This is a genomic window from Nocardia sp. NBC_01329 (genome assembly GCF_035956715.1).
GTDB lineage: Bacteria > Actinomycetota > Actinomycetes > Mycobacteriales > Mycobacteriaceae > Nocardia.
The window spans coordinates 3,618,491-3,675,020 of record NZ_CP108381.1 but is presented as its reverse complement, the minus strand read 5'-3'; the positions used below and the strand labels follow the sequence as shown (position 1 = coordinate 3,675,020).

The following is a 56,530-nucleotide window of genomic DNA, read 5'->3' as shown; positions in this document are numbered from 1 at the left end:
CGCAAGGAACGGGTCGATGCTCTCGCGGTCGGCGAACAGCCGGTACACGGTCGCGCGCGGGGCGGCGATCACGGTATCGACGGTGGTGCTGGCCATGGAGACTCCTCTTCGTGTGGCTGTCCCGGGCAGCTTACGGTGTACGGCCGTGGATTTTCGTGTCGCGCCGACGGCGACCGCCGAGGTCTGGCTTCCAATAGATAGCCGTACGCTATCGAATCGCGGCGTGTCTCCACCAATGGTTGAGAGTTTCCGACGATCATCGCTGCATGAGGATGCTGGCGCTGCTGTCGAAGAATTCCGAGACGCTGCCCGGCCGGACCGGCACCGCCCGGGTCGACCGCGATACCCGGCGGCTACTCGACCGGTTGGAGCCGGGCGATATCGCGGTTCTCGACGAAATGGATCTGGACCAGGTCACCGCCGACCGGCTGCTCGCGGCCGGGGTGGCGGCGGTGGTGAACACCTCACCGTCGATCTCCGGCCGCTATCCCAACCCGGGACCCGAACTCCTGGTGGCCGGCGGTGTACTACTCCTGGACACGGTCAGCTCCGATGCCTTCGGTCGTATCAAGGACGGCGCGAAGGTGCGGATCGACAACGGCGTGGTCTACGCGGACCGCCTCACCCGCCGGGGATCGGAAGTCCTGGTGGAATGCCTCGAACTCGACGAGAGCGGTGTGGCCGAACGGCTGTCGGAGGCGCGTATCGGGCTCGCAAGCCATCTCGAATCGTTCGCCGTCGACGCCCTGGAATTCATCCGCGCCGAATCATCGCTGCTCATGGACGGTATCGGCGTGCCCGCTCCGGGTCTGGATCTGAACGGCCGTCAGGTTGTCGTGGTCGGCGACGGGCCCGGCCACGCCGAGGACCTGAGGAAACTCAAACCCTTCATCAAGGAGTACGCCCCGGTCATCATCGGGGTGGGGCAGGGCGCGGAAGCGGTGCGCGGCGCCGGCTACCGTCTGGATCTGATCGTCGCCAATCCCGACGAACTCACTGCCAAAACCCTCACCGGTAGCGCCGAGCTGATCGTTCCGGCGGAAACCGACGGTTACGCCGAAGGGCTGGACCGGGTCAAAGAGCTGGGGATCGGCGCGATCACCTTTCCGTGTTCCGGGACGCCCGCGGATCTGGCCTTGTTGCTGGCGCACCATCACGGTGCCGCGCTCATCGTCACCGCGGGGGCGGCTGCATCGTTGGAGGAGTTTTTCGATCGCGGCCGGCGGGAGAGCAATCCCGCGACCTTTCTCACACGTCTCAAGGTCGGTGGCACGATCATGGATGCCACTGCGGTGGCCACGCTGTACCGGAGCCGGGTCTCCGGCGCGATGACGGCGATGCTGGTCCTGGCGGCGCTGGTCGTACTGATCGTGGCGGTGCTGGCCGCCGGGCACGGAAGCGAAGTGTTCACCCTCGCGCAGGACTGGTTGCATCGGGCGGATCTCTGGGGGCGGGAGATGCTGAACCGGCCGCAGTAGCCGGGGCGGAGGCGTGTGGGTGCCCGAATCGGCCTCGGCTCCGGACGGGTCGCTCCTGGCGTCTGCGCGGGCGGGGCGCCTCCTGACGGCCGTGCAGACGGGCGCTCCTGGCGGCCGTGCGCAATCGCACAGCATTGGGACGAATTCGCAAGATCTCCGACTGCGGGGCGCGGGAGTGTGAAGGAAGTGGCCGGTGGTACCTCCGGGACGGGAGTAATCGGTCTTCGGCCCGGATCGCCGGTCGCGGTATCGGGGGGAGGTGGCGATCGGACGGTTAACCGGGAGTGGCGGTCGATCGTCGCCCGGGGTTTCGTGTTACCGTGAAGACCCGTGGGTCATACACGGATTCAGGCGCGGGCAGCCACCAAACATATCTTCGTCAGCGGTGGCGTCGCCTCCTCACTCGGTAAGGGTCTCACCGCCTCCAGTCTCGGTCAGTTGCTGACCGCGCGGGGGCTACGGGTCACCATGCAGAAACTCGATCCCTATCTGAACGTCGATCCCGGCACCATGAATCCGTTCCAGCACGGAGAAGTGTTCGTGACCGAGGACGGGGCCGAGACCGACCTCGATGTGGGGCACTACGAACGATTCCTGGACCGGGATCTCTCGCGGGACGCAAACGTCACCACCGGTCAGGTGTACTCGTCGGTGATCGCCAAGGAACGGCGCGGCGAGTACCTCGGCGACACCGTGCAGGTCATCCCGCACATCACCGATGAGATCAAGGCGCGAATCCTGGCCATGCGCGGTCCCGACCTGCAGGGACACGAGCCGGATGTGGTGATCACCGAGATCGGCGGCACGGTCGGCGATATCGAATCTCAGCCGTTCCTCGAAGCGGCCCGCCAGATCCGCCACGATGTCGGCCGCGACAACGTCTTCTTCCTGCATGTCTCGCTGGTTCCGTATCTGGCGCCCTCGGGGGAACTCAAGACCAAACCCACCCAGCATTCGGTGGCCGCGCTGCGCAGTATCGGTATCCAGCCCGACGCGCTGATCCTGCGCTGTGATCGTGAAGTTCCGGCCGGTCTGAAGAACAAGATCGCGCTGATGTGTGACGTGGAGGTCGATGCCTGCATCTCCACCCCGGACGCGCCGTCGATCTACGACATTCCCAAAGTGCTGCACCGTGAAGCCCTCGACGCCTATGTGGTGCGCAAACTCGGGCTGCCTTTCCGGGACGTGGACTGGACGATCTGGGGCGATCTGCTCGACCGCGTGCACGCACCGCGGGAGACAGTGGAGGTCGCGCTGGTCGGGAAATACGTGGACCTTCCCGACGCCTACCTCTCGGTCACCGAGGCGCTGCGCGCCGGAGGCTTCGCCCACCGAGCCAAGGTGAAACTGCGCTGGGTGCAGTCCGACGACTGCGAGACCGCTGCCGGGGCGCAGGCTGCCCTGCGCGATGTGGACGCGGTTCTCATCCCCGGTGGATTCGGGATACGCGGGATCGAGGGCAAGGTCGGGGCCATCCACCATGCCCGCACCCGCGGCCTGCCGCTGCTCGGGCTGTGCCTGGGATTGCAGTGCATGGTCATCGAGGCCGCGCGCTCGGTGGGTCTCACCGACGCCAACTCGGCCGAGTTCGAACCCGAGACCGAGCATCCGGTGATCTCCACCATGGCCGATCAGGAACAAGCTGTGGCCGGGGAGGCCGATCTGGGCGGCACCATGCGGCTCGGCGCCTATCCGGCCGTGCTGGAGAAGGGCTCCGTGGTGGCCCGGGCCTACCACGCCACCGAGGTCTCCGAACGGCACCGGCACCGGTACGAAGTGAACAACGCCTACCGCGACAAGATCGCCACCAGCGGATTGCGGTTCAGCGGTACGTCCCCCGACGGGCATCTGGTGGAGTTCGTCGAAATGCCCGCCGAAATTCATCCCTTCTTCGTCGGCACCCAGGCCCATCCCGAACTCAAGAGCCGCCCGACCCGGCCGCATCCGCTGTTCGCCGAACTCATCGCCGCCGCCCTGCGGTACAAACTGGCCGAGCGGCTGCCGGTCGATATCCCGGGTGAGCAGGAACTGGCCGGTACCTCCGAGCGGGTGTCGTGACGTCCGTGAACCCGGCACCCGGTAGTCACGACTTCGCGACTGTCGACAGCCGGCTCGTGTACTCGGGTGCGATTCTGGCGCTGCGGGTGGACCGGGTGGAGATGCCCGACGGGCGGATCGCGGAACGCGAAGTGGTCGAGCACCACGGCGCGGTCGCGGTGGTCGCGGTCGACGACGACGGCCGGGTGGTCCTGATCCGCCAGTACCGTCATCCGCTCGGGGAGCGGCTGCTCGAACTTCCCGCGGGGCTGATCGATATCGCCGGTGAGGATCCGCTGTCGGCCGCCCGACGCGAACTCGCCGAGGAAACCGGGCTGGCCGCCCGGGACTGGTCGGTGCTGGTGGATGTGGCGCTGTCGCCGGGTTTCACCGACGAGGCGCTGCGGGTGTATCTGGCGCGCGGGCTCTCCGAGACCGAGCGACCGGCGCCCGAACACGAGGAAGCCGATCTGGAACTGGTGCGTATGCCGGTCGCCGAGGCCGTCCGCGCGGCACTCGCCGGCACGATCGTGAATGCAACAGCGGTGGCCGGACTGCTGGCGCTGAGCGCGGCCGAGGCGGCGGATGTGCCGCTGCGGCCGGCCGACGCGCCGTGGCCGGGTCAGCCGGACGCACTGCTCCGCCGCCAGGCCGCGCAGCGGAACACGGACTGATCGGGGACCATCGGTGCGGGAGGTCGATATCTTCCTGGACCATCTGGCAGTGGAGCGGGGTGCCGCACGCAGCACCCTCTCCGCATACCGGCGGGACCTGGTTCGCTACCGGGAGTTTCTGAGCGACCGCGGCGTCACCGACCTCGGGTCCGTCGCCGAAACCGATATCTCCGAGTTCGCGGTCGCGCTGCGCGCCGGTGGGGAGCGGCATCCGCCGCTGGCGCCGAGCTCGGTGGCGCGGGCATTGATCGCGGTGCGGGGGCTACATCGTTTCGCGGCCGCCGAAGGTCTGACGAGCGCCGATGTCGCGCACGCGGTGAAGCCGCCGACGGTCGGCCAGCGGCTGCCGAAGGCTCTACCGGTCGAGCAGGTACTGCGGTTGCTGGACGCGGCCGATGCCGGTGCCGGAACCGGAGGGGAAGCCGCCGCCCGCGGATTGCGCGACCGGGCACTGCTGGAACTGCTCTACTCGACCGGCGCCCGGATCTCGGAAACGGTCGGCCTCGATATCGACGACCTCGACCTGGGCGACCGGGCGGTCGTACTACGCGGCAAGGGCGGCAAACAGCGGATCGTTCCCGTCGGGCGGCCCGCATCGGCCGCAGTGGACGCGTACCTGGTGCGCGGCCGCCCGGTTCTCGCGGCCCGGGCGCGCGCCGGGCGCTATACCCCCGGCGCCGCGGCCGCGCTGTTCCTGAATGTCCGCGGTGGTCGGCTGTCCCGCCAGGGCGCCTGGCAGGTCCTGCAACGAGCGGCCGAATACGCCGGGATCACCGCCGCAGTGTCGCCGCACACCCTGCGGCATTCGTTCGCCACCCATCTGCTCGACGGCGGCGCAGACGTCCGGGTCGTGCAGGAACTCCTCGGTCATGCTTCGGTGACCACCACGCAGATCTACACCCTGGTCACGGTGGGGACGTTGCGCGAAGTCTGGGCGACGGCCCACCCGCGCGCGAGGTAGTGCCGGTTCGCGAGGGGCGGCAAGCAGTTCAGTAACGTTTCGGTGTCGCCGGTCACTCCGGTGACGCGCGATACCGGCTGGTCGCAGCCTTGCGGCGAACACGCCGTGCTTACACGCCGCGCTCGAGCACCGTCAACCGGTAGCGTCTAGGTCTAGCCGGACCGTGGCGAAAGCGAGACCGTGCCTTGATCGGCCTCGTTACGCTCTACGAGGTGACGGACGGGTAGGAAACGTATAAGGAGCAGCGGATCGTGACGACAGCCGGATCGGCGGACTCGCCCAAGGGCGCCGAGAGCGACGATCGCGCCGCGTCGGTGTGGGGCGCGGGCCCCGAACCCATTCCCTCAGACGCCGCACTGGGGCCGACGGGGCGGCCCTTGCGCCAGGTTCCCGATCCGCCCGATCCGTCACATGAGGGCCATGCGCTCATCGTGGCCATGTGCAACCAGAAGGGCGGAGTCGGCAAGACCACCTCGACCATCAACCTGGGTGCGGCGCTGGCCGAGTACGGTCGCCGGGTGCTGCTGGTGGATCTCGATCCGCAGGGCGCGCTGTCGGCGGGCCTGGGTGTGGCACATCACGATCTGGATCAGACCGTGCACAATCTGCTCATCGGGACGCCGGTCTCCGCGGACGACGTCCTGATGAAGACCAAGGTCGAGAACCTGGATCTGCTGCCCAGCAATATCGATCTGTCGGCGGCGGAGATCCAGCTGGTGAACGAAGTCGGCCGGGAGCATTCGCTGGGGCGAGCGCTGGAGCCGATCCGCGACCGCTACGACTACATCCTCATCGATTGCCAGCCTTCGCTCGGTCTGCTCACCGTGAACGCGCTCGCCTGCTCGAACGGGGTGATCATCCCGATGGAGTGCGAGTACTTCTCGTTGCGCGGGCTGGCATTGCTCAACGACACGGTGGAGAAGGTCCGGGACCGGCTCAATCCACGGTTGAGCCTGTACGGCATCGTGGTGACCATGTTCGATGCCCGGCTGCTGCATTCCCGTCAGGTGATGGCACGGGTGGTCGAGGTCTTCGGGGAACTGGTCTACGACACCGCGATCGCGCGGACGGTCCGATTCCCGGACGCCAGTGTCGCCGGTGAACCGATCACCACCTGGGCGCCGAAGTCGAGTGGCGCCGAGGCATATCGGGCGATGGCACGGGAAGTCATCCACCGGTCCGGTCGGTGAACGGGCCGACCCCGCCCGCACTATCGAAGACGAACGAACCCGCCCCGCCCGCGGTGGTCACGGGCACGGACGCGGAGAAGTCCGGTTTCCATCTGCGGTTGAGCAATTTCGAGGGCCCTTTCGATTTGCTGTTGCAGTTGATCTCGCAACGCCGTCTCGATGTGACCGAGGTGGCGCTGCACAAGGTCACCGACGAGTTCATCGCCTACACCAAGGCGTTGACGGCGAGTCTCGATCAGCCGGGTAATTCGCTGCGTACGGACAAGATCCTCGATCAGACCACCGAATTCCTGGTGGTGGCCGCGACTCTGCTGGACCTGAAAGCCGCGCGGCTGCTGCCTTCGGGTGAGGTGACCGACCCCGAGGATCTGGAACTGCTCGAGGCCCGGGATCTGCTGTTCGCCCGGCTGCTGCAGTATCGGGCGTTCAAACAGGTCGCCGAGTTGTTCGCGGAGCTGGAGGCGGTGGCACTGCGCCGCTATCCGCGAAGTGTGGGCCTGGAGGAGCGATTCGCGAGTCTGCTACCCGAGGTGAACCTCGGGGTGGACGCCGCCGGTTTCGCCGATATCGCGGCGGCTGCGTTCCGGCCCCGCCCGGTGCCGACGGTGGGGCTGGATCATCTGCACGCGCATTCGATATCGGTGGCCGAGCAGGCGACGCTGGTGCTGGAGCGGTTACGTGCCCGGGGCGTGGGCGTCTGGACTACTTTCGCCGATCTGGTGGCCGATTGCGCGGCGCCGATCCAAATCGTTGCCCGGTTCCTTGCTTTGCTGGAGCTGTACCGGGGTAAAACGATCGAGTTCGACCAGCCCGACCCCCTGGGCCCGCTCGCCGTTCGCTGGATCGGTGACGACGAGGAGGGCGCCCCCGCGCCGGTAACCATCGAAGAGGACTACGGATGAGCGAATCAGGCCCGGAGGCGGGAGCGCAGCGTGACCACGTAGGGCCTTCGCTCATCCGGGGCGGGCAGGGCATGAGCGAATCAGGCCCGGAGGCGGGAGCGCAGCATGACCACGTAGGGCCTTCGCTCATCCGGGGCGGGCAGGGCATGAGCGAATCAGGCCCGGAGGCGGGAGCGCAGCGTGACCACGTAGCGCCTTTGTCCGATCACGGAGGGCAGAGCGTGGGCGAGACTGTGACCGATTTCGCCCCCGAGCCGTTGGACGACGACGAGTTCCGGGCGGCACTCGAGGCGTTACTGCTCGTGGTGGACACTCCGGCGCCGGTAGAGCAGCTGGCCGCCGCCTTGGAAGAGGCCCCGCATCGGGTGGAGCGGACCCTGCGGGAGATGGCGGCGGAGCTGGCCTCCCGGCGCAGTGGGATCGATCTGCGTTTCGCCGGGGACGGGTGGCGCTTCTATACTCGCAGCGAGTACGCACCGTATGTGGAGCGTATGTTGCTCGACGGCGCCCGGTCGAAGCTGACCAGGGCGGCTCTGGAGACGCTGGCGGTGGTGGCATACCGTCAGCCGGTGACCCGGGCTCGGGTCAGCGCGGTGCGCGGTGTCAACGTCGACGGTGTGATGCGCACCCTGCTGGCCAGGGGATTGATCACCGAGGCGGGCACCGACCCGGAAACCAACGGCACGCTGTACGGCACCACCGAACTGTTCCTGGAACGGATCGGGTTGGCGTCGTTGAGCGATCTGCCGGCACTGGCGCCGCTATTGCCGGGCGTCGACCTGATCGACGAGATCAACGACAGTCTGGAGACGGATCCCCGTTACACCAGGCTGCGCAAACCCGCCGAGGACGATCTGAGACTCGGCGCCGAGGATTGACAGGAAACCGTGAAAACACCCGCTCGCCGTGATGGCATACCGGATCGTAGGAAAAGTGGTGACCAGCCCGCTCGGGCCGGTCGCGGACGGAGCGCCTCCAGTGCAGGGGACGCCCGCCGAGGAAATACCGATTCGTCTCGCACCGGTCGTGCCGGGGGACCGCGCAGTACCGAGCGTGGGGCCCGTAGCGATCAGGTGCCGCGTTCCGGGCGGGCCGCCGGATCGGAGGCGCCGGCCGATGGTCGTGGCGCCCGGCCCGCGGGAGATCGGGGTGGTTCCGCGACAGCGGGTCGTTCCGGGGCCGGCCGGGGTGGTCCCGCGGGCGCGAGCCGCGGCGGCGGTCCCACCGGCGGGAGCCGTGGCGGCTCGGCCGCGGCCGGTCGTGGCGGGTCTGCCGGATCGCGGACCGGTGGCCGGCCCGGCGGGGGTGCGGCGCCCCGTAAGACTCAGACTGCCCGCTCCGGTGGCGGCTCTCCGCAGCTGAACAATGCGAAACCGGCCCGTCGCCAGCATGTGGAACCGGATGAGACCGGTCACGAGAAGTTGCCCTGGGGCGAAGGCGAGCGTCTGCAGAAGGTACTGGCCAAGGCCGGGGTGGCCTCACGCCGCGCCGCCGAGGAGATGATCGAGCAGGGCCGGGTCGAGGTCGACGGCATCATCGTGCGCGAACAGGGCCTGCGTATCGACCCGGAGAACGCGGTCGTACGGGTGGACGGTACCCGGGTGGTGGTGCGCGGGGAGCTGGTGCATCTGGCACTGAACAAACCCAAGGGCTGGCAGTCCACCATGTCCGACGATCTGGGTCGTCCCTGTGTCGGCGATATCGTCGCCGAGCGGGTCTCGGCGGGGCAGCGTTTGTTCCATGTGGGCCGGTTGGACGCCGATACCGAGGGGCTGCTGCTGCTCACCAACGACGGTGATCTCGCTCATCGGCTGATGCACCCCTCCTACGAGGTGTCCAAGACCTATTTGGCGACCGTGCAGGGCGAAGTGCACCGTCCGATCGGCAAGATCCTGCGTGAGGGCGTGGAGCTCGACGACGGGCCAGCTTCGGTGGACCGATTCCAGGTGCTGGAGGTCGACGCGGGACGTTCCCTGGTGAAGGTGGTGTTGCACGAGGGGCGCAAACATATCGTGCGGCGGCTGCTGGACGCGGTCGGGCATCCGGTCATCCGGCTCGTTCGCACCCATATCGGTCCGGTGGTCCTGAACGATCAACGTCCGGGCACGCTGCGTGTGCTGGGGCGCGATGAAATCGGCAAACTCTACGAGGCGGTGTCTTTGTGAACGGTGTGGAAGCTCCCGTGGGGGTCGTCGCGGGGCCGGGCCGTGACCGGTCCCTGGTCATCGCGATGGACGGTCCCTCGGGAACCGGGAAGTCCAGTGTGTCGCGTCGGCTGGCGGTTCGGCTTTCGGCCCGCTACCTCGACACCGGGGCCATGTACCGGGTCGCCACGCTGCAGGTGCTACGGGCCGGGATCGACCCGGCCGATGCCGCGGCGGTCGCCGCGGAGGTCACCGATATGCCGTTGCGGATCGGCACGGATCCGGAACGGGAACTGATCGAACTCGACGGTGACGATGTCCGCACCGAGATCCGCGGGGCCGAGGTCACGGCGGCCGTTTCGGCCGTTTCGGCCGTACCGGAGGTCCGTGAGCAACTGGTCGCCTTGCAGCGCGAGATCGCGGTGAGCGCGGGCCGCATTGTGGTCGAAGGCCGCGATATCGGCACCACCGTGCTGCCCCACGCCGACGCCAAGATCTATCTGACGGCGTCCGCGCAGGCACGCGCGCATCGGCGCAATCAGCAGAACATCGTCGAGGGCCGCGGCGACGACTACGCCGGAGTGCTCGCGGATGTGGAGCGCCGCGACCGTCTCGATTCGACGCGCGCGGTCTCGCCGCTGCGGCGGGCCGAGGACGCGGTGCAGGTCGATACCAGTGACCTGACCATGGACGAGACCATCGAAGAGCTCTACCACGAGGTCGGCCGGCAGCTCGAGTGCCCGCGGGATCGTCAGGTGGCCGGACGCCGGGGAGTTGCCGGATGAGCGGGGAAACCATGAGCGACGTGCTCGCCGGCGACGGTGTGTGGAGCGATGAATCCGAGTGGGAACTCACCGATCTCGACGGTGATCCCGAGGCGGCCGATCATGTCCCGATGCCGACCCTGGCCGTGGTCGGCCGCCCGAACGTGGGGAAGTCGACGCTGGTCAACCGCATTCTCGGCCGCCGCGAGGCGGTCGTCGAGGATGTGCCCGGGGTGACCAGGGACCGGGTGTCCTACGAGGCCAACTGGGCCGGCCGCCGCTTCTGGGTGCAGGACACCGGCGGCTGGGAACCGGATGCCAAAGGGTTGCAGCAGTCGGTGGCGCGACAGGCCGAACTGGCCATGAACACCGCCGACGCGATTGTGCTGGTGGTCGACGCGGTGGTCGGCGCGACCGCCACGGACGAGGCCGCGGTGAAGGTGCTGCGGCGGGCGAAGACCCCGGTCATTCTGGTCGCCAACAAGGTCGACGATCAGCGGTTGGAGGCCGACGCGTCCGCGCTGTGGTCGCTGGGCCTCGGGGAGCCACGGATGGTGTCCGCCGCGCACGGCCGCGGTACGGGCGATCTGCTCGACGATATCCTCGACGTACTTCCGGAGACTCCGCGGGAAACCACCGGGCCCGGTGGTGGGCCGCGCCGAGTGGCGCTGGTCGGCAAACCGAATGTCGGTAAATCGAGCCTGCTGAACAAGCTGAGCGGTGACGAGCGCTCGGTGGTGCACGATATCGCCGGCACCACTGTCGACCCGGTGGACTCGCTGGTCGAATTGGGCGGCAAGGTATGGCGTTTCGTCGATACCGCCGGACTGCGGCGCAAGGTCGCCAACGCCAGCGGTACCGAGTTCTACGCCTCGCTGCGTACCAAATCGGCATTGGAAGCCTCCGAGGTGGCGATCATGCTGATCGATGCCTCTCAGCCCGTCACCGAACAGGATCTGCGGGTGATCAGCCTGGTCGCCGATTCCGGGCGGGCGCTGGTGCTGGCGTTCAACAAATGGGATCTGGTGGACGAGGATCGCCGGTTGCAGCTCGATCGTGAGGTCGATCGTGATCTGGTGCGGGTGCCGTGGGCGCAGCGGGTCAATATCTCCGCGCAGACGGGCCGGGCGGTGCAGAAACTGGTCCCGGCCATGGAAACCGCTCTCGAATCCTGGGACAAGCGTATTCCGACCGGCCGGTTGAACACCTGGCTGAAAGAGGTGATCGCCGCGACGCCGCCGCCGATGCGCGGCGGGCGGCTGCCGCGAGTACTGTTCGCGACCCAGGCCACCACCAGGCCGCCGACTTTCGTCCTGTTCAGCACCGGTTTCCTGGAGGCCGGCTACCGCCGGTTCCTGGAGCGGCGGCTGCGGGAGGAGTTCGGCTTCGACGGATCACCGGTGCGGATCTCGGTCCGGGTGCGGGAGAAGCGCCCTCGGAAGTGAAAGCCGGATGCTCACCCGTCGCGCCGACGGGTGAGCATCTGCCGGAACTTCGGTTCCCGACCGCGACCGCAGGGCTCGTAGCCGTCTCGGTGCACGCCGATCGCCGGTCGCCTCCCCGCTGAGCTCGGAATATGCTCCGGGGGTCCGGAGCTGGTCCCGGTTCGCCGATCTGCGGAGTGAGGAGACTTCATGGTGCGATACCTCCGCCTTCGCTGCAGCCTCCGCGAACCGTCTGTACCGGTATCGAAGGAGACGTGATGGCCAGCCGCCGTACCCGAGCGTTGTCGGTATTCCTGCGGATCACGCGCAAACGCGGTATGGCGACCCCGGAGCGGGCCCGCGCCGCCATGGCCGAACCGGCCGGCGCCCACACTCCGCCGTCGCGGTTCCGCCGCCGCCACCGGGTCACCGGCCGGCTCGTCGAGGGCTTCCCCTGCTACACCGTCGCACCCCGGACAGCACCGGAATCCGGGAAAGTGGTGATCTATCTGCACGGCGGCAGCTTCTTCCGCGAGATCAGCTGGTGGCACTGGCGATTCATCGATCGGTTGGTGACCGCGGGGCACCGGGTCGAGGTGCCGATCTATCCGCTGGCGCCGCGGTATACCTATCGGGCGGCGCTGCCATATCTCGTCGCGGTCTACCGGCAGGTGATCGGAGATGTCGATCCCGGACGGGTGGTCCTCGCCGGGGATTCGGCCGGTGGCACGCTGGCGCTACTGCTCGCCCAGGCGCTGCCCGCTACCGGGCTGCCCGCTCCGGCGCGGCTGATCCTGCTGGCGCCGTGTCTCGATATGCGGCTGTGCAATCCGGAGATCGACGGAGTGGAAGCCGCCGACCCCTGGCTGGCGCGGCCCGGGCTGCTCGAAGCCGGCAGGGTGTGGGCCGGCGGTGACGATCTCGGGCTGCCGGAGCTCAGTCCGATCAACGGCCCGCTCGATCGGCTACCGGAAACGGATCTCTTCATCGGGACACACGACATCCTGTATCCCGATGCGCGGTTGTTCGCCCAACACGCCGGAGCGAGAGTACGTTTCATCGAGGAGCCCGGTGCGTTCCACGTATACCCGCTCGCTCCGGTGCCGGAGGCACGGCCTGTGGTGAAAGCAGTCTTGACCACTGTCGACGCATTGTGAACACGGAAGTGCGACGCCGCCAGCGGAACTCGTGAACAGCCTGTGAACGGCCACGGAACTCGGTTGTTTCGACCGTGACGATGCATCGCGGAGCAAAGGGCGGTACCGTACCCCGGCGTGACTACTTGTCTGCCATCGAAGCACCCGAGGCGGGAGCCGTAATGACTGTCGAACCGCCGATCGAGGACGATGTCACGCAACTGGCCCTGCGCGTCGAACACGCACGCGGCCGACTGGCTTACCAGTTCGATCCCGCCCTCACCGAGGCGCTGTCGGAGACGGAGCTACGCGCCGAACGCGATCTCGCCGAGCGTATCCGCGAACAGGAGCGCGGACAGCGGTGGAAGGAGATCCAAGCGGTCGCCTCGGCCAACGATCGGGCGAGGCAGACCACCGAGCAGATCGAGAAGGCGGATATGCGCGACCTCTTGCTCGCCCGGAAAGCCATCGCCGCTCAGCGCCGGGAGTCCAGCCCGCACGCCAAACTGGCTTCGCTGTACCGACATCGGTCCTGGTCGTTGCGCGCACTGGCCGGGGTGGTCGGTGCCGGGATGCTCTGGTCGGCCGTCAATGTGCAGCAGAACATCGCGCCCACCGGACCGAGTGACCCACTGTTCTGGTTCAGCTACCTGCTGGAAGCGATGATCAGCGCCTGCCTGATCATCATCATGATCGGCACCAACAAGGTGGCCGAGTGGGGGGTGATCAACAACCGGAGGCAGACCGCCGCTGCCGAGATCGCCCTGCTCACGCTGACCATCGGGCTGAACACCTACCCGTACCTGAGACTCGGCGAATGGTACGACGCGGCCGTGCACGCGGTCGCCCCGGTGATGATCGGTGTCGCGCTGCTCATCCACGACGCGGCGAGCGCACGCTACGGAATGGCGATCCTGCGGGCCACCGAACAGGTCCGGGTGCTGCCGGACCCCGCCGATCAGATCCGCAACAGCTTGCCGCGGGTGAGCGTGCGACTCGATCATGCCAAGGCGGTGTCCTCGATGCCGATAGCCGAGGCCGAGGTCGCGACGAAACCGGCCGCGCTGGAGCCCGCCGGTACGAAGAGCTCGGGTTCCGGATCGAGCGGTTCGGCCTTTCGGTCGGACAGCAGGGGCGGTGATATGGGAAAACGCCGGTCGGGGGATCTGGCGGAGGTCACCTCGGGATTGATCGGACGGACGAGCTCGCTGCTCGATGAGATGGCCGCCAATCCACCACTGTTCGAAGCGGATCCGGTAACGACCAGAACCGCCGATACCACCGACAAACTCCCGGTGACCAAACCCAAGAAGATCGCGGGGCTCGGTAAGGGCTCATCGGAGGGTGTCAAGAACGGTTCGTCGGACGGCGGTTCCAAGGGCAAGATGTCCGGGGACAAGGAGACCGACGAGTTCCTGGACGTCGTGCGCTCCTCCGACGGTTATGACACGGGCCAGTTCCGGGTCGCCGATATTCTCGAGCAGGAGCTCGCCGACCTACAGGCCGAGCGCCGCCGGGCCCGTTCCGGCCGTACCCGCAGCGCCTCCACCAACGGGGCCTGACGGGGTCGATGGTGACCCGCGGCGTCGCGGGTCACCCGAGCGTCGATGCCGGTGGGGGCGCTACCGTGGTGGGAGACGGTGGCCGTTGAGGCCGAACCCGCCCGACACCCACCACCGGTGCGGTTGTATGGGGTGATGGATTCACCGACCCTCGCCGATCGGCTCGAGATCACCGATCTGCTCACGCGCTACGCCACCGCCGTCGACAGTAAGGACTGGGCGTTGTACCGGTCGGTGTTCACCGCCGACGCGCATATCGACTACAGCACCGCCGGTGGACCGGTCGGTGATCGCGAGACTGTGGTGGAGCGGCTGACCGAACAGCTGGGCCTCTTCACCCGCACACAGCATTTCATCTCCAATATCGCGGTCGAACTCGACGGGGACAGTGCGAAAGTGCGGGCGATGTTCTTCAACCCGATGATCGTGTCGCCCGGTAAACAGTTCACCTGCGGCGGCTGGTACAACCACGAACTGATCCGTACTCCCGACGGCTGGCGCAGCACCCGGCTGATCGAGGAAGCGGCCTGGTTCGACGGCATCGAGGCTGCCTTCTCCCCGTAGCGGCTTCTCCCCGTAGCGGCCCATGACCGGGAATCTCCGATCGGCGTACACGGAGCCGAGCACGGCAGACGGCGACCACCTCCGAGTGGTCGCCGTCGCATATCCCGGGGTCCATCGGGTCAGCGGGTCAGCGCGGTTGCGGTGTGCGCTGGGTCGGGGACCGGTCGCGGATGCAGTTCGTACACCGCGAAAGCCGATCGGATCACCGGCTGGGCGACATTGCGGACCCGGATACCGCCCGGGGTACTGCCGCGTTCGGTACCGGCGTGGGCGTGGCCGTGCAGCGCCAGATCGGCGCCGTGCGTGTCGATGGGCTCACCGAGCAGATAGGAGCCCAGGAACGGATAGATCTCCCGCGGTTCGCCGTGCAAGGTATCGCTGACGGGGGAATAGTGGGTCAGGGCGACCGTGACATCGGTGTCCAGACCCGCCAGCGCCGTATCCAGACCGGCGGCCAGGTCGACGGTGTGTCCGGCGAAATCGCGCATCAGACTCTCCCCGAACACGCTGGCGCATTTGCCCGCGAAACCGCCGCCGAACCCCTTCGTGCCCGCCACGCCCAGTGTCCGATCACCGACCGTGACCGTGGTGGCGCTGCCCTCGAGAACGGCGATCCCCGCGTCGCCCAGCATTGCGGCGATCTCGTCCTGGAGATCGCTGTGATGGTCGTGGTTGCCGAGCACCGCGATCACCGGAACACCGATATCGGTGAATTCCGCGGCCACCACCTCGGCTTCCGGCAGGGTTCCGTGATTGGTCAGATCACCTGCCAGCAGCAGTACATCTGCGCGGTCCGGTAGCCCGCGCAACGCGGGACGCAGTATTCCCCGGGAGTCGGTCCCCAGGTGGACATCCCCCACAGCGGCGATCCGCATCGGTGCGCTCTCCCTTCTGCCCGGTGTCAGTCACCGAGGTCCTCGCATTCGCCCGGGCCGGGCATCGCGGCCACGTGTACGTCGTTGTGGATCTGCGCATCCGGCGCTATCTCGTGCACCACGTCCTCCAGCAGGCGCCGCCGCTGCGCGGTGCCCACTTCTCCGTCGAGTACCACCACATCCCCGCGGATACGTACTCGAACCCCTTGTTCCGCGGTTCGAGGGTCCTCGGTCAATGCCCGGTGCAGTTCGGCGGCCAGGTATTCCGGTGGTCGTCCCGCCGCCCGGTTGTGATTCTGTGACATCTATCCGGCCCTTCTCGATGTTCGATCACCTGTGCGAGTGTCGGCGATCCCGAGATCGTCGATCAACCCGAGAAAAGCGCGCGCGTATGGCGAATGCTCGGTCTGCGCGCGGACAGACACCCAGTCCACCTGTTCGCGCAGGTCGCGGGAGATCCGCAGGAGCGGGCTCAAGTCCAGCCGGTGCGCGTCGAAGACCAGCAGTTTGTCGACCAGCAGGTCGGTGCCGTGGACCACCGGCGCTACCGTCGGGCCCACGCGCATGACCTCCGCCCGCGCCAGCAATGCGTCGTCGACCTCCCGGTTGTTGGGCCGGTGGATGATATCGATGAGGGTGTCGCCGTCGTAGGCCTTGGTGAGCCAGTCCTCGGCGGCGTCGGCGATACGAAGCCCCGCCCGTGCCAGTTCGGTACGCGCCCGGGCGCAGTCGGCGGGCTTGACGAAGAGGTCGACATCGTGGTCCGAAGGGGGACCGCCTCGTGCGTAGACCGCGCATCCGCCCGCCACGGCGAAGGGGATGTCGTGGTGGGTCAACGCGTTCGCGGCTCGCGTCAGCGCATGGAGCAACTGCTGATGGGTCGGAGCCATACAGGGCGGCTACCCGGAAACAGCACCGCCAATCCGCTACGGCCCTTCACGGTCCTCATCGGAGCGCCGGGCCCGCCGGCGATGACTCGTATCGCACAGTGGGTAGCTACCGGACCGTTTACAGGTGCACAGCGCGACCAGGAAGCGGTCGGCGAGAATGCGGTCCCCGTTCGGTGCGATCACTTCCAGTGGTCCCTCGATCAAAGCCGGTCCTGCTGCGGTGAACGTGATCCGGCGCGATCCCGGCGCCGCCGGCCGATCCGGCCCGTCGAGGGCCGCGCCGGGGGGCGCGGGGGTGTTCGGGGGCTCGGCCCCGTCGGACGTGCCGGTGGCGCCGACCGGCCGGATCGCGGCGAGTAGCTCGTCGGGGCCGGGTGGTGGGTCAGCGGGTTCTGTCGGCACGGATGACCACCAATTCCTCGTGCTCCTGTTCGGGTTGGATCAGGCTGCGATCCCGCAGCCAGCCGACGCGACTGCGCATCACCGGACCGAAGGGGACGACGGTGCGTGCCACGACGGTCGCTTTCAACCCGCCTGTGCGCAATCGGGTGAGACTGGCGGCGATACCGGAGACGGCGGAGTGCACGATCAGTGCGGTACCGCCCGAGCTGAGCAGTTGCGGCATCATCTCGCACAGCGGGTCGAGCAGGTGGCGGCCGTGCCATCCCGCATCCCAGGCACGTGCCGGGCCCACTTCGGGTGGATGCGTCCGGCTCGGCACATACGGCGGGTTGGCGACGACCACATCGAAGGTTCGCCCCTCGACCACCCGGGTGATATCTCCCCACAGCAGTTCCAGCCGCACTCCGTAGAGCCGGCTGTTGAACCAGGCCGAGGCGAGCGCGGCACGCGAGAGGTCCACCGCCGTCACGGCCGCGGCCCCGGACCGCGCGGCGTGGATCGCCAGCGCTCCGGTTCCGGTGCACGCGTCGAGTACCTGCGCTCCCTGCGGCAGCGCGGCATCGGTCATTGCCCGCGCCAGCAGTCTGGTATCGGGTTGCGGGCGGTACACCCCGGGGACACGGACGAACACCGGACTCACCGATCCGTGGTCCGCAGCGAACTCTCGCCCGCGCGCCAATGATCGAGTACAGCATCGGCCCACCGGTCTTCGAGGAAGTCGGTGGCCTGGATCCCGAAGACCACCGATTCGGCCAGTTCGGGCTCCCTGGTGAGCAGATCGTCGAGCACATCGCGGCGTACCACCTGTTCGTGGACCGCGTCGGCGGTGACGTGCTCGCTGTAGAACCGTATGCAGTCGGGATGGGCGGAGAAGCGGTGCAGCGCCTCGACCATGCGTCGGGAGGCGGGTGAGGAGGTGATCTCGACCGCCGCGAAATGACCCACGATCGCACCACGTAGCGACCGGTGCAGACCGAACAGCGACATCATGTCGACCAGCGCGAGCATGGGCGCGGGCACCACGTCCAGATAGTGCAGGTAACCCTGGTCCAGTCCGGCGCCGCGCATCAGATCGGCGTAGAGGCGGGCGTGGATACGATCAGCGTGGCCGCCGCCGAACTCGTCGAATTCGATCGCGACCAGCCCTGCCTTCGCCCGACCGCGCAGCCGCGGGATCACCCAGGCCACCGGATCTGCTTCCTTGTGGTGGTAGATCGAGCGGTGGACGAAGTATTCGCGCATCTGCCACCAGGTGCCCTCGTCGCGCAACAGGCCCGGTATACCGCCGGAAGCGGGGACGGTGAGCAATCGGTCCAGTTCGGCCGTGACGTCGTCCCCACCGGGTACCTCGGCCCGCAGTGCGTTCTGGAATCGGTGTTCGAGCTCCGCGCGCAGTCCCAGCAGCCCGGGGTCCCATTCCCAGTCCGGGGCCACGTCCCGGAAACCCTGATAGTGCAGTTCGTAGCAGGTGTGCAGGGTGAGCTGGAAATCGTCGCCGTACGGGTCGAGATCGCCGGACACCTCGGGTACCGGTCGGCCCGGTGCGTTGCGCAGCAGTTCCGTCAGCGCCGCCGAGAGCGGGCCTCGGGGTAGCGGTAGCGGTAGCGCGCGGACAGCGCCTTCGCTCGGAGAGAGAGTATCGACCATGGCTCGCCTTTCGCAGGCATCGAACGTCGGATCCCTGGTAGGGCAGCGGTGTGCTGCGGGTCAATCGGCCGGATAGGGTGCGCTACGCAATGCGCGAGCGAGATGGGCTGCCTTACGCGCGGCAGTGGCACCGGAAACCTCCGCCCCTGTCGGTCGGCCGGTCCGACCCGGCCCGTTTGCCTCTCCGCAATAGCCTGTGCGCCTCGGAGTAAACATCTCTATCGGGCTGCGCGGTCCGGCCCGTGCCGAGACCGCTCGGTCGCGCGGCGGTGTACAGCGCCGGTCGACCATGCCAGAATGGTGCTCAGGTTGAGAACATGCAGCCGATCCCGGTAGCGCGTATCTCTCGGTGCCCGGGCTCGACGAACGAGAATCGTTCTCGTTCCGATATCCGCCCGCAGTGCGTACGCCAACCGGTAATCCCCACCACCAGGACGGGATTGATATGTCGGTGACCGCCGTTTTGTACCAGGTCGATCAACACCGCCGCCGCGACTCACGGCAACAGGCCGCTGCTCGCGTGTGGTCACGCCGCAGTACCGAGTACCCCGACTGCGTGATCGCACGGGTGGAAGGCGAATTGGACGCGGTACTGCACGACGATCTGTGTACCGTGCTCGGCCGGCACCGCGAGCTGCTGTGCCGGGTGGTGGTGCTGGATCTGCGTGCCACCACGTTCATGAGCATTCGAGCAGCCGCTGTTCTCGCCGACGCCAAGGCCGATGCCTGGCAGGCCGGGGTCGAGTTGCGGGTGGTCAGTGGGCGCAAGGAAGTGGAACGGGCGCTCGAGGTCGCCGGGGTGCGGCCGCAGTTCCGATACTTTCCGACCTTGCGGTCCGCGCTGATGAGCTGATCCGCCGCTACGCGCGTACCTTACCCGGGCCGTCGCGACGGCCGGGGTGAGGTCGCTTTCCGTGCCGGAACCGTCGATACTCGAGCCGTGACCCGAGAGGACGGCGGTATCGCCGACGAGCGGGACGACGACCTACTGGATTCGATCGCCATCGTCGATCTGGACGGCAACACCCGGCCGGTGATCGTGGTGGCCGAACTCGGCACGCTCGAACACGCCGGCCCCACTCTGCGCACCGAATTCGATCATCTGCTGCTGACTGTGCACGAGCGAATCGACCACACCTGAACTGGGCGGTGTTTCGGAGATTCCGACCGGGGTATGTGCGCATGTGACAATCAGGCCGACATCCGAGGAAAGATGAACCGCGGCGTCACCGACGGTCACGGGCACGACGGGGCCCGGCGGGCGCTTCCCGCCCGCCGTGGCGCGGGCGGCAGGAACTAGGTGGTGATGCGCATGGCGGAGAGTGTCTCCGATTCCGTGTATACGACGTCGGCGGATATGACCGTGGGCGTGCGGATCCCGGCCCGGCAGGAGCAGTTGGTGATGCTGCGGGCGCTGGCCGAGACCGTATCGCTGATCGCCGACTTCGGTCTGGACGAAGTGACCGATATCCGGCTCGCGCTCGACGAAGTGGCTACGTCTCTTATTGCCTCCGCTGTTCCCGATTCGAGTCTGACCTGCGACTTCGATTACGACGAACATCGCATGACAGTGCGCGTAACCTCGATCTCGGAGGTCGATTCGCTCCGGGACCAGGAGGGCTTCGGCTGGCATATCGTACGGACGCTGACCCGCTCGGTCAGCGTGGTGCAGCACCCCTACGACGTGGCGAGCGGTGGTTACCCGACCGATGTCGAGTTCAGCTGGTTCCGAGGAGGCGCCGATGGCGGATGAAGGACCCCGGGCCGACCCCGGACCTTCGCGTCGCCATCGCGGCAACGACAGTTACGACAATATCGAGCCGTTGTTCGGCAAACTGGCTGCCCTTCTCGAGGGCGATCCGGCCCGCATCGACCTGCGCGGTGAGATCATGCGGCGGTGCCTGCCGCTGGCCGAGCACATCGCGCGCAAGTTCTCCGGTCGCGGTGAGAATTACGACGATCTCCTGCAGGTGGCCCGGCTGGGGCTGGTCAACGCCGTGGACCGGTTCGACGTCTCGCGTGGTTCGTTGTTCCTCCCCTTCGCCGTTCCCACCATCATGGGTGAGGTCCGCCGCCATTTCCGGGACAACACCTGGTCGGTCCGGGTGCCGCGGCGGGTCAAGGAACTACAGCTGAACCTGGGGTCCACCATCGAGATCTTGTCGCAACGGCTGGGGCGGGTGCCGCGCGCCAAGGAGATCGCCGCGGAACTCGAGATCGACGTGGTGGAGGTGACGCAAGCGCTCATCGCCGGTAACGCGTATCAGGCGTCCTCGCTGGATGCGCCTTCGGCCGGGGAGGACAGCGAGAGTTCGGCGTTGCCGCTGGTGGAATCGCTGGGCGCCGAGGAGCCGTCCTACGGTTGGCTCGAGGATTATCTGGCGATCGAACCGTTGCTGGGCGAGTTGTCCGACCGTGAGCGTCAGGTTCTGCGGCTGCGGTTCTTCGAATCCCGCACGCAATCACAGATCGCCGAGGAGCTCGGAGTCTCGCAGATGCACATCTCGCGGATACTGTCGCGCACGCTCGGCTGGCTCCGCGATCAGGCGATGCGCGACTGACCTGCGGCTGCGGTCGATCGAAGGGTGTCAGCGCACGATCGCCGTGCCCGTACGCCCGGCCGGAGCCCGGGTGAGGGCGCCGCGGATGAAAGCGGCCTGCCCCGCGTGCTGGAGGTCGTCGGCTATCACGCTGACCAGCCGTACGCCCATGGTGACGGGCGGATCCCAGTTCGTATCGACGATCGCGTCGAGATCCCGGTCGTGTAGGGCACCCAGGAATCGGACTGTCCGCGTGTGCACGGCGTCGTGGTAGCCGGTGAGCAGTTCGGGTGGGGCGCTGATCAGTGCCACATCGGCAGGGGTATCGCCGTAACCGGTGGCGTTCCGGTCGATCGGCAGGTCGAAGCGTTCGTACCAGCCACGACCTGTCCACAGTGATTCGGTGGCCCGGAGTTCGGCCAGATGTTCGTCCTGCACCCGGGTGAGATGCCACACCAGCCAGGCGATGGTGTTGGCGCCCGGATCGAGGCGGTGCTTCAGGGCGTCCTCGTCGAGTCCGTCCACCGTGTCGTGGACGACTCCGCGGATCCGATCGAAGGCGTCGGTGAGAATCTCGGCACTGTTCATTTCTGGCTCCGTCGCTGCTGGGCCCGGCACCTTCGGCGCGGCGACCGGGTGCCGCGAACTGTCGTGCGGTTTCGGCGCAGTACCACGGTTCGCATCCGGTAAACGCGGATCCGGACGAGGCACGTGTGCGGCCGGAGAAAATAGAACATGTTCTTGCCGCGCCGGGGTCGTCGTGCCATGGTGACTCCATGGATCTGCAGGCACTCGAGCTACTCCGCGTCCTCAAATACCGGTACTTCCGCACCCTGGATCTGAAGCAGTGGGACGATTTCGCCGCCACGCTGGACCCGGAGATCGAAGCCCGCTACGGCACACACGCCATGGGTGAGGCGCTCACCCTCGACGGTCGCGACGCGGTCGTCGGGTTCATGCGCGAGAACATGGGCCCCGGCATCGTGACCACCCATGTGGCCAACCATCCGGAGATCACCCTCGACGGCGATACCGCCACGGGCAGCTGGCTGTTCGAGGACACCGTGCTCGCGACCGATTTCGGCGTGCTCATCCGGGGTGCCGGGTACTACACCGATCGCTATCGTCGCGGCGCCGACGGGATCTGGCGTATCCACGCCACCTCCTACGTGCGGATCTACGAATCCTCGCAGTCGCTGGCCGATACCCCGAGCCATACGCTGCTCAGCAATATGTGGGCGCCCGGTAAGAGCTGAGTCCGCTCAGGGCACCAGGACCGCGCGGCCCCGGATTCTGCCCTGCTCGAGTAGTTCGTAGGCGTGTGCGCCCTCCTCCAGGGCGAACTGCTGGGTACGCGCGGTGATCCGGCCCTCGCGGGCCAGCGCGATACTGTCGATGAGATCGCGTTTGGTGCCGCCGTAGGATTTGCGCACTGTCGCACCCCACGGCAGGCCGGGCCCGCCCGCCGGGCCCGCGGTGATGCCCGGATTCCCGTCGCCCAGCCCGATCATCCGGTAGGCCCCGTTCGGTCCGACCGACTCGACCGAAAGCTTCGCAGTGGTGTCCACGCCGACGAAATCGAAAACCGCCTCCGCACCCCGGCCGTCGGTCATGGCCAGGATCCGGGCCGCGGTATCCACGCCCGCCATCACCCCCTCGTGCGCGCCGCATTCCGCCGCCAATTCGAGTTTGGCCGGATCGGTATCCACCGCGATCACCCGCACCGGGGTGATCGCGCGCAGGATCTGGATGCCGACGTGGCCGAGCCCGCCGGCCCCGATCACCACGGCGGTCGCTCCGGGGTAGAGCTGATCGCGGGCGCCGCGGATGGCGTGATAACTGGTCAGCGCGGCATCGGCCAGGGGTGCGGCGGCCACGAAATCCAGATCACCGATGGGGACGAACGAATTCGCCGGGACGGCGATGTACTCGGCCATTCCGCCGTCGGGGCCGAGGCCTGGACAGGGTGGCATGGCGGCCCGTCCGGCCGCGCGGCACACATTCTCGTTGCCACTCGCGCATTCGGGGCAGTGTCCACACGACCAGCACAGATAGATGATCCCGCGTTCGCCGACCGTGCGTTCGCCGACCTGCTCGCCCACGGCGGCGACGGTGCCCGCGATCTCGTGGCCGAGGGTCAGCGGCTCGTCGCGGAGCTTGAACGGGAGATGGAGCACATGCAGATCGGAATGGCAGAGACCGGAGGCGCCGACCCGGATGAGCAGTTCACCGGGACCCGGTTCCGGAGTCGGTACCTCGCGTATCTCCAGGGTGCCGGGTTCGGTGAGTTGCAGCGCTCTCATGGGGGTGTCCTCCCGCTCCGGCCGCGTACGGCGTGTCTCACAAACTAGGCCGCCGCCCTGTCGGCTGACAAGGGTTCACTTTTGTTGACACCTGTCAAATGCGGCCCTAGGGTCCATGTGACCGGCGTCACTTGCCGGAGTCGGTCCCGTATCGGCGCAGTGCTCCAGGAGGTCGTATGTCGCAGCCCACCGTCGCCGTGATCGGAGCCGGTATCAGCGGCTTGACAGCCGGAAAGATGCTGAGCGACTACGGCATTCCCTACACCTGTTTCGAAGCCTCCGACCGCATCGGCGGCAACTGGGCGTTCGGCAATCCGAACGGACATTCGAGTGCCTACCGCTCACTGCATATCGACACCTCGAAGTACCAGCTCTCCTTCCGCGACTACCCGATGCCGGAGTCCTACCCCGACTTTCCGCATCACAGCCTCATCAAGGAGTACCTGGAGGGCTACGCCGCGGCCTTCGACCTGAAACGGGCCATCGAATTCGGCAACGCGGTCGAGCACGCCCGACCGGCGGCGGACGGCGGCTGGGATATCGAGACACAGGCCGGTGAGAATCGCCGATTCGATCTGCTCGTCGTGGCCAACGGGCACCATTGGGACCCTCGTTTCCCGAACTTCCCCGGGGAGTTCACCGGGGAAGCCATCCACTCCCACGCTTATATCGATCCGCGAACGCCCCTGGATCTCCACGGCAAACGTATCCTGATCGTCGGAATCGGCAACAGTGCCGCCGATATCGCCGTCGAACTGTCCTCGCGCAGTACGGACAACGATGTCTGGCTGTCGACCCGGTCGAGCGCGTGGGTGGTGCCGAAGTATTTCGCGGGCACCCCGGCCGATCGCTATTTCCGCACCGTGCCCTATGTGCCGCTGTCCTGGCAGCGCAAGATCACCCAGATCTTCACTCCATTCGTCTCGGGTGATCCGGTGAAGTACGGATTGCCCGCGCCGAACCATAAATTCTTCGAGGCCCACCCCACCCAGTCGGTGGAACTGCCGCTGCGGCTCGGTTCCGGGGATATCGTCGCCAAACCCGATGTGAGCCGGTTGGACGGCGCCACAGTGCATTTCGCGGACGGAACGGCGAAGGATTTCGACGCCATCATCTACTGCACGGGCTACAACATCACCTTCCCGTTCTTCGATCCGGAGTTCCTCAGCGCCCCGGACAATCGGATCTCGCTGTACAAACGCATTTTCGCCCCGGGAATCGGCGGCCTCGCCTTCGTAGGATTCGCGCAGTCGTTCCCCACCCTGTTCCCGTTCGTCGAATGCCAGGCCCGCCTGGTGGCCGCGTACGCGGCCGGGCACTACCGCCCGCCCCCGGCGGAGACGATGCACCGGATAATCGCCGCCGATCAGCAGCGGTTCACCGGCCATGTGGTGGATCGTCCCCGGCACACCCAGCAATTGGATTACTGGGTCTACGAACGCGATCTGCGACTCGCCGAGATACCGGCTGGGCTGCGCCGGGCCCGCGCACAGGGGCCGGTCCCGCTGGGACGGGCCGGATGACCACCCGGCCACGTACCGACCGCCGGGCTCCGCAGCGTGGCGACCAGCGGCGCAGTGCGCTACTGGCGGCGCTGGACGAGCTGCTCCGCGATAACGACGGTCAGCTCGAACCCATCAATATCGCCGAGATCTCCCGGCGCGCGGGGCTGACCCGATCCGCCTTCTACTTCTACTTCGAGAACAAGGCCGCGGCCGTGGCAGCAGCGTTGGAGCAGACCTACGAGGAAGTCTTCGCGGTCAACGACATCCTCGTGGGAAGCGGGGCGCCGGCCGAACGTATCGAGCGGACGATTCGCGGTCTCATCGAGTTCTGGGACCGCAATCGCCATCTCTACAGCGCGGTACTGGCCGCGCGCAGCGCCTCGCCGGGAGTGCGCGATCTGTGGGAAACCGATCGCCAGGCCTTCATTCCCTCCATCGCCGCCATGATCGAATCCGAACGTGCCGCCGGTCGCGCTCCGGCCGGTGGCGACGCCACCACCGTCGCCGATGTGCTGCTCCTGCTCAACGAGCGACTCCTCGAGCGGCTGACCCTCGCCGCCGAACTGGACCGCGAACGCTATATCGAATCAGTGGTCACCGTCTGGCTGCGGTCGATCTACGGCACCGATCCCGACCCCGCCGCACCCACCACCGCGAGGAAATATTCATGAGTCTGCGCGACAACCCGGCCCCGGCCGCCGCGGCCGAGCCTGCCACCGTGACCTTCCGCTCCGGCGACGAGGACTGCCATGCCTGGTATTTCCCGGCTGTGAGCGAGGACCTCGAAGGACCGGCCGGTCGTCCGGTGGCGGTCATGGCGCACGGTTTCGGCGGGACCAAGGACTCCGGCCTGGAACCGTTCGCACGCGCCTACGCCGCGGCCGGGATCGACGTCCTGGCCTTCGACTTCCGGTATTTCGGCGCGAGCGGGGGCCGGCCACGGCAACGGGTGCGGATGGCCGAGCAGCTGGCCGACTACCGAGCAGCTGTCCTGGCCGCTGCCCGGCTGCCCGGGGTGGACCCGCGCCGAGTGGTGCTGTGGGGGGTTTCGCTCTCCGGCGGTCACGTCTTCGCCGCCGGTGCGGCCGCGAGCGCGACCGCGCCGCACTCGGCCGAAGTCCAGGCCGCTCTCGCGGCGATCGTCTCGGTGACTCCGCTGGTCGACGGCCGGGCGGCCGGCGTCCTGGCTGTGCGGGAGAACGGTCTCGCCGGTGTACTGCGCGGAACGCTCGGCGCCGCCCGGGCCCGGTTGGCCGGCGCGACCGGCGGTTCCGGGCTCATCCCGCTCGTCGGACGGCCGGGTGAGGTCGCCGCGCTGACGATGGACGGCTATTACGACTCCTACCAAGCACTGGCGGGCACCACCTGGCGCAACGAGATCGATCCGAGCGTACTGATGCAGCTCCCCGGCTACCGGCCCGCCCGCGCCGCTGCCACGCTGAACCTGCCCGTCCTGGCGCAGATCGCCGATTTCGATCGCGGTGCGCCGCCCTATGCCGCAGCCAAGGCGGCCTTCGCGGCCAGGGCCGAGGTGCGTCACTACCCCTGCGATCATTTCGGTATCTGGCCGGGTAATCCGTTCTTCGACGCCGCCGTGGCACATCAGCTGCTGTTCCTGCGCCGGCATCTCGCGGTGGGCGAATCCGGTGGTACACGAGCTCCGGCCGAGAGCCGGTGATACCGCCTCTCCGGTTCGGGTGAGGCCCCTCGCTCATCCCGTCGACGGTATGGGACAGCACGAATTGCAGGCAGATAACACCAGTTGTGAATGCCCTTACGTTCGTGAAGATTCGGCATATCGTCATCCGGGTAAACCTGGGGTCGGCGGTGGTTGTCGCGGCTGCCGGCCACTGATCGATACACAGGAGCAGAATGAGTGCCAAAACCGAACTCGTCCGAGAACTGAACGGCCCCACGGCAGCCTCGGAAATGCTCTCCGACCAGGAGATCGAGGATTTGCTCGGATTGTTCCGCAGTGCCCAGCAAGAGGAGAAGGACCTGCTCATCGAGGCGGTGAACGGAATGATCCGATTCTTTCCACCGCCATTCCGGGGAATCACCCGCCGGATCATGTTCGGGGACAAGCTCGAAGGATGAGCGATCTGGTCACCCGCGCGCAGATGATCCTGCTCGCGCGCACGCTACATGTGTCTGTCGAACGAATCGCCTACCTCGAACGGCTCGGACCCGAACACCTCCACGAACTCGAGCAGCGTATCTCGGGCCGGATCTACGAGTTCCACGGCGACATGTTCAAACGGATCGGACGATTGATCCCGATCATCCCGCTCACGGTTTCCCTGCCCCTGGTCCAGCGAATCGTGCCCCCCATGATGACCGGTCGCGCGGCCGGCGCCGTCGGTGTGGAATATCCTGCCGCCGCCGCCGAGACACTCACCATGCTCAAAACGGGGTACGCCGCCGATTGCACTCCGTATGTGGACCCCAAGGCCCTCGGTGAACTGGGCGACATCATGGCTTCCGAGCCGCTGGTCGCGATCGTGAACGAGGTCCTGCGCCGTAGAGATCACATCACCGTCGGGCCGTTCCTCGAATATGCCAAGCCGAAATTCGTCGAGGCGGTCGAGCACGGAACCCTCGACGACGAGGGCATCATTTTCTCCGCCGCCTATGCCTACTCCGCCTCCGCCATCAGCAACGTACTGCGCCAGTTGCTGGACGGCCGGTCGAAGCGGATTCCGCGGATGATGGAGACGGTGCTGGCCGGGTCGCCGGATTTGAAGGAGGCGGCGATTTCGGTGATGTCGCGGGCCTCCAGGGATGTGGTGTCCGAGATCGGTGACATTCTGCTCTCCATCGCCAGTCCGGACGCGCTCGGCAAACTCGCCGCCCACGTCATCCAGAAGGGCGCAGCGCCCGAACTGATGACGTTCGTATCGAAGTTGAGCCGGCCGGAGCTGCAGCGGATGGCGATGAATCCGATCTTCGCCAATACCGCCGCGCTCACCGCGATCGTCGAATCCCTCGTTATCGCGTTCTATCCCGGGCCGTGGCGTGGACTGCTGGTACTGGCCGAGCGCACCCACCCCGATGTACAGCGCTATATCGTCGGCTCGATCGTGCGGATGCCGGCGGAGCGGATCGCCGAACTACCGGAGATCGCCAACGCCGACGATCTCTGGCCGGAACTGCTCCGGCTGGTGGCGGTCGCCGACCATCCCTCGCAACGCCGGATCGGCGTGGTGTGGGCTGGGCTGACGGCGGAACGCCGGGCCGGACTGCACCGGCGGATCGCCGAACTGCAGCTCGACGGGCAACTGGCCGGGATCGTCGAGGAAGTGCCCAACATTTCGGTGGAGGAGGTGTTCTACCAGCGGCGGCGACGCGGACGGCGACGCGGCACGGATTCCGATAGCTGGAGTGTCGCTTGAGGAGGTGACGGGCCGTCCGTCGGCCGTGGAGTCATGTCCCATTTCGGCGCGTCTACGGTGGTTGCGGCCCACAGCCCGGGATATTTAAGTACCTTGGTGTAGGTCTCTGATTTCGCTCGGAATTTGCTATCCCTCGCCTGATGTGGCGGCAAATCGACGAAAAGAGGTCGGCACGAGATGAGCAACGGACAGTTCCTCCATCGGATACGCCGAATGGCTGTTCTCACCGGTATCGCGGTGGCCGCGCTGGCGCCCACGGCGCCCGCGCTGGCCGAACCGTTGTGGCCGAACGGGCCGAATGTGCCCGGTGCGCCGGCCATCATCCCGACCCAGGCACCGTGCTCCCCGGCGGCCCGGGCTTGCCTGCGCCTGTCCAGTAACGAGGTGTGGTTGATGGACGACGGCAAGGTCACCTATGGGCCGACGGCGATGTCTCACGGGATGCAGGGGTACGAGACCCCGCCCGGGGTCTTCCACGTCGCGTTCAAAAAGCCGTACCACTGGAGCACGATGCACAACGCCCCGATGCACTACGCGGTCTTCTTCAACGGTGATATCGCGTTCCACATCGGGCCGGTAGAGCACAAATCGCACGGGTGTATCCGGCTGACCGAGCCCGGCGCCGTCGCGGTCTTCCACTATCTGAACCCGGGTGACGTGGTCGAGGTCGTGCCCTGACCTCCGGTGTTCCGGTCCGGCCCGCCGCCCGCCGGCGTCGCGGGCCGGGCGGCGACCCGGTCCCGAGGCCACACATCCGGTTTCGTACGCTTGTCCGATGTGGATCATCGTGGTCGTCGCCGTCATCAGCTGTGTGCTCATCGCGATCGGCTTCGCGCTCGGTCTGCCGGACTGAGCGCACGTTTTCGCGCGCGTGACCACCCGCCCGTCGCGATTGGGCGGGTCGTAACGCGCCACGGGGCGGTGGCGTCAGTCGGAGCTGTCCCCGGTTTCCTTCGCCGAACCGGCAGCCGGGCGGTCGACGGCTACCGGGCGCAGCAGTGCCCAGGCCACAAACGCCGCCGACACCACCACCAGGGCCAGACCGGCCCACAGGTTCGCATCGATACCGCCGGTCTTGGCCTCTTCGTCGGCGGTGTCGTGGACGAGCCCGGTGATCACCAGGATGATTCCGTACAGGCCGAGCAGGCTGCCCACGATGGTGCGGATATCGAAGAACACGATGGTTGTCCTATCCGGTGACGATATTGAGGATGATCACGAGTACCAGCGCGATACCCGCCAGCAGCACGGGGCGCTGATACCAGGGCAGAGTGGCGGCCTCCGGATCGGTACGCAGTTCGCGCGGTGTCTCCGAATACACCAGGCCGACCAGCTCGGACGCCGGTTTCGGCGCTGTCACCAAGGTCACGGCCACGCTGACCAGGATATCCAGGACGAAGGCCGCCCCGGCGGCGACGAAACTGGCACCCTGGCCCGACAGCGAGATCACCTCCGTCTCGTTCAGTACGAAGATGAAGACCGCTACCGCGGTGCCCGACACCAGCCCGGTCCAGCCGGCCGTCGGCGTCATCCGTTTCCAGAACATACCCAGGATGAAGGTGGCGAACAGGGGTGCGTTGAAGAAGCTGAACAGCGTCTGCAGGTAGTCCATGATGTTGCTGAACCCGCCGGCGATGAACGCGGTGAAGATGGCGGCGATGGTGGCGCCCACCGTGGCCAGCCGCCCGACCCGCAGGTAGTAGCCGTCGGATTTGTCCTTGACCACGTACTGCTGCCACAGGTCGATGCTGAACACCGTGTTGAACGCCGAGACGTTCGCGGCCATACCGGCCATGAACGCGGCCAGCAGCCCGGCCAGGCCCACGCCGAGCAGGCCGTTGGGAAGCACATCCTTCATCAGGTAGAGCAGCGCCTGGTTGTACGTGACATCGCTGTCGACGTCCGGGTTCGCGGTGACGGCTGCCTTGTACTGGGCCATCTGCGGGACCAGGACCGCGCTGATCATGCCCGGGATGATCACGATCAACGGGATGAAGATCTTCGGGAACGCGCCGATGATCGGGGTGCGCCGCGCGGCGGCAATGGAATGGGTCGCCAGGGCGCGCTGCACTTCGACGAAGTTCGTGGTCCAGTAGCCGAACGAGAGCACGAATCCGAGGCCGAAGACGATGCCCAGGATCGACAGGAAATCGTTCGCGAAACCCGACAGCGCGTTACCCGGCCAGGAGTCCAGCTGTTCGGCGCCGCCGGGTGAGGCGGCGACCCGGTCCTGTAGTCCGGACCAGCCGCCGACGCGGTGCAGGCCGATCAGGGTCAGCGGGAGCAGAGCGGCCACGATGACGAAGAACTGGAGAACTTCGTTGTAGATCGCCGCCGAGAGCCCGCCGAGCGTGATGTAGGACAGTACGATCACCGCGGCCACGACGACCGAAACCCACAGCGGCCAGCCCAGTAGAACATTGACGATGGTACCGAGCAGGTAGAGGTTGACACCGGCGATGAGTACCTGGGCGACCGCGAAACTGAGCGCGTTCACCAGGTGCGCACCGGTGCCGAAACGGCGCCGCATGAACTCCGGGACACTGCGTACCTTCGACCCGTAGTAGAACGGCATCATCACTACGCCCAGGAACAACATGGCCGGGACCGCGCCGATCCAGAAGTAATGGAACGCTGGGAAACCGTATTCGGCGCCGTTGGCCGACATCCCCATGATCTCGACCGCACCGAGGTTGGCGGAGATGAACGCGAGGCCGGTGACCCAGGCCGGTAGGGATCGCCCGGACAGGAAGAAGTCCATACTCGACGAGACCCGTTGCCGGGCCAGCAGGCCGATACCGATAACGAAGACGAAATAGAGGGCGACGATCGCGTAGTCGACCGGCTGGGCGTCGAGCCGCAGCACCTCGCCTTCCGCGAACAATGAAACGACCTCGTGGGATAGCTCGTGCTGCGACATACGACGTTCTCCTCGAAGCGGTCCCGGACAACCGCGCGCAGCTCGCCTCATCGCGTTCACCGATGGCTGGCCGCACTACCAGACCGGCTCTGGTCGACCAAACGTACCGCGCGAGACGAGCGGCCGGGCGGTGTCGGGTGGAATCGGGCGTGTCCGTCGCGACCAGTCCCGCCGGCCGGACGTCGCCCGACCGCGGGCGCGGTTGTGCGGACGCCGACTCTCGTGCCCACGGCCGCGTATTGCTACCATGGACGGCGGCGCATCCAATCGCATTGTGCGCCAGGGAATTTCGGAGTATCCCTGGCGTCACTGTGGTGTGCGCGGGTTTCGTGGTCACCGAAGTAGGGGTCGCCGTGATTATACGCGTGCAGAGCACCGAAATGTCCGGCGTACAGCGTTTCGTACGACGGCTACTGACCGATCGGGGTCCCGGCACCGGACAGGTGGGCGGAGTGGCCCTGCTCGGTTCGCCGCCCTCGCGTCCGCGTCGCCGGTCCGCCCCGGCCACCGACCTGCTGGTCTGGACTCCGCACGGTTGCACTCTGGTGGTGCTGGCCGATTTCGGGTCGGTGCAGCACGGCGTGCTGACCACCGGCCCGACCGGTCGCTGGCTGGTGGACGACTCCGCCGCGGACCTACGCACCGGGAAGTCCACGCCGAATCCGGTACTGCGCGGGCGCAAACTGCGCAATGAACTGGCCGCGATCTTCCGGCGGCAGGGCCTGTCCGAACAGATCCAAGTACTCGTGGTGCTGATCCCCAAGACAGGCTCGCGGATCAGTTGGACACCGCGCCCGCCGGAGGACGGTATAGAGACCATCCTGGTCCGGATCGGCGCCTCCGCGGGGCTGGCCCGGTATTTCGAGCGCGTGGCGGTGGGAGAGGTGCGCTGGCGCGGGGAAGATATCGCGCGAGCATTCGAAATGCTGGGGGTTTCGCGGCTTCTGCCCGATCCGGACGAATTGGACAACGAGGGGTTCCTCGTCGCCCCCGGCCGCAGCGTCGATCCGCGCGCCACCGGGGCAGAACTGTCCGAGCCGCAGGCCGCGCCCAGGGGTGCACGCACCGCGACCGCGCTGTCCGCACCGTCCGTGCGACCTCCCGGGCAGCGCGTCGGTGTCCCGGGCCCTGCGGCTCCGGCGTCCACCCGGGCGCCGGCCACCGAGACGCGGACGCCGGGGGTGCCGCAGCCGACTCGGGAACCCGTGGAGACGAGCGAATCGGAACCGATCGCCGTTCCGGCCCGGAACCTCACCCGTCCAGCGCGTCTCGGGTGGTTCGGCGCGCGTGGAACAGCCCGGAAGCGAGGCTCGTTCGAGAACGGTTCCACCGGGCGCCTGGACGCGGCACCGGTGGTCGCGGCCCGGGAACGTGCGGAGGATGTGGCCGCGCGGGAATCGACCGGGCCGCAGGCAGACCCGGCCGTGGACGGTGGATCGCCCGTCCGGTCCGGCCCGTCTGGGCGGAATCACCGGGAATCGGCCCGTCCCGATCGCGGGTCCCGGCCGACTGCCGGTGTTCCGGCCCGGGTGCGGCGCGGTCTGGCCGGCGCTCGGGAGATTCCGGCCCGGTTCCGCCGTGTGGCGGCGACCCCGCAGGCGGCTGCCCGGCCCCCGCGCGAACCCCTGCCCTACCGACCGCCCACCCGCCGCGGGACGGATCTGCGGTATCCGGCGGCGCTGGGATTGGCCGGGGTGGCGCTGGCGGCCGTGACGGCGACCGTGTTCGCGGCGTCCGGTTTCGCCCGGTTCGACGTGACCGAATACGGTGCGCTGTGCGGGGACGGTGCGGGGAATCCCGCCGCCGCACCGTATTCGGCGGCCGGGCCCAGCCCGGTGTATCTCGGCGGCGAGCTGCCCGAGTACACCGCGTTCGGGCCTTCGGCGGTGTGGCGCCCGATCGATCCGGGTGTGGTCCAGCTGGTCGCATGTGTGGCCCAGGAGCGCCGCGGGGAACTTGTGCGCACCTGCCAGTATCCGCCGGGCCCAGGACAGCCGGTGGGCCGGACACTGAACCTGTTCACGGCGGTCTATCGCCTCACGGTGTACGAGGCCCGCACCGGTAACCGGCTGGCCGCGATGGCGATCACCGGAGACGAGTTCGGCGCGGATCCCGCGATCCCGGAACCGGATCCGTGCCGTGCGGCCACCGGCGCCCCCGAGGACGGACTACCGGGCCGACGGCACAGCCGGCCTTCGCACCGGCAGATCGAACAGGCTCTCACCCCGTTCGTGACAGCGGCACCGCAACGGATCCGAGCCGCCCGCTGAGCTTTCCGGGTCGGCGCACGCTGTTCCCTCCGGGACAACCGCTAGCGCGTGTCCAGGACGTCCCGCAGCACGGCGGCGAAGCCTGCCGGTTCGCCGGTCATCCCGAATTCGCCGCCCAGGAACCCGGCGTGACCGCCCGGGAAGGTCACTGCGGATCCGCCCAGTGCCGCGGCTAAGGCCACAGCGGCCCGGGCACAGAGTTCGTCGGCGGACGCGGCGCCCGCGCCGAGCACGATCCGGGTCGGCGCGGCGGCCAGCGCCGCGAGATCGTGTTCGTAGCCGCTGCAGGTGAGCAGGTGCGGACCGATCATGGGGTCGTCGCGGGACCCGTCGTCGGTGGTGGGTAGTCCGAACTGGGCCGGGTCGGGGGCGGGCCGGTCCGCGAAGTCCGCCGGGAGCGGGCCGGGCCACCAGGGCCGAGGCGTTGACAGCTCCACCGCTACTGGCGAACACGTCCAGGGGCCCTGTACCCAATGCCTCGATGATCCCGCGGATGCCGTCGGCGTGTTCCCCCGGCGTCTGTGGAGACGACCTTGGCAGTGCGAATTCATCGGTGTCCTGCCCTGCGCCGTCGTCGGGTGCAGGTGGCCGCGATTTCCCGCGCCGAACTGCGGGCAGGCGCCCTCGGAGCCGTTAGGCTCGGGACACCCGCCGATCATCGTCGCCGTACCGGCACCGGTACCCGGCCCGACCACAGGAGATGTAGCACAGTGGGCAGTGGTTCGATCCTCATCACCGGCGCGAGTTCCGGCCTGGGCGCCGAAATGGCCCGGCAGTTCGCGGCCCTCGGCTACGACCTGGCCCTCTGCGCTCGCCGTACGGAGCGGCTCGCCGAACTCGCACGCGAGATTGCGGTGGCCTATCCCGAGGTCCGGGTGCGGGTCGCGGAACTGGACGTCACCGATTTCGATGCGGTACCGAAGGTTTTCGACGAATTCGCCGCCGATCTGGGCCGGCTCGACCGGGTGATCGTCAACGCGGGCCTCGGCAAGGGGGTGCCGTTCGGCAAAGGCGGTGAGCGCCCCAACCGGCAGACCGCGCAGACCAATTTCGTCGGGGCGATGGCCCAGATGGAGGCGGCCATGAAGATCTTCCGCGCCCAGGGCGGCGGACATCTGGTGGTGATCTCGTCGGTCTCCGCGGTACGCGGTATGCCCAAGACCATGACCAGTTATGCCGCCGGCAAAGCCGGGGTGGCGGCGATGGCCGAGGGTATCGCCGCCGAACGGGTCCCCGGGGTGGACGTGTCGATCATCTTCCCCGGCTACATCTCCTCGGAGATGAACGACAAGGCCGCGCATCCGCCCACGTTCCTGGTCGATACCCGCACCGGAGTGCGCTCCATGGTGTCGGCGATCGAGAAGCGGCGGTTCAAGGCTTACACCCCGGCGTGGCCGTGGATGCCGCTGGCCTACGCGATGAAAGTGCTGCCGCTGTCGATCGTGCGCAGGCTGGCCGGCAGCTGATCGGCCCGGTGCGCCCGATCAGCCTTTCTCGTCCGCTTCGAGCACGGTCACGGCGGTCGAGAGTTCGGTGAGCGCGGCCGCGATCTCGGTCAGCCGCTCGATACCGAGTTCGGCGGTGAGCCGGGCGGCGAATTCCGCGTGCCGCGGCTCGATCCGGGCCACGGCCGCATGTCCCGCGTCGGTGATCGCGACCAGTTTTGCCCGGCGGTGCGCCGGATTGGGCCGGTACTCCGCGAGGCCGCGGTCGACCAGGAGGTCGGCGATTCGCTGCACGCCCTGCCGGGTCGCACCCATTGCCCGGGCGATCCCGGCCACCGGGAGCGGGTCGTGCAATACGGCACCCAGCACCTGCCACCAGGCGGCGGTGAGGCCGGCCGGTCCGGCCAGATCCTCGGCGATCGCGAGGAACTGGCCGTTGAGCCGGAACGAGGTGATGGCGGCTTCACTGAACAGTCGCTGTTCGGGGTTCACGGTGTGGCCTCAGACCGCCGCCTGCCGCGCCTCGTATTCCGCCAGCACCGCGTAACCCGCCGGGTCGCCGGCGCTGAAGAGGCGGTACCAGCCTTCGAGTACTTCGGGTTCGTAGATCTCCAGCGCGGCCAGCACTTCGCGCGCGAACTCGAAGGGCGCGGTGGAATTCGCGGTGATCACCCCGCGATCGGTGACGGCCGGTTCGTCGACGTAGTGCCGGCCGCCCGCGTACCCGCTTGCCGCCAGGAATTCGGCGATATTGCTGGTGTGCCGGCGATCGTCGAGCAGGCCCGCCGCGGCGAGACCGAAGGTCGCGCCGCAGATGGCGGCGACCGGGACTCCGGCCGCGGCGAACTCTCGCGCCTTCGCGGCGAACGGATCGAGATCGCCCAGTTCCCAGCCGGTCGCACCGGGCAGGATGAGCATGGCGCTGTCCGCCGGGGTCAGCTCGGCCAGTGTGATGTCGGGGACGATCCGCATCCCGCCCATGGTGGTGACCGGATCGCTGCTCACTCCGACCGTGCGGGTGCGGTACGCACCCGGTTCGCGATGCCAGGCGTCGTTGTTGATGTGCGCGGTCGCCGCGCCCACTTCCCAGTCGGCGAGGGTGTCGTAGACGGCCATGTGCACGAGTTTCGAAGGCATGACAACATTTTGTCAAAACGACAGTATGTTGTCAAACATGGGAATCAGATCTGTGGCGTGCCGCTCACCACCTCGTCGCGTTCGAGGGTGGCTAACTCGTCCGCGGTGTAGCCGGGTTCGTTCCTGGTCCGATCCCGGCCGGGCGACGCGAACCGATGAAGTGGCGAACCTGATGGAGCACGCCATGAGGCCGACACAACTCTGGCAAGGTGCTGGATTCGCGCACCGGCGAGGACGTTCCCACGTCATTACGAACGGATCCGGTCTCGACGAGAGGACGCCATGCACTGGGCTGTGGAAGAGCTGAGCCGCATCATGCCGCCACCCCCGGACGCCGGCGACCCGGTCGCCTGGGACTCACTGCGCGTCGACACCGGATGGGAACTGCCAGCCGACTATCGCGACTTCGTCGCGGTGTATGGAATGGGGACGATCAGTGACTCGATCGGCATCTCCACGCCCCGCTTCGAGGGCTATCCGTACGAAGACCACCTGCTGTTCCACGCCGCGCAGGCGCTCATGGACGGGGAGTTGACCTGGGCGTCGAACGAGGCCGGTGACGACTTCCTGTGGCGATGCGTTGGTGAGCCAGAGCGGTGGGGGGTGATCTTCCGGCCCAGGAGCGGCCCACCGGACCACACATACGACATGGGAATGGCCGAGTTCCTGCTGCGCCTGGTGCGAGGCGAGATCCATCCACCGCTGGAGGCCGAACTCGCGATGCCTGCCACGTTCGAATCGTGGCGGGAAGAAGAGCGTCTACTCGACGACGATGGCATTCTTGAAGGCTTCTGATCGCCCTGCCCTCTCGCCGCTCCTCGCAGCGCGAGTGAAAGCTGATCGTCGCTCTCACTACGGCAAACACAATGAGGCTGATGAGCGGGCACACCTCGGTGCGATCTCTCGGCAAGTACTCGCGACCATCTGCGGAGGCGCTGATCCGTTGGCAGACCCAGACCGACCCTGCCGTCCGGCGGCAGCGCTGAGCGGTCGGGGCCCAAGGTTCGGTGTCCGGTCAGTGGAGTCGCCGAGCTTCTCGGCACCAAGTCGTTTTTTAGGACGGCATCACCGGCAGGAGTGTCTCGCGATCTCAATCTCGGTGATGAAGGCAGTCCCGACAGGTGGTTGCCCTTCATGCATCGTGATGATGTCACCGGGTTTGAGGTGCTCCCAGTTATCCGGGGTGAGTGGAAGCAGCCTGATCGGGCCTTGTCCGCCCGGTTGTATCTCGGATGCGGATTCGACCCATATCAGGGCGATGTGCAGGTCAGCGAAACCGCGAGCGAGATCTGGGCGCCCGATGGCCCACATCGGTCGAAGTTGTCCGGTTCTGGGGATTGGAAGTCGACGGCCGCCAGCTTCTGGTGCGATGAGTTGGAGGGTGGCTTTGATGATGCCGCCGCACCGGGTCTCGGCGCCGCGCCAGAAGCACCACGCAGCGTCGTGCTGGAGCCACATCTGTTGTGCAGCATCGGCCAGGAGGTTCCAGTAGTCGACGGACTGCCACTGGATGCCCTCGAAGTCTTGCAGGATGCCGAGCGCGATCTCCCATTCGTCGTGGCGGAGGTATTCGCGGACGTCTTCCTTCGACAGGTCGGCATCGCTTCTCGCGTCTGCCGGAACCAGATCAGCTGCACTGTGAAGCAGTCCAGAAACGTCCATGGGTTGATTGTCGATCAAGGCCAGCGACATCGACGACGCAGGTCTGCCGGCCGACCGAGCAGCCCACCGCAGGGTCCGCGGTTCGTCCGGCGGCCGACCACCAGCATTCGACAAGGTCATCTACCGCGACCGAAACACCGTCGAACGCGGTATCAACCAGCTCGACCACCACCGGGCAGTAGCCACCCGCTTCGACAAACTCGCCGTCCGCTACCTGGCGACCATCCACGTCGCCACCATCAACCAATGGCTACGACACCCCTGAACCGACCAGCATCGAACCCGCACCCACGATTTCGGAGCACTAATGTAAGAAGGTGCCTCCCTGCCTCGACGTCTACGTCCGGGTCCACCCCAGCGACCGCGCCGCCATGCTCTCACGCTTCATCAATCGCTACGTCGACACCGAGAACCCAGGAGACCCTCGTTTCGACGCCTTCGTCCGAACGTTCATCGCCGGCGAACCGGCTCCCGGCGACCCGGACGCTCTGGCGGAACTGCGCCGAGATTTTTGTATCAAGAGAGCATTCTCCCTGTACCTGCGGGCAAGCGATTACTACCAGGCCATCATCACCCTCACCGAGGAGAACGACCTGGTCTTCGGCCTGAGCATGGACGACCCGGACAATGATCCCGCGATACTGCCCCAGGCTTCAGCGTTGATGGCATCGCTGGCGGAGGAGTTCGGGGCGACGACCGGCGTTGCGGGCGTGGAACTACCACCACCCCAAAGCAGTTCAGAGTGGACGAGCGACGCGCTCGTGACTCTGCGCTACGAAAGCGGTTGAACACCCTGCCCTACCGCGGCTCGGACATAATGCGGGCAGGTATCGGCCTGCCCTCACCACCACTTCGACACAGGCCCTACGAACGGGTTTCCGCAGGAAAGAGTGTTCGGAAACCCGTTGGTTTCCCGTACCGTCCAACCCGGTTGCCGAACACGTTTACCGAACGCTTGGAGGCCCCGGGATGGCACTCGTCGGGCCCGTGCGGGTCAGCACGAGCAAACAGGAGACCCAGCGAAAGCACGACGATCTCGACTCGATCTGCGTGCGGGTGTTCGAAGAGAAGATCAGCGGCACACTCGAGCCCGCCGCGGCCGCAAAGGCGGCCGCCCCCGAGTGGTCGACGACGACAAACGCCGCGCCATCCTCGCCCGGCATGCCGAAGGCCAGTCCCTACGCGAGATCTCCCGCGGCGTCGGCGTCGGCCTCGCCGTCGTGCACAGCGAAGTGAAAGCCGTCCAACACAGCTCGGCGGAAGCCTCCTGGACCGAAGCATCCAACGCGAACCTGCGCAGACCCCTCCCACCAGCCCACCGCCCCGAAGAGGACAGCCGACATGACCGAGCCATACGCGAGCGGAATGCTGGATGTCGGGGATGGTAACCAGATCTATTGGGAGACCTGCGGCAACCCCGACGGCAAGCCGATGGTGCTGCTGCACGGCGGCCCTGGGCAGGGCTGCAACCGAGCCATGCGCGACAGCGCCCATGCGGACCTCTACCGTATCGTTCTCTACGACCAGCGAGGATGCGGACGCAGCACTCCCAACGCCGCGGACCCTGCCACCGACATGCGGTTCAACACCACCGCCCACCTGGTCGCCGACCTGGAAATACTGCGCGGACACTTGGGCATCGACCGCTGGCTGCTGCGTGGCGGTTCCTGGGGCTGCACCCTGGCACTGGCCTACGCGCAGCGATATCCCCACCGGGTATCCGAGATCGTGCTGTCGGCGATCACGACAACCCGGCGCCGGGAGATCGACTGGCTCTACGGCGGAGTGTCGCGCTTCTTTCCCGAGCAGTACCAGCGATTCGTGGCCGGCGCCGGTGGCGGCGAGCATGTAGTCGCCACCTACGACCGGCTCCTCGGGCACTCCGACCGAGACGTACGGGAACAGGCGACCGCAGCGTGGGCGCGGTGGGAGGAAACGGTGCTGTCGGTCGAGCCCGGCGCGAAACCGTCCGCGTTCAGCGGTCCCGTCACCGACGATCTGCTTGCCATGGTGCGGATCTGCGCACACTTCTACGCCAACTACGGCTGGCTGCAAGACGGCGAGCTGATCCGCAATGCCGTCGTGCTGGCCGATATCCCCGGCGTACTGGTACACGGCCGCCTGGACCTCAGCTGCCCCGTGGAAACCGCACACAAACTGGCCACCGCCTGGCCCGGCGCCGAACTGTTCGTCTGCGACCTGTCCGGACACCTCGGCAGCCCCGCGAAGCGGGAATACATCCACAACGCCCTTACCCGATTCGGCCACTGACGGAGAGGGATCAGATCTGTCTCTGTTTTCTACTGCCGTTCTCAGGTGTGTCGCGCTATGGGAATCGGCCGACTCCGGGGGCACGGACCTGAGTCCCTGTGCTGTTAAAGAGTTGCGGATGACGGCTGCGGTGGGCACAGTGTCGGCTTGTGTTGGGTACCGAAGTCGAGGCGCGTGTGTCCGGTGGTGTGTTGTCGGGGGTGGACTTCGGAGGCGAGGGCCCTGGAGTGCTGTTGGTGCACGGAAGCGGCCACAACTGTGTGGCCTGGTCGGAGGTGGCGTCGTATCTCGTGGCGCACTGCCGTGTAGTGGCGTTCGATCTTCGCGGCCACGGGCACACGGAGGCTGATTCTCGAACACCCGAGCAGTACTGGCGTGATCTCGGCGAGGTGGTAGTCGCGCTGGGATGGGATCGGCCGGTATTGGTGGGGCATTCCACCGGTGGATACGCCGTAACGGCAGCGACAGCTGCCGGAGTTGTCGATTCGGGGGCGCTGTGCGTGATCGACGGCCTCGTGCTCGATGATCGTGAGACAGCGGCGCTCGGCAACACGCAATGGCGAGAGCCCGAGGCGGCCCAGCGGTTGCGGGAGATGTTCCGTTACGGATGGCGTGCCGACGAACGCCGGATGCTCGACTACCTAGAGCAGTGCGCGCGGGAGACCGATACAGATCGGCTCAACGCCGGCGCCCGTCCCGAGTTGGTGCGAGAGGTCATGCGCCGCTGCTTCATTGCCCGCCCGGACGGTGGGTATGTGCGACGCCCGACCGTGGAAGAGATCGCGCTGACCGCGGTACCGGACCCCGAAGCAGCTGTATATCCGAGTGTGGATGTGTACGAGCGGATCGAGTGCCCGATGACGATCGTGCTGCCCACGGACGGCTTCTACGCGCCGCGCTCCGCTGAGGTTCGCGCAGTCGTCCGGGCCGGGCGCGATCGACGGTTGGTCGACATCGACTCCGGACACAACGTGCCGATGACCCGGCCCGCCGAACTCGCCGCGATCATCGTCGACCTGGTAAACCGGGTCGCCGCAGCTAGTGAATGACCGAGCCGAGAAAGGACCATCGATGACACAAAATGCCGACAGTGGACTCGTCCAGGAGTTTCCGGTGGCCGACGCCGCGGCGGGCCCATACGGCATCACCACGGGAGCCGACGGCGCGCTCTGGATCACGCTGGCGCAGAGCGGCGAAATCGCCCGCCTGACCGTCGACGGTGTGCTCGACCGGTATTCGGTCGGCGCCGCCGGATCCCGACCGACGGTCATCGCCGCCGGCGTGGACGACGCCTTGTGGTTCACCCGATCCGGTGACGACCACATCGGGCGTATCACCACCGATGGTGTCGTGACGGCGTTCGGCCTGCCGGCGGGCAGCAGCCCGTTCGGGATCTGCGCCGGTCCGGACGAGGCCATGTGGTTCACCGAGATGAACACCGACCGCATCGGCCGCATCACCCCCGACGGACAGATCACCCACATCGACCTCCCCGTCCGGGGCGGATTCCCGTCCATGATCACCCGCGGGCCCGACGGCGCACTGTGGTTCACCCTCAACCAAGCCGGCGCTATCGGACGTATCGACCTCGACGGCAATATCACCCAGTACCCACTGCCCGATCCAGGCGCACCGGTAGGGATAACGTGTGGTCCGGACGCAGTATGGTTCGTCGATATCGCCGCCGGCCGGATCGGCCGCCTCGAGCCCGATGGCACGATGAAACTGTTCCCGTTGCCCGACCCCGCGGCGAAACCACACGCCATCACCGCGACGGCCGCCGGTGACTGCTGGTTCACCGAATGGGGAGCCAACCGCCTCGGACGGATCAGCTCCACCGGCGATATCACCGAATACGATCTGCCCACACCGGCATCCGAACCACACGGCATCACCATGGGCCCCGACGGCGCGGTGTGGACGGCACTGGAAATCGGAGCCGTCGCCCACGTCGCACCGTGACCCAGGCGACTGCGACAGACTGCCGTGCTCGGCGGCTTCCGAAACCACGGTAGGCGGTACGCAGCCACGCGTGCGCCTACTGAACGGGCGCGACAGGACTCACCACACTGCGCCGATTGGACGGCGGACAACCGTTGCGGGTGCCGGTGGCGCCGGGCGGGCGTCTGGTGTTCCATGTGTTCGCGGCGCCGGCCGAGTTCATTCGCGAACTCGATGTCGGTGGCACCACTGCGCCCAGCGATGTCTACTACGACCCCTACGATGTCGAGCTCGATCGAGCTCATCAAGGCGAATCTCGAGATCCCGCCGGGCGTGCTGATCTTCGAGGATCCGCCGATCCACACCACGCACCGCAAACTGCTGTCGCGGATGATTGCACGGCACGACGGTTCCCGAAGGCAGTGCCATGATGATGCTCATCGGTGCCGCCGCCACACTCTCCCCGACCTCCACGGTGCGGGGCTGGGAGAGCATGCCCGCGTCGTTCTGAACTTCCGAGCGAATTTTCCGGATGCCGGAACAGAACCGACCGTTTAGTCTCTTCCCTAGTGTCGAAAACTGTGGATCGAGGGTGTTGTGGGCGAGAAGAATCGGCAGTGGGTCCTGGTCCGGCGACCGGCCGGTAACGAATACGCGAACGCGGTCGAATTGCGCGACAGCGAAACACCGGAACTCGGCGCCGGTGATGTGCTGATCCGCAATATCTACTTCTCGCTCGACGCGGGAACCCGGATGTGGATGGGTCCGCGGGAGGACTCCTATTCGCCCCCGACGCCGCTGGGTTCCCCGGTGATCAGCACCGTGCTGGGTTCGGTGGTGGCCTCCAGGCATTCCGACTACCGCGCCGGCGATCTGGTGCGCGCCTACGGCCAGTGGGCGGATTTCTCGATATCGCGGCCCGATGAGGTCTATGTGGAACGGGTGAGCCGCGCACTCGACGACCCGCGTCAGCACCTGGGCGTTTTCGGCGCCAACGGCTGGACCGCCTACCTGGGCGTGCTGGAGTACGGAGAAGCCCGCCCGGGGGAGACCTTCGTCGTCTCGGCGGCCTCCGGAGTGACCGGCGCGCTCGCCGGTCAGATCGCCGCGGCGAGCGGGTGCCGGGTCGTCGGGATCACCGGTTCACCGGCGAAATGCGACTGGCTCACCGGCGAACTCGGCTTCGACGCGGCGATCGACCGGCACGGCGATCTCGGCGGTGAGCTGCGGCGGGCGTGTCCGGACGGGGTCGACGTCTACTTCGACAATGTCGGCGGCACGGTCCTCGACGCGGTTCTCGGCGAGATGGCCCTGTTCGGCCGGGTCGCGGTCTGCGGGCTGCTCACTCACTACGACCGGGACGAGTCCGGCCCCGGCCCCGGCCGTTTCGACCAGATCCTGATGAAGCGGCTCACCATGCGCGGCTTCTTCTCGCCGGACTTCTATCACCGCGGCCCGGACCTGAACCGCAGGATGCTGCCCTGGTACGAGCAGGGCAGACTCCGGATGGCCTTCGAGGTGACCTCCGGCCTGGAGAACACCCTCGACGCCTACGCGCGGCTGTTCACCGGGGAGAAGGTGGGAAAGGCCCTGGTGCAGGTCGGCGAACTGGACTGACGCCTGTTCGCAGTGATTGTCCGGGTCGGCGCGGACCAGTCGCGGCGGGCGGGGGTCTCGGAAGTCCGGGTGCTGTGGTCGTCAGGTGCTCGCGGCGCTAACCGGCAGTGATCGGCTCGCTCCGCGGATCCGGTGGGCGCTCTCCTCCGGGGTCAGAGCAATCGGATGGATGCACTCGGCTCGCCACCGCTCAGAAATTGATTCCGCTTTATATCACGCGTGTGATATAAAGCGGTCGCGAGTTGTGCAGACCCTATGGAAAGGACCGATCATGGACGAGGCCGCGGCGATCGCCGCCAACCGCGCGAACTGGGACGACCGCGCCGAGGTCCACCGGCGTTCGCGGATGTACGACGTCGATGCCTTTGTCGCCGATACCAGCCGTATCTCGCCGGTGGTGCGCAACGATCTGGCGGTGCTGGCCGCGCATCTGCCGGAATCCGGGGTACGGGATCGTTCGCTGTTGCATCTGCAGTGCCATATCGGAATCGACACGCTCTCCTGGTCCCGCTTGGGGGCGGGCGACGTGTACGGGCTCGACTTCTCGCCCAACTCGCTGAGCCATGCAGCACGAATCGCGAAGGCCGCCGGCCATGCGATCACCTTTGTGGAAGGCGACGCGCGGTTCGCCTCGGCAGTGCTGGACCGGCGGTTCGACCTCGTCGTCACCAGTGCCGGAACGATCGTGTGGCTACCCGAGCTGGACGACTGGGCGCGCTCGATCCACGACCTCCTCGAGCCCGGCGGCGTGTTCCTGATCCGCGATGATCACCCGATTCTCGGGTCCATGGCATTCGAGCCCTGGGAGATCACCGACGACTATCTGGGCGGCGGTGGTCACCGGACCTATATCGAATCGGGCAGCTACACCGAGGATTCGGCCGGGCGGATCGCGCACGACACGGTGCACGAGTGGCGGCACGACCTGGGCGAAGTGGTAGGCGCGCTGCTGCGGGCGGGTCTGCGGCTCGACGCGGTCGAGGAATTGTCCATCATGGATTGGCCTGCCTTCCCTGAACTGGTGCCGTGCCCACAGGGGTGGGCACTGCCGCCGGACGCGCCGCGGATTCCGCTGAACTTCGCCGTCGTGGCCACGCGAACGGACTGAAAGCGCCGCCCGTCCGGTTCGCCGAGCGGCGTGGACCGGGCGCCGAACCGGGCGGGGAAAGGCGTGACCGTCCGGGCAGTCGGCGAACCTATCGAGAATCGGCTGCCCTCTACGCTGGGCTGATGTTCTTCATCTTCGGTTTCGGCACCAAGCGGCGCAACCTGGGCCCCGGAGGGACCCGGAGTTGCCCACGCTGTCACAACACGACGCAGTGGATGCGCGTGCGGGAGTTCAAGCAGTTCACGGTGTTCTTCGTTCCGGTCGCTCGCTGGAAGCGCCGCTCGCTCGAAGTGTGCGGCGTCTGCGGTTCCGCGGTCGAAGCCTGAGCGGCGGCGAGGGCGATGGCGAGGCCGACGCCGCGACTGGCTCCGGAGGTCACCGGGGTCCGGTCGGTGAAAGGTCTGCTGTTCGGTCGGCGGGCTTTTCGTACGGCAGTCCGAGCATGTCCTGCACGATGTGTGGCCCCAGCTCCCGTAGGAAGGCTGCCGCAGACTGAGCGATGGCCTGGGTGACCGGCTCGATGCGCAGCCGCGACAGGGTCCACTTCAACGCGTCATGGTGGATTCGCTGAGCTGGCCGCAAGTGCCGGAACCGAACTACGATACCTCGTCCATGCGTATCGTATTACATTGCTAGTCAATGCAATTGAGTGTCGGGGGTTCGAGTGGACGAGTCCGAGCGGCAAGCGCGTATCGTGCGGTACTGGCGGGCGGTGGAGTATTTCAGCCCGCCGAGGGTCGATCCGGTCGACCCTCGGAAGAATATGCGGGCGGTCCATATCGATCGGCCGCTGCCCTGGGATGCCGGGGTGCTCCCCGCGCCGCGGCAGAACAAGGCATGGCGGCATACCGTGTACGCCGGTATCTACGATGTGGCCAAAGTACGTGAAGTGCTGCAGAACATGCTCCGCGCGCCCGAGATCGAGATAGATTTCGGTGGGCGTAACAGCGGTAAGAGCGCCCTGCTGAGCTTCGCGGTCGACAGCGGCGGTCAGCTCATCAAAGACAGTGTCACACTTTCCTCGTGTGCCTGGGCAGTGAGCCGAACACTCGCACCGGGGCCCGGTAGCGATTCCTGGCTGGACGGGTTCGACGAGGATCAGAAGCGACTGATGGCAGTCTGTTTCGAATTCGGCGACGGACGCATACCTATCGACAACTCTCCGGCCGGTGGATCGGCTGCCGGTCGGGGGCTCGGACAGATAGCGGGCATGGCGGCCCGAGTCGCACTCGATATCGCGACGGGAGGGATCTCGTCACTGCCGGCATTGCTCAGTGCGGCGCTGGAACCAGCGATCGGCGCCCTGGGTACCACGGTTGTCGAGAACATCGGTGACAACCTCGCCGCCCGCGCGAATGAATCCGTCACCGCAGCGGTGGAACAGAGACGCGCGGACAGTCCGGAGAGCGAGGGTGGCGTGGACTCTGATCAGAGCGAGGTGGACGGAGACTCGCCGCAGTCCAGGGCGCTGTGCACCAAAGTGCTCGCTGTACCCGACCTGGTCGCCCTGACTCGTCTGGTGGCCGAAAGCCTGGATGTGGCAGAAGTATTGAGACCTGATTCCATCCGGATCAAAAGTATCCAGATCCCGCTGAAGTCGGCCGAAGAGATGTCCTCCGACGATTTCCTCAACAGTTTCCACGCCGATGATCTGGACCGCGTCGCCGACGCACTGTCCATCGGAGACGCCGGTGAGGCGTTGCGCGCGTACCTGTGCTCGGACGAGGTCGACGTCGAGCGGCGGGTGGACGTACGCGCCGATCCGCGTTCGGTTCTGCGGTCGGTCGGCCCGGCCTCGGCACCGGCCGGGCGGTGGCCGAGCGATCCGGCCCGGCCATTGACACTGAGCCAGCAGTTCGCCGTGAATCAGATCCGTCACCGGCTGTCAGACCCCGGCGCCCGCGGTATCTATGCGGTCAACGGGCCGCCGGGAACAGGTAAGACGACGATGCTCCGCGATCTGGTGGCCGCCGTGGTGGTGGAGCGCGCACAGCGCCTGGCCAGACTGGATTCGGCGCGGGCCGCGTTCGAGAAGTCGGCGTTACGCTGGGAATCCGACGACAGTCCGACGCGATACATCCGGTCGATCCATAGGCTTGCTCCCGACCTCACCGGCTTCGAAATCGTTGTGGCTTCCTCCAACAACGGCGCCGTGGAGAACGTGACGCTGGAAATGCCCGTCGCCAAAGCCGTGGATGCGCGATCCTTTCCCGACGCGCGATACCTGTCAGATCCGGCGACCCTACTGACCGGGACGCCGTGCTGGGGATCGATTGCGGCACGGTTGGGCCGGCGGCCCAACCGTGCCCAGTTCGTCGATCGGTTCTGGTGGGGAAAAGAAACTGGAAGTGGGCGGGGCCGCAACGCCGCGGACCTCCGCGGACTACAGCGGATCCTCAAGGACCTCCAGGAAACCGCCGTACCCGGCCGTGCCGAGAACACAGCGTGGTCCGATGCTGTCGCAGAGTTCGACGCCGCGTGCGCAGCGGTCGCTCGACTGGCGAGCGAGCGGCAAGACATCGCCGATATTCTCGACCGTGTTTCCGAACCCGACGCCAGGCTGGCCGAGTTGCGTCACCGGGCCGAAAACGACCGTGACCATCTGCAGCTGTTGCGGAGCCACCGGGACGAACTGCGCGCGCAGCTCGAACAGGCTCACGCCGACTACCGGGGCGCCGAGCGTGCGGTCCGTGACGCCCGCGCGACAATGGACCGGACACAGCAGCGAGTGGAACGGATGGCGGCGCAGGTCCGGATCGCCGATTCCGCCCTGCATCACCAGATGGCGCGTAGACCCGGCTTGTTACGGAGGATGTGGACCCGGTCTGCCCTGGGCGACTGGGAGCAAGAGTCGCGACCGCTGGCTGCCGCGCTTGAACAGGCCGTCCGGGTGCTCGACGAGGCCGAGGCAGTGCACCAGGACAGTGCGGATACGTTCACCGCACGTCAACGCGATCTCAGCGAAGCGGTGCGGGTGGCCGACCACTGCCGGGATCGGCTCGCCGAGTGCGAGCGCGATCTGGACCGGGCGGTCGAGTCCGTCGGGGCAGCCGACAATGCGGTACAGCGTAGGCGGGACATGCTCCGGGAAGACGCCGAGAAATTGGAGCAGGCGCGGCTCCGATGGCCCGGTACCGTACCGGGAAACGAATGGGACGCTGCGCCGGACGAGCGTGCGGCGATGGAGCGGCGGGAGAATTCGTCGCCATGGATGGACGAAGAGTATGCGGCGGCCCGTTCGCAAGTCTTGATCGCCGCCCTCAACCTGCACAGAGCGGTACTGACCGCCGAACCGGCATTGATGTGGCACAACATGCGTGCCGCGATGGATGTCGTGAGCGGCGATGCGCCTGCCGACCTCCCCGAAGAGACAATTCTTGCCGCCTGGCAGATGCTCTTCTTCGTGGTGCCGGTGGTATCGACGACCTTTGCCTCCCTGCCACGGATGTTCGCGAAACTCGGTCGGGAGGCGCTCGGCTGGCTGTTCATCGATGAGGCAGGTCAGGCGGCCCCGCAGGAGGCCGTCGGAGCGCTGTGGCGATCACAGCGGGCGGTGGTAGTCGGAGATCCACGTCAGCTGGAGCCGGTTATCACATTGCCGCTGTCGGGGCAGAAGCGGTTGTGTCGGCAGTTCGAGGTCGACCCACAGTGGGTGCCGCAGAATATGCCGGTGCAATCGGTCGCCGATCGGCTCAACCCCTTCGGGACCTGGCTATCGGTCCCGGACAGCCAAGGGGCGGTTTGGGTGGGGTCTCCTTTGCGGGTGCACCGTCGCTGCGACCGGCTCATGTTCGAAGTCAGCAACAAGATCGCCTACGACGAGATGATGGTGTACGGCGTAACCTCGCGCGAGCCGTTCGACCTGCTGGCCCAAAGCACCTGGCTGGATGTCGGTGCCGAACCGAGTGGTGAAAAATGGAACCCGGCCGAAGGCCGCTATGTGGTGGCCACGCTGGATACGATCCGGGACCGCATCAGCCGATCAATGGATAACGAGCTGGCCCGCGCGGGACTGGACTTGCCCGATTGGGCGGCGACCGAATCGGCTCGCGGGAACGAACTGGCACGACGTACCGGCGAGGCGGTTTTTGTTGTCAGCCCATTCCGCGATGTCGTGTACCAGCTACAACGAGTGGTCGAGCATCGATTGCCGGGGTCGGCCAACCGCGTGGGGACAGTCCATACGACGCAGGGCAAAGAAGCCGATGTCGTGATCCTGGTCCTCGGCACAGCAACCGACCAGCGCAAATCGCGCGATTGGGCGTCACATCCGCCCAACCTGCTGAATGTGGCCGTTACCCGGGCGCGTCGCTGCCTGGTCGTCGTCGGCGACTATAAGAACTGGTCCGACCACCGCAACTTCGGTGTACTGGCCGCGCATGGGCGGGACGGTTCGGGCGGCCTGCTCACGGTGGTCGACGTCGCCACCGAGTGGTCCTCACCGAGACAGCCCGAGACCTGATCCAGGCACTGGGCCTACTTCTGCGCATATCGCCGAGAAGCCCGAGACGGTTGTCGCGCCGCTCCACCTCGGCGAACCTGTCGGCACCGCGGCCCGACCTCGTGCTCCGGCGATACTCGGCCGGACCCTCCTGGGGGGAGCGGTTGCCGGATATCAGCCGAGTATCTGCAGCGGGGTGGCGATCGTCAGGAAGGACCCGACGAACCACTGCTCGATCAATCGCCACAACGTCGGATAGGAGCCGTCCTCCTCCCGTAGCCGCAGACCGAACAGAGCTTTACCGAGCGTGGTACGGATCAGACGCTGGACGAATACGCGGTGGACGAACGACGCCGCTACACCGGCCAGCACGCCCAACATGATCGGCTTCCATGGTGGTTCCGGGGAATGGGCAAGGCTGTTCCAGACCGCAAGGCCCATCGCGCTGTGCAGTAGCAGGTCCAGGATGAACGCGACAACGGTCAGGGTGACCTTCGTCAGCCCTGCCGAAACGCGGGGTGTCGCCCAATCGGACTCCAAGAATTCGAAAGACCGGGTTTTCTTGCTACCAGTGGCGGACTTCCTGCCGCCCGTGCGGCGTGCTGGGCGCTTCTCCAGGTCCACTACCGCGCGCCTGCCCTGGCTTCGGCGGGGTGAGCAGCCGTGATGCGTCGTTGTGGTGTTTCGTCAGAGCGCAAGGCTGGAGCTCCCAGTGTCGGACGGCGGCTGCGGGAAGGTTATCGACGCCGCCATATCGAGGATCATCCCGCGGTACTGCGGACCGATGTCGGGGTCGGCCGCCGACAGTTCCACCACGGCGATCGACGTCCCGTCTGCGGAAGGTACTGTCACTTCGATCTGGAACACCTCCGGGGTATCGCTGGTCACCGGATAGCTCGCGAACACCGGTACGGAATGCTTTTCGATCCACTCGAAGTAGAGGATCGGGACGGCTGGGCCTTCTATGATCGCGAGTGTTCCCCGGGATTTCTTCTCGGCCTTGACGTTGATCAGTTCACTGAGGACAAGTCGCGGGTTCCGTTCTTCGCCATATTCGAACGAGGAAACGGTCAGCCAGGAGACGGCCACCCGCCCGGACACCTCCGCGGTGCGGTGCAGGCCGATACCGCTGTAGAGAGCGTTGTTCGCGGCCAGTGTGGCCAGCAGAAAATGCAATGTACCGAGTACATCGGGTACGTCGTCGCGCATCCGGTCGGGAACGGATGCGGTGATCACCGGGCGAGCGGTCTGCATGAGAGTATCGAGGTCGCCGAGCGGAATTTCGTTGTATCCGGGCGGGATATCGATACCGACGGGCGGGGCGGGTCGGAGCTTGTCGTTCGGCATCTCAGTGCGTTACTCGTCCCCTCCGAGGCCCGCCAGCTTCTGTACAGTCCCGCCGGCCCTGGTCAGGATGGCGATCGCGGGTGCGGAGCTGGGAATACCCGGGGTGTTGGCCATATCGACCATCTGGAGTACTCGATATGTTGTGCCGGCAACAGCCGGAGAGCCGGTCAACGCGACTTCGCCGAGAGCCCAATCGACCGGTTTGGCCGCCAGATTGCCCATGATGCCGGGATCGTGCGCGCTGGCGGTCCAGGTGCTCAGCATGCCTTCCATCCGGCCGAAATCGTCGAAGCCTCGCAACCCGGCCCATGCCGTCTTGGCCAGGCCACCGGCACCGGGCAGCACACTGAGAGCATCTCCACCTACCGTCAACCATGCCTTCGAATCGCCGGACATGAGGCCCTCGCGGATTTCTGGATCGGTGAAATCGAGGGTGAGCGCTCCGGCGCCCGCGACCAGGGACACCCCGAGAGCGATCGCGGAAACCGGTGGTGGTGTGACCAGCGCGAGCAGGCCCGCGACCGATGCGGTGATGGAGAGCGCGGTATGGATGCCCTCCCGGTGCTCGTCGATCCAGTCGCCGATCGACCCGATCGCATCCTTGATCTTGTCCCAGATGCTCTTGTCCGGCTCGCTCGGGGCGAAATCCTTGGCGGCCGCGTCGAGTTCGGAGGCAATCCGTTTGGCAACGTTTTCGTGTTCGGTGGCGAGGTCGCGGACACGGGCGGCGATCGAATCCTGGGTTCCCAGCCAGTTGCTCAGCGCGGTATTTGCCGCGCTCACCCGGGCGGTGGCGGCATTGAGCCGGGTCTGCGCCGCCTGCAGTGCGGCGGAGTCGTCGAACTGCTGATTCGCCAGGCCGAGGTCGGGGTTGGCATTCGCGGCCTGGACTTCGGCGACGGCCTTGTTGACCTCCGCGGCGGCGACCCCGGCTTCCTGATCCAGCGCTTTGGCCTGGTCGCGGAATCCGACGAGCGCAGTGTTCCATTCTCCGAGGACCGTTACAGCGCGTTCCAGTGAGCTCTGGGCGTAACCCAGGTCTTGGGCCAGGGTGGCGTCGAAGTGACTCCGGAACGCCTCGCCCGCCTCGCCTTTCCAGACCTCGTCGTTGCTGTTGCGCAGCCGGGCCAGTAGATCGTTGGTTTCGCGTACCGCGTCGGCGGCAGTCTTGATCCGGGTGCTCAGGCCTGCGACATCGTCGGGGACGCCGGGGACAGGGTTGTAGCCGAGATTCGGATACGGGTTGTCGGTCACGGCCGACCTTGTTCGCCGGCTCCGGCCGGGGTCTGGTTGACCTGACCGAGGGCGGTAGCCGTCGCGTTGTCGGCCGCTTGATAGGCGGCAAGGCATTGATCCACGCCATCGGCGGTGGTGCGGGAGAGTTCACCGATGCGTTGGACCCCGAAGCGCCATCGTCGCTGGAAACTGTCCGCGGCGTTGTCGAGAGTTTGGGTGCCGATGCTCGCGGCTCCCACATCGGCCATCGCCTTCAGCGCGTCGTCGAGAATCTGCTGCGAATTCCTCAGTCCGGTAACCATTTTGGTCAACACATCGATATCGACCTGGAGTGGACTGGTCACCCGGCCCCCCTTCCGTCCCTGCCGAGTTGATTCATCGGACGATACCAGTCCACACATTCAGCGGCTCAACCCTTGCGCGAGGTGATCGATGTGGTGCTGCGTGGGACTGCGATGGTGATGGGTTCCGGTTGGGCGAAGTCGATCTCGAAGAGTGCGAGTGTGGCCTGCCCAGTGTCCGCCCGCTGTTGCGAGGGCGGTCGCGCACGTATTCCCGACGGTACTGTGCCGTGGTGGAGACAAGCGATGCCGATATCAAGGTGCAGCTGCTCAGGTCGTCGCCTGAGTGCTGGCAGCGGTTGTGGTCGGCCGTGGACGACCTGCTTGCCGAGCAGCCGAGCCCGTGGGAGCTCCGCACCGAGAACGCCGACGGTGCGCTGTGTATGCCTTACGCCGTCTACACTGACGCAGTCAACCGGGTCGTACACGCATTGGACGAGGTAGACGCGATTGTCGGGTTCGATTGGACTCGATGGGATGGTGGGCGACGTTATCAGTACGGCCGAGGGCTCGACGATGCTCCGGTCGCCGACGCGTGCCGAGTGCTCACGTCGATTACGCGAGCCGAGCGATTCAGCGACGGAACGATCGGGCGCGCACTCGACGAGGGCACTTTCCTGGCCGCTCTGCTACGCCTTCGCCGATGGTACGACGGCATAGCGCAGATTCACGCCGAGCATATACACGCGCCGGTGGGCCACTCGTTGATCTCACGAATTACCAGCAGGTTCCGTCTGTTCCAAGCGTTGCTGCGAGAGTGAGACTTCGGGACTGCGATACTTCTGCACGACGCTGAGGCGGGCGGTCCGCGCCGTCGGGCTCTCCGCCGATGCGAGGGTCGGATTCAGATTCAGGTTGCGCCGTGGATCCACCGGTGGGCAACGCCGACTCCCCTGGTCTCGGCGAGCCATCCGGAAGAGCGAATCCGGCGCAACCGCAGGCGGGTTGGTGGATTCCGATCAGGCGGGCGAGCCGTTTCGCCGGTCGGTGGGTTGAGTGGGAGTTGCGGGGCTGAGTAAGGTCGGCGGGGACGCGGGGGGCCGGCCGGTTCCCGGTTCGATATGGAATGCCGGTGTCGGGAGGTTCGTGATGGCCGCTGTTCGGTCGGTCCGAGGGGTTCTGTGTGGTGTGGGGGTTGCGCTGATGGTCGCCGGGTGTGATTCCGGGACCGAGGGGACGGCGTCTCCGGTGACCACGACGACCGGGTTGCCGATCGCGGCGGAGGCTCCGTCGTCGTTCGACCCGTGTACCGACATTCCGCAGGAGGTGCTGGCGTCGGAAGATCTGCGGCGGGGAGTGACGGATGCGAATGTCGACGGCGGGCAGGGGGTCAAGTGGCGAGGGTGCAGTTATGTGGCTCCGGACAGCTACGCGGTGGGGATAACCACCACGAACCTGACGTTGCCTGCGGTGCTCGACAACGACCAGTTCGTCGTGCGGCAGGAGTACACGGTTGACGGCCGGGCGGCGATGGCGGTGGATGCGGCCGGCGATAACGATGTGCGGGCGTCCTGTTTGTTCTATGTGGAGATGGTGGGAGGCAGCCTCGAACTGTCAATGGACAATCCGTCATCGAACAATAAGACCGGCCACCTGGATACGTGTGAACTCGGGTTGGGTCTGGCCCAGAAGCTCGCTCCTTTGATCCCGGATGCCTGAACGGCATGGAGTCGTTGGTTGTGATCAGAGGGAGGGAGCTCGGAGATGAGTGAGGATGCATCTCCACGTCCGCTGGAGGATTTGCTGGCCGAGTCGCGCGAGGGGCGTTTATCGGTCAGTCTCGGTGCGGGTTCAGCGGATGCGGTTCGGGTGAATGCCGAAGAGTTCGTGTATATGGAGCGCGACTGTGAGGGATTCAAACTCCTGATCCGTGAATTGCAGCGTGTCGCGCGGGAAATTCATAGCCGTGAACGGTGGGACCTCGGGGAGAAAAGCACGGGCCTGGCATCGGCGGCTGTTCTAGTCGGCCGCTTTCGTACCAAGGCGCAGGATGCGGAAGACGGAAACGATGTCCATGCGATTCTGGAGCAGCACTATCAAATCGTTGAGGATATTCAGGAGTTGCACCGGGTGATCGCGCAGCGGTACATGGAGACCGACGAGGCTTTCGCCGGTCGGTACAACGAGTTGATGGTCGGGGCACCGCCGGTTGCGCCTTTGGCGATGCCGCCGACCTTCCCGGTAATCCCGGGCCGGTAGGAGACCCGGGGTGCGGCCGCGCGGTGCGTCAGTGAGTGCGATACAGGGGGCCCGATGACCTTTCAGAACGAGAATCCGAAAATTGGTGATCCGGAGGAACCCAACGGGTTCTCTCACTCGGAGATCAACGGGGCGTTCAAACCGTTGGCGCCGGGTGATCACGGGATGACGGCGTCCGAGCAATTCGGGCAGATCGCGGCTCAGTGGGAGAGCGGTGTGCAGGTGTTCGCCGCCCGGATCCGCCGGTCCAGCGCGGCGGCCTGGGAGGGGCCGGCGGCGGAACAGTCGCGACAGGCTATCGGCAATTACGCCACCCGGGCCGAAGACCTGGTTCCCGCACTGAACGCGCTGGCTGTTCAGGTATACGACTCGGTGGTATCCATCATGCGCACCCAGAACAACCTGCCCGATGTTCCGGCGGAGAAGTCGTTGTTCAATCCGAGCGGGTGGTCGTGGGTTCCGTTCTACGAGGACACCGACCGTAGCGACGCCGAGGAAGTGGCGCGGCAGGCGATGGGCGACAACTATGTGACCGGCTTTGTCGCGGCCGATACGAAGATTCCGGTACTGCCCGTCCCGGTGAACCCGACCCAGCCCCTGCACACCGATCTGCCCACGGGCACCGGCGACCAGCCCGGCCCGGGTGGTACGTCCACCGACCAGGGCGGCAATCCCAACGGTACGGATGCCGACGGACCGCAGGGGGAGAACCCCACCGGGGAGGAACCCGGTACGGAACAGCCAGGCGACGATCTGGGAACCGAACAGCTGCAGGACCAGGGCACCGACCAGCCAGGGACGACGCCTGCGGCGACGACACCGTCCTCCACCGAGAATCCGATATCCACTACACCCAGCACGACCACCGCGCCGAGCACAACCTCGACCACTCCCGGACCGGGTACACCGGGCTCGCCGAGTGGCAGTCCGGTGACCACCGGCGACCCCGGCCGCAGTGTCCCCGGTACCCCGAACCCCACCGGAACTCCCGCGGTGGCCTCCGCCGGCACCACCGGTTCCGGCGCCGCGCGCAGCGGTATGCCCGGGATGATGTCGCCGGGGGCCGGTAGTGGCCAGCAGGGAGCCGACGACGACAAGCACGAGACCCCGGACTATCTCATCAACGCCGAGAACACCGACGAACTGCTCGGTGAGTTGCCGCCGACTATTCCCGGCGGGGTGCTGGGCGCCGATGTACCGGCCGCGCGACCGGCGGAACGCGACTGATCGATCGTCCGCCCGCCGCCGCGCACCGGCCAGTGGCGCCGGGGTACCGGCAGCCGTCACATACTCGAGGAACCACCACCGACAATGAGCACATGGATCTGGGAGCCGGACGATTTCGCCGCGCTCTGGTATCGCGACGGGATCGACCGGTTCCCCCGCCCGCTGCACTATCTGAGCCGCTACAAGACCCGCAACCCGTTCGAGGCCCATGCGGCGGCCGTGCGTGCGCGGTACGACCGGGACGAGCGCGAACTGATTCGGCGAGCCCTGCACGCCGTGTCCGACGGCGACCTGCGGATCGAGATCCTGGGTGCCTCGACCGCGACCACCAAGGGCCGGGTACGCGAGTATCGGGTGGTCGGCGCGCGCAAAACCCACTACGGGGTGGTGTTGGCGCAGTCGGTGATCGACGGTGCCGACGGTGCTATCCATGCCCAACTGTTCGCCGCCGAACAGTTGCCGAAACGTCTCGCCGGCCTGGTGCCACCATGCGATCCCGGCCGGGAAACGGCGGGTACGTTCCATATCGACGATCTCGCGCCCGACCGCGACCAGCAGCGATCCCTGCGGCGCGGTCCCGGCGAACAGTACCGGCGCCTCGTGCAGCGGCCCGCGGACGGCGGCGGTATCGCGGGTCTGCGGGTCGGGTCGATTCTGGATCGCCCCGAACCCTGGTACCGAACCCAGTGGTGCGACATCACCGGCGACGGCCGCTACCTGGAGAAACGGACGCGCGAACACATTACGGTGCGGCCGGCCGCTGCCGCCGATCTCGCGGCCGGTTTCGCTGACTGGATCGACCGCGCACTGCGCCGGCTGGGCGAGGACGAACCGGATATCTGGTAGCACGGTCCCCGGTGGCCCGGACACTCGCGACAGCTCCGGCGAACCCGCGCGGGTGCCCGAGCGCGGGGCCGCCGACTCACCGCTATTCATCGAGATACCGCGCGATATCGGTGAGAGTGGCTGCTGCAAAGA

Annotated in this window: 63 protein-coding genes (2 of these 63 cut by a window edge); 42 read left to right on the top strand and 21 right to left on the bottom strand. The window is 66.8% G+C overall.

Annotated features, from left to right (window positions below):
• Positions 1–96, bottom strand: partial view of an SRPBCC family protein gene (locus tag OG405_RS16675; RefSeq protein WP_327147414.1) — the beginning only. The gene continues 324 nt to the left of window position 1, outside the view; the window shows 96 of its 420 coding nt (coding positions 1–96); the start codon lies at positions 94–96; its stop codon lies off the left edge, out of view.
• 170 nt (positions 97–266) lie between these two features.
• Between OG405_RS16675 and steA the strand changes: the two genes are divergently transcribed.
• The 13 genes from steA to OG405_RS16610 all read left to right on the top strand — a co-directional run bounded on the left by steA (position 267) and on the right by OG405_RS16610 (position 14,836).
• Positions 267–1,478 (top strand): putative cytokinetic ring protein SteA, encoded by a 1,212-nt coding sequence (gene steA / locus OG405_RS16670; protein ID WP_327147413.1) that lies wholly within the window; start codon positions 267–269, stop codon positions 1,476–1,478.
• A 330-nt stretch (positions 1,479–1,808) separates the two neighbouring features.
• The gene (locus tag OG405_RS16665) at positions 1,809–3,536 is read left to right on the top strand and encodes a CTP synthase (protein ID WP_327147412.1); all 1,728 of its coding nucleotides are present in this window, start codon (positions 1,809–1,811) and stop codon (positions 3,534–3,536) included.
• A gap of 5 nt (positions 3,537–3,541) precedes the next feature.
• Positions 3,542–4,189, top strand: coding sequence for an NUDIX hydrolase (locus OG405_RS16660; protein ID WP_327147411.1), 648 nt, complete (start codon positions 3,542–3,544; stop codon positions 4,187–4,189).
• A gap of 13 nt (positions 4,190–4,202) precedes the next feature.
• Complete coding sequence (locus OG405_RS16655; RefSeq protein WP_327147410.1) at positions 4,203–5,150, top strand: site-specific tyrosine recombinase XerD; 948 nt, start codon at positions 4,203–4,205, stop codon at positions 5,148–5,150.
• A gap of 314 nt (positions 5,151–5,464) precedes the next feature.
• Complete coding sequence (locus OG405_RS16650) at positions 5,465–6,340, top strand: ParA family protein (protein ID WP_327152360.1); 876 nt, start codon at positions 5,465–5,467, stop codon at positions 6,338–6,340.
• A complete protein-coding gene (locus OG405_RS16645; RefSeq protein WP_442790569.1) occupies positions 6,337–7,242 on the top strand; it encodes a segregation and condensation protein A in 906 nt (301 codons plus the stop codon). The genes OG405_RS16650 and OG405_RS16645 overlap by 4 nt, the downstream gene beginning before the upstream one ends.
• A gap of 221 nt (positions 7,243–7,463) precedes the next feature.
• Positions 7,464–8,120 carry an SMC-Scp complex subunit ScpB gene (gene scpB, locus OG405_RS16640; RefSeq protein WP_327147409.1) on the top strand — a complete coding sequence of 219 codons (657 nt, stop codon included), beginning with the start codon at positions 7,464–7,466 and terminating at the stop codon, positions 8,118–8,120.
• A gap of 9 nt (positions 8,121–8,129) precedes the next feature.
• A complete protein-coding gene (locus OG405_RS16635) occupies positions 8,130–9,407 on the top strand; it encodes a pseudouridine synthase (RefSeq protein ID WP_327147408.1) in 1,278 nt (425 codons plus the stop codon).
• Between the two features lie 65 nt (positions 9,408–9,472).
• Positions 9,473–10,171, top strand: coding sequence for a (d)CMP kinase (gene cmk / locus OG405_RS16630; protein ID WP_327152358.1), 699 nt, complete (start codon positions 9,473–9,475; stop codon positions 10,169–10,171).
• Positions 10,168–11,595 carry a ribosome biogenesis GTPase Der gene (gene der / locus OG405_RS16625; protein ID WP_442790568.1) on the top strand — a complete coding sequence of 476 codons (1,428 nt, stop codon included), beginning with the start codon at positions 10,168–10,170 and terminating at the stop codon, positions 11,593–11,595. The genes cmk and der overlap by 4 nt, the downstream gene beginning before the upstream one ends.
• Before the next feature lie 257 nt (positions 11,596–11,852).
• The gene (locus OG405_RS16620; protein ID WP_327147407.1) at positions 11,853–12,731 is read left to right on the top strand and encodes an alpha/beta hydrolase; all 879 of its coding nucleotides are present in this window, start codon (positions 11,853–11,855) and stop codon (positions 12,729–12,731) included.
• 161 nt (positions 12,732–12,892) lie between these two features.
• Positions 12,893–14,272, top strand: coding sequence for a hypothetical protein (locus OG405_RS16615; RefSeq protein ID WP_327147406.1), 1,380 nt, complete (start codon positions 12,893–12,895; stop codon positions 14,270–14,272).
• Positions 14,273–14,407: 135 nt separating this feature from the next.
• Entirely contained in the window at positions 14,408–14,836 is a 429-nt protein-coding gene (locus tag OG405_RS16610; RefSeq protein WP_327147405.1) for a nuclear transport factor 2 family protein, read from the top strand.
• A 119-nt stretch (positions 14,837–14,955) separates the two neighbouring features.
• On the opposite strand, the gene OG405_RS16605 is transcribed toward OG405_RS16610, so the two are convergent.
• Genes OG405_RS16605 through OG405_RS16585 form a run of 6 tightly spaced genes read right to left on the bottom strand, consistent with a single transcriptional unit; the run spans position 14,956 to position 18,650 of the window.
• Positions 14,956–15,711, bottom strand: coding sequence for a metallophosphoesterase family protein (locus tag OG405_RS16605; RefSeq protein WP_327147404.1), 756 nt, complete (start codon positions 15,709–15,711; stop codon positions 14,956–14,958).
• Positions 15,712–15,737: 26 nt separating this feature from the next.
• Entirely contained in the window at positions 15,738–16,016 is a 279-nt protein-coding gene (locus tag OG405_RS29270; RefSeq protein ID WP_442790567.1) for a BON domain-containing protein, read from the bottom strand.
• Entirely contained in the window at positions 16,017–16,601 is a 585-nt protein-coding gene (locus OG405_RS16600; RefSeq protein WP_442790566.1) for a nucleotidyltransferase family protein, read from the bottom strand. It abuts the gene before it with no gap.
• Positions 16,602–16,637: 36 nt separating this feature from the next.
• A complete protein-coding gene (locus OG405_RS16595; protein WP_327147403.1) occupies positions 16,638–17,003 on the bottom strand; it encodes a CDGSH iron-sulfur domain-containing protein in 366 nt (121 codons plus the stop codon).
• Positions 16,984–17,643 (bottom strand): HemK2/MTQ2 family protein methyltransferase, encoded by a 660-nt coding sequence (locus OG405_RS16590; RefSeq protein WP_327147402.1) that lies wholly within the window; start codon positions 17,641–17,643, stop codon positions 16,984–16,986. Before OG405_RS16590 ends, OG405_RS16595 begins: the two co-directional genes overlap by 20 nt.
• Positions 17,640–18,650, bottom strand: a complete 1,011-nt coding sequence (locus OG405_RS16585; protein ID WP_327147401.1) for an iron-containing redox enzyme family protein — start codon at positions 18,648–18,650, stop codon at positions 17,640–17,642. The genes OG405_RS16590 and OG405_RS16585 overlap by 4 nt, the downstream gene beginning before the upstream one ends.
• A gap of 451 nt (positions 18,651–19,101) precedes the next feature.
• Between OG405_RS16585 and OG405_RS16580 the strand changes: the two genes are divergently transcribed.
• The 4 genes from OG405_RS16580 (at position 19,102) to OG405_RS16565 (ending at position 21,211) form a co-directional block, all read left to right on the top strand.
• Positions 19,102–19,503 (top strand): STAS domain-containing protein, encoded by a 402-nt coding sequence (locus tag OG405_RS16580; RefSeq protein ID WP_327147400.1) that lies wholly within the window; start codon positions 19,102–19,104, stop codon positions 19,501–19,503.
• An 87-nt stretch (positions 19,504–19,590) separates the two neighbouring features.
• Complete coding sequence (locus OG405_RS16575) at positions 19,591–19,791, top strand: hypothetical protein (protein WP_327147399.1); 201 nt, start codon at positions 19,591–19,593, stop codon at positions 19,789–19,791.
• A gap of 171 nt (positions 19,792–19,962) precedes the next feature.
• Entirely contained in the window at positions 19,963–20,403 is a 441-nt protein-coding gene (locus OG405_RS16570; RefSeq protein WP_327147398.1) for an ATP-binding protein, read from the top strand.
• On the top strand, positions 20,393–21,211 hold the full coding sequence (locus OG405_RS16565; RefSeq protein WP_327147397.1) for a SigB/SigF/SigG family RNA polymerase sigma factor: 819 nt from the start codon (positions 20,393–20,395) through the stop codon (positions 21,209–21,211). The genes OG405_RS16570 and OG405_RS16565 overlap by 11 nt, the downstream gene beginning before the upstream one ends.
• Before the next feature lie 27 nt (positions 21,212–21,238).
• Here the strand turns inward: OG405_RS16565 and OG405_RS16560 are convergent, their stop codons facing one another.
• Entirely contained in the window at positions 21,239–21,778 is a 540-nt protein-coding gene (locus OG405_RS16560; RefSeq protein WP_327147396.1) for a mycothiol transferase, read from the bottom strand.
• A gap of 188 nt (positions 21,779–21,966) precedes the next feature.
• Between OG405_RS16560 and OG405_RS16555 the strand changes: the two genes are divergently transcribed.
• The gene (locus OG405_RS16555; RefSeq protein ID WP_327147395.1) at positions 21,967–22,446 is read left to right on the top strand and encodes a nuclear transport factor 2 family protein; all 480 of its coding nucleotides are present in this window, start codon (positions 21,967–21,969) and stop codon (positions 22,444–22,446) included.
• A gap of 6 nt (positions 22,447–22,452) precedes the next feature.
• On the opposite strand, the gene OG405_RS16550 is transcribed toward OG405_RS16555, so the two are convergent.
• Positions 22,453–23,493, bottom strand: coding sequence for an NAD(P)-dependent alcohol dehydrogenase (locus tag OG405_RS16550; protein ID WP_327147394.1), 1,041 nt, complete (start codon positions 23,491–23,493; stop codon positions 22,453–22,455).
• A 176-nt stretch (positions 23,494–23,669) separates the two neighbouring features.
• Here OG405_RS16550 and OG405_RS16545 point away from each other — a divergent pair, with 176 nt between their 5' ends.
• From OG405_RS16545 to OG405_RS16520, 6 genes are all read left to right on the top strand, one after another.
• A complete protein-coding gene (locus OG405_RS16545; protein ID WP_327147393.1) occupies positions 23,670–25,016 on the top strand; it encodes a flavin-containing monooxygenase in 1,347 nt (448 codons plus the stop codon).
• Positions 25,013–25,669, top strand: coding sequence for a TetR/AcrR family transcriptional regulator (locus OG405_RS16540; protein WP_327147392.1), 657 nt, complete (start codon positions 25,013–25,015; stop codon positions 25,667–25,669). The genes OG405_RS16545 and OG405_RS16540 overlap by 4 nt, the downstream gene beginning before the upstream one ends.
• The gene (locus OG405_RS16535; protein WP_327147391.1) at positions 25,666–26,676 is read left to right on the top strand and encodes an alpha/beta hydrolase; all 1,011 of its coding nucleotides are present in this window, start codon (positions 25,666–25,668) and stop codon (positions 26,674–26,676) included. Before OG405_RS16540 ends, OG405_RS16535 begins: the two co-directional genes overlap by 4 nt.
• Before the next feature lie 194 nt (positions 26,677–26,870).
• A complete protein-coding gene (locus OG405_RS16530) occupies positions 26,871–27,095 on the top strand; it encodes a hypothetical protein (RefSeq protein ID WP_327147390.1) in 225 nt (74 codons plus the stop codon).
• Complete coding sequence (locus OG405_RS16525) at positions 27,092–28,390, top strand: hypothetical protein (protein ID WP_327147389.1); 1,299 nt, start codon at positions 27,092–27,094, stop codon at positions 28,388–28,390. Before OG405_RS16530 ends, OG405_RS16525 begins: the two co-directional genes overlap by 4 nt.
• 213 nt (positions 28,391–28,603) lie before the next feature.
• Positions 28,604–29,068, top strand: coding sequence for a L,D-transpeptidase (locus tag OG405_RS16520; RefSeq protein ID WP_327147388.1), 465 nt, complete (start codon positions 28,604–28,606; stop codon positions 29,066–29,068).
• Positions 29,069–29,317: 249 nt separating this feature from the next.
• Here the strand turns inward: OG405_RS16520 and OG405_RS16515 are convergent, their stop codons facing one another.
• Both OG405_RS16515 and OG405_RS16510 read right to left on the bottom strand, forming a co-directional pair.
• Positions 29,318–29,569 (bottom strand): hypothetical protein, encoded by a 252-nt coding sequence (locus OG405_RS16515; protein WP_327147387.1) that lies wholly within the window; start codon positions 29,567–29,569, stop codon positions 29,318–29,320.
• A 10-nt stretch (positions 29,570–29,579) separates the two neighbouring features.
• Positions 29,580–31,310: a sodium:solute symporter family protein gene (locus tag OG405_RS16510; RefSeq protein ID WP_327147386.1), complete on the bottom strand. Its 1,731-nt coding sequence runs from the start codon at positions 31,308–31,310 to the stop codon at positions 29,580–29,582.
• A 365-nt stretch (positions 31,311–31,675) separates the two neighbouring features.
• Here OG405_RS16510 and OG405_RS16505 point away from each other — a divergent pair, with 365 nt between their 5' ends.
• Entirely contained in the window at positions 31,676–33,580 is a 1,905-nt protein-coding gene (locus OG405_RS16505) for a hypothetical protein (protein WP_327147385.1), read from the top strand.
• A 41-nt stretch (positions 33,581–33,621) separates the two neighbouring features.
• Here OG405_RS16505 and OG405_RS16500 read toward each other — a convergent pair whose 3' ends face one another.
• Entirely contained in the window at positions 33,622–34,017 is a 396-nt protein-coding gene (locus OG405_RS16500) for a hypothetical protein (RefSeq protein ID WP_327147384.1), read from the bottom strand.
• A gap of 327 nt (positions 34,018–34,344) precedes the next feature.
• On the opposite strand from OG405_RS16500, the gene OG405_RS16495 reads away from it, so the two are divergent.
• Positions 34,345–35,046: an SDR family oxidoreductase gene (locus OG405_RS16495; RefSeq protein WP_327152356.1), complete on the top strand. Its 702-nt coding sequence runs from the start codon at positions 34,345–34,347 to the stop codon at positions 35,044–35,046.
• Positions 35,047–35,064: 18 nt separating this feature from the next.
• Here OG405_RS16495 and OG405_RS16490 read toward each other — a convergent pair whose 3' ends face one another.
• Both OG405_RS16490 and OG405_RS16485 read right to left on the bottom strand, forming a co-directional pair.
• Entirely contained in the window at positions 35,065–35,517 is a 453-nt protein-coding gene (locus OG405_RS16490; protein ID WP_327147383.1) for a MarR family winged helix-turn-helix transcriptional regulator, read from the bottom strand.
• Between the two features lie 9 nt (positions 35,518–35,526).
• Complete coding sequence (locus tag OG405_RS16485; RefSeq protein WP_327147382.1) at positions 35,527–36,162, bottom strand: DJ-1/PfpI family protein; 636 nt, start codon at positions 36,160–36,162, stop codon at positions 35,527–35,529.
• 294 nt (positions 36,163–36,456) lie between these two features.
• On the opposite strand from OG405_RS16485, the gene OG405_RS16480 reads away from it, so the two are divergent.
• Entirely contained in the window at positions 36,457–36,957 is a 501-nt protein-coding gene (locus tag OG405_RS16480; RefSeq protein WP_327147381.1) for a hypothetical protein, read from the top strand.
• Between the two features lie 270 nt (positions 36,958–37,227).
• Here the strand turns inward: OG405_RS16480 and OG405_RS16475 are convergent, their stop codons facing one another.
• Entirely contained in the window at positions 37,228–37,824 is a 597-nt protein-coding gene (locus OG405_RS16475) for a hypothetical protein (protein WP_327147380.1), read from the bottom strand.
• Positions 37,825–37,831: 7 nt separating this feature from the next.
• Between OG405_RS16475 and OG405_RS16470 the strand changes: the two genes are divergently transcribed.
• From OG405_RS16470 to OG405_RS16430, 9 genes are all read left to right on the top strand, one after another.
• Positions 37,832–38,089, top strand: a complete 258-nt coding sequence (locus tag OG405_RS16470; RefSeq protein ID WP_442790565.1) for a hypothetical protein — start codon at positions 37,832–37,834, stop codon at positions 38,087–38,089.
• 52 nt (positions 38,090–38,141) lie between these two features.
• The gene (locus OG405_RS16465) at positions 38,142–38,612 is read left to right on the top strand and encodes a hypothetical protein (protein ID WP_327147379.1); all 471 of its coding nucleotides are present in this window, start codon (positions 38,142–38,144) and stop codon (positions 38,610–38,612) included.
• A gap of 181 nt (positions 38,613–38,793) precedes the next feature.
• Positions 38,794–39,060: a hypothetical protein gene (locus tag OG405_RS16460; protein ID WP_327147378.1), complete on the top strand. Its 267-nt coding sequence runs from the start codon at positions 38,794–38,796 to the stop codon at positions 39,058–39,060.
• Positions 39,061–39,165: 105 nt separating this feature from the next.
• Positions 39,166–40,095 (top strand): prolyl aminopeptidase, encoded by a 930-nt coding sequence (pip, locus tag OG405_RS16455; RefSeq protein WP_327147377.1) that lies wholly within the window; start codon positions 39,166–39,168, stop codon positions 40,093–40,095.
• Between the two features lie 149 nt (positions 40,096–40,244).
• Positions 40,245–41,144, top strand: a complete 900-nt coding sequence (locus OG405_RS16450) for an alpha/beta fold hydrolase (RefSeq protein WP_327147376.1) — start codon at positions 40,245–40,247, stop codon at positions 41,142–41,144.
• A gap of 22 nt (positions 41,145–41,166) precedes the next feature.
• Positions 41,167–42,057 (top strand): Vgb family protein, encoded by an 891-nt coding sequence (locus OG405_RS16445; RefSeq protein ID WP_327147375.1) that lies wholly within the window; start codon positions 41,167–41,169, stop codon positions 42,055–42,057.
• Positions 42,058–42,633: 576 nt separating this feature from the next.
• Complete coding sequence (locus OG405_RS16440) at positions 42,634–43,653, top strand: NADP-dependent oxidoreductase (RefSeq protein ID WP_327147374.1); 1,020 nt, start codon at positions 42,634–42,636, stop codon at positions 43,651–43,653.
• A gap of 271 nt (positions 43,654–43,924) precedes the next feature.
• Positions 43,925–44,761: a class I SAM-dependent methyltransferase gene (locus OG405_RS16435; protein ID WP_327147373.1), complete on the top strand. Its 837-nt coding sequence runs from the start codon at positions 43,925–43,927 to the stop codon at positions 44,759–44,761.
• 122 nt (positions 44,762–44,883) lie between these two features.
• Positions 44,884–45,087: a zinc-ribbon domain-containing protein gene (locus tag OG405_RS16430; protein ID WP_327147372.1), complete on the top strand. Its 204-nt coding sequence runs from the start codon at positions 44,884–44,886 to the stop codon at positions 45,085–45,087.
• Positions 45,088–45,136: 49 nt separating this feature from the next.
• Here the strand turns inward: OG405_RS16430 and OG405_RS16425 are convergent, their stop codons facing one another.
• On the bottom strand, positions 45,137–45,310 hold the full coding sequence (locus OG405_RS16425) for a hypothetical protein (RefSeq protein WP_327147371.1): 174 nt from the start codon (positions 45,308–45,310) through the stop codon (positions 45,137–45,139).
• A gap of 115 nt (positions 45,311–45,425) precedes the next feature.
• Here OG405_RS16425 and OG405_RS16420 point away from each other — a divergent pair, with 115 nt between their 5' ends.
• Positions 45,426–49,223, top strand: coding sequence for a DEAD/DEAH box helicase (locus OG405_RS16420; RefSeq protein WP_327147370.1), 3,798 nt, complete (start codon positions 45,426–45,428; stop codon positions 49,221–49,223).
• Between the two features lie 153 nt (positions 49,224–49,376).
• Here OG405_RS16420 and OG405_RS16415 read toward each other — a convergent pair whose 3' ends face one another.
• The 4 genes from OG405_RS16415 to OG405_RS16400 all read right to left on the bottom strand — a co-directional run bounded on the left by OG405_RS16415 (position 49,377) and on the right by OG405_RS16400 (position 52,129).
• The gene (locus OG405_RS16415; RefSeq protein ID WP_327147369.1) at positions 49,377–49,826 is read right to left on the bottom strand and encodes an RDD family protein; all 450 of its coding nucleotides are present in this window, start codon (positions 49,824–49,826) and stop codon (positions 49,377–49,379) included.
• A 63-nt stretch (positions 49,827–49,889) separates the two neighbouring features.
• Positions 49,890–50,549 (bottom strand): hypothetical protein, encoded by a 660-nt coding sequence (locus OG405_RS16410; protein WP_327147368.1) that lies wholly within the window; start codon positions 50,547–50,549, stop codon positions 49,890–49,892.
• 9 nt (positions 50,550–50,558) lie between these two features.
• Entirely contained in the window at positions 50,559–51,803 is a 1,245-nt protein-coding gene (locus OG405_RS16405; RefSeq protein WP_327147367.1) for a hypothetical protein, read from the bottom strand.
• The gene (locus OG405_RS16400; protein WP_327147366.1) at positions 51,800–52,129 is read right to left on the bottom strand and encodes a hypothetical protein; all 330 of its coding nucleotides are present in this window, start codon (positions 52,127–52,129) and stop codon (positions 51,800–51,802) included. Before OG405_RS16400 ends, OG405_RS16405 begins: the two co-directional genes overlap by 4 nt.
• A gap of 230 nt (positions 52,130–52,359) precedes the next feature.
• Between OG405_RS16400 and OG405_RS16395 the strand changes: the two genes are divergently transcribed.
• From OG405_RS16395 to OG405_RS16375, 5 genes are all read left to right on the top strand, one after another.
• Positions 52,360–52,887 (top strand): DUF6508 domain-containing protein, encoded by a 528-nt coding sequence (locus OG405_RS16395; protein ID WP_327147365.1) that lies wholly within the window; start codon positions 52,360–52,362, stop codon positions 52,885–52,887.
• Positions 52,888–53,314: 427 nt separating this feature from the next.
• Positions 53,315–53,785, top strand: a complete 471-nt coding sequence (locus OG405_RS16390; protein ID WP_327147364.1) for a DUF3558 domain-containing protein — start codon at positions 53,315–53,317, stop codon at positions 53,783–53,785.
• Positions 53,786–53,830: 45 nt separating this feature from the next.
• The gene (locus OG405_RS16385) at positions 53,831–54,325 is read left to right on the top strand and encodes a hypothetical protein (RefSeq protein WP_327147363.1); all 495 of its coding nucleotides are present in this window, start codon (positions 53,831–53,833) and stop codon (positions 54,323–54,325) included.
• 54 nt (positions 54,326–54,379) lie between these two features.
• Positions 54,380–55,552 carry a hypothetical protein gene (locus OG405_RS16380; RefSeq protein ID WP_327147362.1) on the top strand — a complete coding sequence of 391 codons (1,173 nt, stop codon included), beginning with the start codon at positions 54,380–54,382 and terminating at the stop codon, positions 55,550–55,552.
• A gap of 84 nt (positions 55,553–55,636) precedes the next feature.
• A complete protein-coding gene (locus tag OG405_RS16375) occupies positions 55,637–56,398 on the top strand; it encodes an ESX secretion-associated protein EspG (protein ID WP_327147361.1) in 762 nt (253 codons plus the stop codon).
• An 82-nt stretch (positions 56,399–56,480) separates the two neighbouring features.
• On the opposite strand, the gene OG405_RS16370 is transcribed toward OG405_RS16375, so the two are convergent.
• Positions 56,481–56,530: the 3' end of a hypothetical protein gene (locus tag OG405_RS16370; protein WP_327147360.1), read on the bottom strand. 145 nt of this gene lie beyond the right edge of the window; 50 of the gene's 195 nt are visible here — the last part of the coding sequence; the start codon falls outside the window, past its right edge; the stop codon is at positions 56,481–56,483.

Excerpts from the sequence above, each read along its gene's own strand:
- OG405_RS16475 (WP_327147380.1), bottom strand. The coding sequence starts at position 37,824 with ATGGACGTTTCTGGACTGCTTCACAGTGCAGCTGATCTGGTTCCGGCA.
- OG405_RS16545 (WP_327147393.1), top strand. The coding sequence starts at position 23,670 with ATGTCGCAGCCCACCGTCGCCGTGATCGGAGCCGGTATCAGCGGCTTG.
- OG405_RS16540 (WP_327147392.1), top strand. The coding sequence starts at position 25,013 with ATGACCACCCGGCCACGTACCGACCGCCGGGCTCCGCAGCGTGGCGAC.
- OG405_RS16550 (WP_327147394.1), bottom strand. The coding sequence starts at position 23,493 with ATGAGAGCGCTGCAACTCACCGAACCCGGCACCCTGGAGATACGCGAG.
- OG405_RS29270 (WP_442790567.1), bottom strand. The coding sequence starts at position 16,016 with ATGTCACAGAATCACAACCGGGCGGCGGGACGACCACCGGAATACCTG.
- OG405_RS16535 (WP_327147391.1), top strand. The coding sequence starts at position 25,666 with ATGAGTCTGCGCGACAACCCGGCCCCGGCCGCCGCGGCCGAGCCTGCC.
- OG405_RS16620 (WP_327147407.1), top strand. The coding sequence starts at position 11,853 with ATGGCCAGCCGCCGTACCCGAGCGTTGTCGGTATTCCTGCGGATCACG.
- OG405_RS16615 (WP_327147406.1), top strand. The coding sequence starts at position 12,893 with ATGACTGTCGAACCGCCGATCGAGGACGATGTCACGCAACTGGCCCTG.
- OG405_RS16460 (WP_327147378.1), top strand. The coding sequence starts at position 38,794 with ATGGCACTCGTCGGGCCCGTGCGGGTCAGCACGAGCAAACAGGAGACC.
- der (WP_442790568.1), top strand. The coding sequence starts at position 10,168 with ATGAGCGGGGAAACCATGAGCGACGTGCTCGCCGGCGACGGTGTGTGG.
- OG405_RS16495 (WP_327152356.1), top strand. The coding sequence starts at position 34,345 with ATGGCCCGGCAGTTCGCGGCCCTCGGCTACGACCTGGCCCTCTGCGCT.
- OG405_RS16410 (WP_327147368.1), bottom strand. The coding sequence starts at position 50,549 with ATGCCGAACGACAAGCTCCGACCCGCCCCGCCCGTCGGTATCGATATC.
- OG405_RS16610 (WP_327147405.1), top strand. The coding sequence starts at position 14,408 with ATGGATTCACCGACCCTCGCCGATCGGCTCGAGATCACCGATCTGCTC.
- OG405_RS16385 (WP_327147363.1), top strand. The coding sequence starts at position 53,831 with ATGAGTGAGGATGCATCTCCACGTCCGCTGGAGGATTTGCTGGCCGAG.
- OG405_RS16445 (WP_327147375.1), top strand. The coding sequence starts at position 41,167 with ATGACACAAAATGCCGACAGTGGACTCGTCCAGGAGTTTCCGGTGGCC.
- OG405_RS16375 (WP_327147361.1), top strand. The coding sequence starts at position 55,637 with ATGAGCACATGGATCTGGGAGCCGGACGATTTCGCCGCGCTCTGGTAT.
- OG405_RS16605 (WP_327147404.1), bottom strand. The coding sequence starts at position 15,711 with ATGCGGATCGCCGCTGTGGGGGATGTCCACCTGGGGACCGACTCCCGG.
- OG405_RS16600 (WP_442790566.1), bottom strand. The coding sequence starts at position 16,601 with ATGGCTCCGACCCATCAGCAGTTGCTCCATGCGCTGACGCGAGCCGCG.
- pip (WP_327147377.1), top strand. The coding sequence starts at position 39,166 with ATGACCGAGCCATACGCGAGCGGAATGCTGGATGTCGGGGATGGTAAC.
- OG405_RS16485 (WP_327147382.1), bottom strand. The coding sequence starts at position 36,162 with ATGCCTTCGAAACTCGTGCACATGGCCGTCTACGACACCCTCGCCGAC.
- OG405_RS16380 (WP_327147362.1), top strand. The coding sequence starts at position 54,380 with ATGACCTTTCAGAACGAGAATCCGAAAATTGGTGATCCGGAGGAACCC.
- OG405_RS16435 (WP_327147373.1), top strand. The coding sequence starts at position 43,925 with ATGGACGAGGCCGCGGCGATCGCCGCCAACCGCGCGAACTGGGACGAC.
- OG405_RS16555 (WP_327147395.1), top strand. The coding sequence starts at position 21,967 with ATGGATCTGCAGGCACTCGAGCTACTCCGCGTCCTCAAATACCGGTAC.
- OG405_RS16525 (WP_327147389.1), top strand. The coding sequence starts at position 27,092 with ATGAGCGATCTGGTCACCCGCGCGCAGATGATCCTGCTCGCGCGCACG.
- OG405_RS16520 (WP_327147388.1), top strand. The coding sequence starts at position 28,604 with ATGGCTGTTCTCACCGGTATCGCGGTGGCCGCGCTGGCGCCCACGGCG.
- OG405_RS16565 (WP_327147397.1), top strand. The coding sequence starts at position 20,393 with ATGGCGGATGAAGGACCCCGGGCCGACCCCGGACCTTCGCGTCGCCAT.
- OG405_RS16510 (WP_327147386.1), bottom strand. The coding sequence starts at position 31,310 with ATGTCGCAGCACGAGCTATCCCACGAGGTCGTTTCATTGTTCGCGGAA.
- OG405_RS16570 (WP_327147398.1), top strand. The coding sequence starts at position 19,963 with ATGGCGGAGAGTGTCTCCGATTCCGTGTATACGACGTCGGCGGATATG.
- OG405_RS16585 (WP_327147401.1), bottom strand. The coding sequence starts at position 18,650 with ATGGTCGATACTCTCTCTCCGAGCGAAGGCGCTGTCCGCGCGCTACCG.
- OG405_RS16530 (WP_327147390.1), top strand. The coding sequence starts at position 26,871 with ATGAGTGCCAAAACCGAACTCGTCCGAGAACTGAACGGCCCCACGGCA.
- OG405_RS16430 (WP_327147372.1), top strand. The coding sequence starts at position 44,884 with ATGTTCTTCATCTTCGGTTTCGGCACCAAGCGGCGCAACCTGGGCCCC.
- OG405_RS16560 (WP_327147396.1), bottom strand. The coding sequence starts at position 21,778 with ATGAACAGTGCCGAGATTCTCACCGACGCCTTCGATCGGATCCGCGGA.
- steA (WP_327147413.1), top strand. The coding sequence starts at position 267 with ATGAGGATGCTGGCGCTGCTGTCGAAGAATTCCGAGACGCTGCCCGGC.
- cmk (WP_327152358.1), top strand. The coding sequence starts at position 9,473 with ATGGACGGTCCCTCGGGAACCGGGAAGTCCAGTGTGTCGCGTCGGCTG.